The organism is Burkholderia cenocepacia (genome assembly GCF_900446215.1).
In the GTDB taxonomy this organism is placed as follows: domain Bacteria; phylum Pseudomonadota; class Gammaproteobacteria; order Burkholderiales; family Burkholderiaceae; genus Burkholderia; species Burkholderia cenocepacia.
Window position 1 is genome coordinate 398,846 of record NZ_UAQZ01000013.1, and the last position, 57,671, is coordinate 456,516.

The 57,671-nt window shown below is 69.2% G+C and carries 47 protein-coding genes (2 of these 47 running past the window's edge); 22 read left to right on the plus strand and 25 right to left on the minus strand.

Features of this window, described 5'->3' with window-relative positions; all coding sequences use genetic code 11:
- Positions 1-1,800 carry the 3' portion of a TonB-dependent receptor gene (locus DTA15_RS24325; RefSeq protein ID WP_012493258.1) on the plus strand. 420 nt of this gene lie to the left of the window's left edge, so only the last 1,800 of its 2,220 coding nucleotides appear in the window; its start codon lies off the left edge, out of view; the stop codon is at positions 1,798-1,800.
- 45 nt (positions 1,801-1,845) lie between these two features.
- Here DTA15_RS24325 and phnY read toward each other — a convergent pair whose 3' ends face one another.
- Both phnY and DTA15_RS24335 read right to left on the minus strand, forming a co-directional pair.
- Positions 1,846-3,300, minus strand: a complete 1,455-nt coding sequence (gene phnY / locus DTA15_RS24330) for a phosphonoacetaldehyde dehydrogenase (RefSeq protein ID WP_006491137.1) — start codon at positions 3,298-3,300, stop codon at positions 1,846-1,848.
- A gap of 45 nt (positions 3,301-3,345) precedes the next feature.
- Positions 3,346-3,684, minus strand: a complete 339-nt coding sequence (locus tag DTA15_RS24335; protein WP_006491133.1) for a GNAT family N-acetyltransferase — start codon at positions 3,682-3,684, stop codon at positions 3,346-3,348.
- A gap of 261 nt (positions 3,685-3,945) precedes the next feature.
- On the opposite strand from DTA15_RS24335, the gene pdxR reads away from it, so the two are divergent.
- The 5 genes from pdxR to DTA15_RS24360 all read left to right on the plus strand — a co-directional run bounded on the left by pdxR (position 3,946) and on the right by DTA15_RS24360 (position 9,937).
- The gene (pdxR, locus tag DTA15_RS24340) at positions 3,946-5,472 is read left to right on the plus strand and encodes a MocR-like pyridoxine biosynthesis transcription factor PdxR (protein WP_006491147.1); all 1,527 of its coding nucleotides are present in this window, start codon (positions 3,946-3,948) and stop codon (positions 5,470-5,472) included.
- 160 nt (positions 5,473-5,632) lie between these two features.
- Positions 5,633-6,031 (plus strand): nuclear transport factor 2 family protein, encoded by a 399-nt coding sequence (locus DTA15_RS24345; RefSeq protein ID WP_006491152.1) that lies wholly within the window; start codon positions 5,633-5,635, stop codon positions 6,029-6,031.
- A gap of 172 nt (positions 6,032-6,203) precedes the next feature.
- Entirely contained in the window at positions 6,204-8,021 is a 1,818-nt protein-coding gene (gene xsc, locus DTA15_RS24350) for a sulfoacetaldehyde acetyltransferase (protein ID WP_006491142.1), read from the plus strand.
- A 117-nt stretch (positions 8,022-8,138) separates the two neighbouring features.
- On the plus strand, positions 8,139-9,173 hold the full coding sequence (gene pta / locus DTA15_RS24355) for a phosphate acetyltransferase (protein WP_012493257.1): 1,035 nt from the start codon (positions 8,139-8,141) through the stop codon (positions 9,171-9,173).
- Positions 9,170-9,937, plus strand: a complete 768-nt coding sequence (locus DTA15_RS24360; protein WP_006491153.1) for a sulfite exporter TauE/SafE family protein — start codon at positions 9,170-9,172, stop codon at positions 9,935-9,937. The genes pta and DTA15_RS24360 overlap by 4 nt, the downstream gene beginning before the upstream one ends.
- Before the next feature lie 12 nt (positions 9,938-9,949).
- On the opposite strand, the gene DTA15_RS24365 is transcribed toward DTA15_RS24360, so the two are convergent.
- The gene (locus tag DTA15_RS24365) at positions 9,950-11,671 is read right to left on the minus strand and encodes a cobaltochelatase CobT-related protein (protein WP_012493256.1); all 1,722 of its coding nucleotides are present in this window, start codon (positions 11,669-11,671) and stop codon (positions 9,950-9,952) included.
- Positions 11,668-12,657, minus strand: a complete 990-nt coding sequence (locus tag DTA15_RS24370) for an AAA family ATPase (RefSeq protein ID WP_006491513.1) — start codon at positions 12,655-12,657, stop codon at positions 11,668-11,670. Before DTA15_RS24370 ends, DTA15_RS24365 begins: the two co-directional genes overlap by 4 nt.
- A 185-nt stretch (positions 12,658-12,842) precedes the next feature.
- Between DTA15_RS24370 and DTA15_RS24375 the strand changes: the two genes are divergently transcribed.
- Entirely contained in the window at positions 12,843-13,595 is a 753-nt protein-coding gene (locus tag DTA15_RS24375) for an IclR family transcriptional regulator (RefSeq protein ID WP_006481989.1), read from the plus strand.
- Positions 13,596-13,621: 26 nt separating this feature from the next.
- Here DTA15_RS24375 and DTA15_RS24380 read toward each other — a convergent pair whose 3' ends face one another.
- The 7 genes from DTA15_RS24380 to DTA15_RS24420 form a co-directional block, all read right to left on the minus strand.
- Positions 13,622-14,569 carry a dimethyl sulfoxide reductase anchor subunit family protein gene (locus DTA15_RS24380; protein WP_006481994.1) on the minus strand — a complete coding sequence of 316 codons (948 nt, stop codon included), beginning with the start codon at positions 14,567-14,569 and terminating at the stop codon, positions 13,622-13,624.
- A 37-nt stretch (positions 14,570-14,606) separates the two neighbouring features.
- A complete protein-coding gene (locus tag DTA15_RS24385) occupies positions 14,607-15,350 on the minus strand; it encodes a 4Fe-4S dicluster domain-containing protein (protein ID WP_006481995.1) in 744 nt (247 codons plus the stop codon).
- A gap of 16 nt (positions 15,351-15,366) precedes the next feature.
- Positions 15,367-18,303: a molybdopterin oxidoreductase family protein gene (locus DTA15_RS24390; RefSeq protein WP_012493255.1), complete on the minus strand. Its 2,937-nt coding sequence runs from the start codon at positions 18,301-18,303 to the stop codon at positions 15,367-15,369.
- Positions 18,304-18,515: 212 nt separating this feature from the next.
- Positions 18,516-19,940 (minus strand): amino acid permease, encoded by a 1,425-nt coding sequence (locus tag DTA15_RS24395; RefSeq protein WP_006491514.1) that lies wholly within the window; start codon positions 19,938-19,940, stop codon positions 18,516-18,518.
- Positions 19,941-20,122: 182 nt separating this feature from the next.
- Positions 20,123-21,538 (minus strand): NAD(P)/FAD-dependent oxidoreductase, encoded by a 1,416-nt coding sequence (locus DTA15_RS24405; RefSeq protein ID WP_006481990.1) that lies wholly within the window; start codon positions 21,536-21,538, stop codon positions 20,123-20,125.
- A 400-nt stretch (positions 21,539-21,938) separates the two neighbouring features.
- Positions 21,939-23,243, minus strand: a complete 1,305-nt coding sequence (locus DTA15_RS24415; protein ID WP_006483640.1) for an MFS transporter — start codon at positions 23,241-23,243, stop codon at positions 21,939-21,941.
- 119 nt (positions 23,244-23,362) lie between these two features.
- The gene (locus DTA15_RS24420; RefSeq protein WP_006491311.1) at positions 23,363-25,018 is read right to left on the minus strand and encodes a GMC family oxidoreductase; all 1,656 of its coding nucleotides are present in this window, start codon (positions 25,016-25,018) and stop codon (positions 23,363-23,365) included.
- 187 nt (positions 25,019-25,205) lie between these two features.
- On the opposite strand from DTA15_RS24420, the gene DTA15_RS24425 reads away from it, so the two are divergent.
- Entirely contained in the window at positions 25,206-26,030 is an 825-nt protein-coding gene (locus DTA15_RS24425) for an IclR family transcriptional regulator (protein WP_006491309.1), read from the plus strand.
- Between the two features lie 39 nt (positions 26,031-26,069).
- On the opposite strand, the gene DTA15_RS24430 is transcribed toward DTA15_RS24425, so the two are convergent.
- The 4 genes from DTA15_RS24430 to DTA15_RS24445 all read right to left on the minus strand — a co-directional run bounded on the left by DTA15_RS24430 (position 26,070) and on the right by DTA15_RS24445 (position 29,190).
- On the minus strand, positions 26,070-26,393 hold the full coding sequence (locus DTA15_RS24430; RefSeq protein ID WP_006491310.1) for a hypothetical protein: 324 nt from the start codon (positions 26,391-26,393) through the stop codon (positions 26,070-26,072).
- A gap of 116 nt (positions 26,394-26,509) precedes the next feature.
- A complete protein-coding gene (locus DTA15_RS24435) occupies positions 26,510-27,532 on the minus strand; it encodes a DUF2891 domain-containing protein (RefSeq protein ID WP_006491312.1) in 1,023 nt (340 codons plus the stop codon).
- 21 nt (positions 27,533-27,553) lie between these two features.
- The gene (locus tag DTA15_RS24440) at positions 27,554-28,504 is read right to left on the minus strand and encodes a DUF979 domain-containing protein (protein WP_006491307.1); all 951 of its coding nucleotides are present in this window, start codon (positions 28,502-28,504) and stop codon (positions 27,554-27,556) included.
- Positions 28,501-29,190 carry a DUF969 domain-containing protein gene (locus tag DTA15_RS24445; RefSeq protein WP_006491314.1) on the minus strand — a complete coding sequence of 230 codons (690 nt, stop codon included), beginning with the start codon at positions 29,188-29,190 and terminating at the stop codon, positions 28,501-28,503. The genes DTA15_RS24440 and DTA15_RS24445 overlap by 4 nt, the downstream gene beginning before the upstream one ends.
- Positions 29,191-29,465: 275 nt before the next feature.
- Here DTA15_RS24445 and DTA15_RS24450 point away from each other — a divergent pair, with 275 nt between their 5' ends.
- Positions 29,466-29,690, plus strand: coding sequence for a hypothetical protein (locus DTA15_RS24450; protein WP_006491315.1), 225 nt, complete (start codon positions 29,466-29,468; stop codon positions 29,688-29,690).
- Positions 29,691-29,738: 48 nt separating this feature from the next.
- Here the strand turns inward: DTA15_RS24450 and DTA15_RS24455 are convergent, their stop codons facing one another.
- Positions 29,739-30,167 carry a hypothetical protein gene (locus DTA15_RS24455; protein ID WP_006493317.1) on the minus strand — a complete coding sequence of 143 codons (429 nt, stop codon included), beginning with the start codon at positions 30,165-30,167 and terminating at the stop codon, positions 29,739-29,741.
- 313 nt (positions 30,168-30,480) lie between these two features.
- Between DTA15_RS24455 and DTA15_RS24460 the strand changes: the two genes are divergently transcribed.
- Both DTA15_RS24460 and DTA15_RS24465 read left to right on the plus strand, forming a co-directional pair.
- Positions 30,481-31,485 (plus strand): chemotaxis response regulator protein-glutamate methylesterase, encoded by a 1,005-nt coding sequence (locus DTA15_RS24460; RefSeq protein ID WP_006495190.1) that lies wholly within the window; start codon positions 30,481-30,483, stop codon positions 31,483-31,485.
- 67 nt (positions 31,486-31,552) lie between these two features.
- Positions 31,553-32,614: a diguanylate cyclase gene (locus DTA15_RS24465; protein ID WP_012493253.1), complete on the plus strand. Its 1,062-nt coding sequence runs from the start codon at positions 31,553-31,555 to the stop codon at positions 32,612-32,614.
- 47 nt (positions 32,615-32,661) lie between these two features.
- Here DTA15_RS24465 and DTA15_RS24470 read toward each other — a convergent pair whose 3' ends face one another.
- Both DTA15_RS24470 and DTA15_RS24475 read right to left on the minus strand, forming a co-directional pair.
- Positions 32,662-34,908: a putative bifunctional diguanylate cyclase/phosphodiesterase gene (locus DTA15_RS24470; RefSeq protein WP_006487684.1), complete on the minus strand. Its 2,247-nt coding sequence runs from the start codon at positions 34,906-34,908 to the stop codon at positions 32,662-32,664.
- Positions 34,909-35,191: 283 nt separating this feature from the next.
- Positions 35,192-36,241, minus strand: coding sequence for a LysR substrate-binding domain-containing protein (locus DTA15_RS24475; RefSeq protein ID WP_006491921.1), 1,050 nt, complete (start codon positions 36,239-36,241; stop codon positions 35,192-35,194).
- Positions 36,242-36,374: 133 nt separating this feature from the next.
- On the opposite strand from DTA15_RS24475, the gene DTA15_RS24480 reads away from it, so the two are divergent.
- Positions 36,375-38,219, plus strand: a complete 1,845-nt coding sequence (locus DTA15_RS24480) for a sulfatase family protein (protein ID WP_006483760.1) — start codon at positions 36,375-36,377, stop codon at positions 38,217-38,219.
- A 49-nt stretch (positions 38,220-38,268) separates the two neighbouring features.
- Here the strand turns inward: DTA15_RS24480 and DTA15_RS24485 are convergent, their stop codons facing one another.
- Positions 38,269-39,162, minus strand: a complete 894-nt coding sequence (locus tag DTA15_RS24485) for a LysR substrate-binding domain-containing protein (RefSeq protein WP_006483763.1) — start codon at positions 39,160-39,162, stop codon at positions 38,269-38,271.
- Between the two features lie 300 nt (positions 39,163-39,462).
- Between DTA15_RS24485 and DTA15_RS24490 the strand changes: the two genes are divergently transcribed.
- Both DTA15_RS24490 and DTA15_RS24495 read left to right on the plus strand, forming a co-directional pair.
- Positions 39,463-40,101, plus strand: coding sequence for a hydrolase (locus tag DTA15_RS24490; RefSeq protein WP_006483761.1), 639 nt, complete (start codon positions 39,463-39,465; stop codon positions 40,099-40,101).
- 210 nt (positions 40,102-40,311) lie between these two features.
- The gene (locus DTA15_RS24495; RefSeq protein WP_006492048.1) at positions 40,312-41,034 is read left to right on the plus strand and encodes a haloacid dehalogenase type II; all 723 of its coding nucleotides are present in this window, start codon (positions 40,312-40,314) and stop codon (positions 41,032-41,034) included.
- A gap of 230 nt (positions 41,035-41,264) precedes the next feature.
- Here the strand turns inward: DTA15_RS24495 and DTA15_RS24505 are convergent, their stop codons facing one another.
- Together DTA15_RS24505 and DTA15_RS24510 are read right to left on the minus strand one after the other, a co-directional pair.
- Complete coding sequence (locus DTA15_RS24505) at positions 41,265-42,056, minus strand: hypothetical protein (RefSeq protein WP_012493252.1); 792 nt, start codon at positions 42,054-42,056, stop codon at positions 41,265-41,267.
- Between the two features lie 93 nt (positions 42,057-42,149).
- Positions 42,150-43,109, minus strand: coding sequence for a LysR family transcriptional regulator (locus DTA15_RS24510; RefSeq protein ID WP_012493251.1), 960 nt, complete (start codon positions 43,107-43,109; stop codon positions 42,150-42,152).
- A 155-nt stretch (positions 43,110-43,264) separates the two neighbouring features.
- On the opposite strand from DTA15_RS24510, the gene DTA15_RS24515 reads away from it, so the two are divergent.
- From DTA15_RS24515 to mmsB, 3 genes are all read left to right on the plus strand, one after another.
- Positions 43,265-44,584, plus strand: coding sequence for an MFS transporter (locus tag DTA15_RS24515; protein ID WP_006485292.1), 1,320 nt, complete (start codon positions 43,265-43,267; stop codon positions 44,582-44,584).
- A 114-nt stretch (positions 44,585-44,698) separates the two neighbouring features.
- Positions 44,699-46,225: a CoA-acylating methylmalonate-semialdehyde dehydrogenase gene (locus DTA15_RS24520; RefSeq protein ID WP_006485290.1), complete on the plus strand. Its 1,527-nt coding sequence runs from the start codon at positions 44,699-44,701 to the stop codon at positions 46,223-46,225.
- 23 nt (positions 46,226-46,248) lie between these two features.
- The gene (gene mmsB / locus DTA15_RS24525; protein WP_012493250.1) at positions 46,249-47,139 is read left to right on the plus strand and encodes a 3-hydroxyisobutyrate dehydrogenase; all 891 of its coding nucleotides are present in this window, start codon (positions 46,249-46,251) and stop codon (positions 47,137-47,139) included.
- Between the two features lie 115 nt (positions 47,140-47,254).
- On the opposite strand, the gene DTA15_RS24530 is transcribed toward mmsB, so the two are convergent.
- The 4 genes from DTA15_RS24530 to DTA15_RS24545 form a co-directional block, all read right to left on the minus strand.
- Positions 47,255-47,587, minus strand: coding sequence for a hypothetical protein (locus DTA15_RS24530; RefSeq protein ID WP_034178297.1), 333 nt, complete (start codon positions 47,585-47,587; stop codon positions 47,255-47,257).
- Between the two features lie 224 nt (positions 47,588-47,811).
- Positions 47,812-50,226 carry a cytochrome c gene (locus DTA15_RS24535; RefSeq protein WP_012493248.1) on the minus strand — a complete coding sequence of 805 codons (2,415 nt, stop codon included), beginning with the start codon at positions 50,224-50,226 and terminating at the stop codon, positions 47,812-47,814.
- A complete protein-coding gene (locus DTA15_RS24540; RefSeq protein WP_012493247.1) occupies positions 50,216-50,719 on the minus strand; it encodes a (2Fe-2S)-binding protein in 504 nt (167 codons plus the stop codon). The genes DTA15_RS24535 and DTA15_RS24540 overlap by 11 nt, the downstream gene beginning before the upstream one ends.
- A 175-nt stretch (positions 50,720-50,894) precedes the next feature.
- The gene (locus tag DTA15_RS24545; RefSeq protein WP_006483550.1) at positions 50,895-52,052 is read right to left on the minus strand and encodes an FAD-dependent monooxygenase; all 1,158 of its coding nucleotides are present in this window, start codon (positions 52,050-52,052) and stop codon (positions 50,895-50,897) included.
- Between the two features lie 301 nt (positions 52,053-52,353).
- Between DTA15_RS24545 and DTA15_RS24550 the strand changes: the two genes are divergently transcribed.
- The 5 genes from DTA15_RS24550 to DTA15_RS24570 all read left to right on the plus strand — a co-directional run.
- A complete protein-coding gene (locus DTA15_RS24550) occupies positions 52,354-53,106 on the plus strand; it encodes a maleate cis-trans isomerase family protein (protein WP_006483547.1) in 753 nt (250 codons plus the stop codon).
- Positions 53,107-53,133: 27 nt separating this feature from the next.
- Positions 53,134-53,964: an alpha/beta fold hydrolase gene (locus DTA15_RS24555; protein ID WP_006483546.1), complete on the plus strand. Its 831-nt coding sequence runs from the start codon at positions 53,134-53,136 to the stop codon at positions 53,962-53,964.
- 45 nt (positions 53,965-54,009) lie between these two features.
- A complete protein-coding gene (locus tag DTA15_RS24560) occupies positions 54,010-55,050 on the plus strand; it encodes a 2,5-dihydroxypyridine 5,6-dioxygenase NicX family protein (RefSeq protein WP_006483549.1) in 1,041 nt (346 codons plus the stop codon).
- Positions 55,051-55,069: 19 nt separating this feature from the next.
- Positions 55,070-55,723, plus strand: coding sequence for an isochorismatase family protein (locus tag DTA15_RS24565; protein ID WP_006483545.1), 654 nt, complete (start codon positions 55,070-55,072; stop codon positions 55,721-55,723).
- A 151-nt stretch (positions 55,724-55,874) separates the two neighbouring features.
- Positions 55,875-57,671, plus strand: partial view of a xanthine dehydrogenase family protein molybdopterin-binding subunit gene (locus DTA15_RS24570; RefSeq protein ID WP_006494110.1) — the 5' portion only. 498 nt of this gene lie beyond the right edge of the window; only the first 1,797 of its 2,295 coding nucleotides appear in the window; its start codon is at positions 55,875-55,877; the stop codon falls past the right edge of the window.

The window sequence follows — 57,671 nt, forward strand, 5'->3', positions numbered from 1 at the left end:
GGCCTGCAGAACCGCGAGACGTTCGCGGTCGAGCAGATCAGCGTGATCAAGGGCCCCGATTCGGTCTACGCGGGCCGCGGCTCGGTGGGCGGCAGCATCGACATCGTCACGAAGACGCCGCAGAACGACAACTTCATCAACAGCAGCATCGGCTTCGGCACTGACGGCTACAAGCGCGCGACGGTCGACGCGAACCGCAAGATCAACGACACGACGGCCGTGCGCCTGAACGTGATGGGCCACGACGCGAACCAGGCCGGCCGCAACGACGTGTACAACAAGCGCTGGGGCGTCGCGCCGTCGATCGTGTTCGGGCTGAACACGCCGACCACGGTCACGGTCAGCTACTACCACATGAACTCCTACGACATGCCGGACTTCAGCGTGCCGTTCCGCGCATCGGGCGGCACGCCGGTGCCGACCGATCGCGGGCAGTTCTTCGGGCTCAACACGCGCGACTACCGCTACGGGCAGACCGATACCGGCGAAATTCGCGTCGAGCACAAGCTCAATGACACGTGGAAGCTGAAGAACACGACGATGTTCGGCCGCTCGACGCTCGATTACGTGGCGACGAATCCGCAGATCCTCGCGTCGAACCCGAACATGCTCGGGCTGCAGGCGAAGAGCGGCAAGTACGCGCTGAACGGTTTCTCGAACCAGACCGAAGTGACGGGCAGCGCGAGCCTGTTCGGGATGAAGCACACGATGACGGCCGGCGTCGAGTTCAGCCACGAGCAGGCACGTTACGAGGGCTATCTCGTGTCGGATTCGGCCGGCAACAACATCCGCTCGAACAGCCCGTGCGCGGTGGTCGGCAACTGCACGCCGCTCGCCGGCGGCTGGAACCCGAACATGCCGTGGACCGGCAGCATCGTACTGAACGGCGACAAGGGCTTCCCCGGCGCGACGACGAACACGCGCACCGATACGGTCTCCGCGTACATCTTCGACACGGTGAAGCTGTCCGAGCGCTGGCAGTTCAACACGGGGCTGCGCTTCGACCGCTACGACACGACCGGCAAGCAGGCCGGCGTCGCCGACCTGTCGAACACGTCGAACCTGTTCAGCTACCAGTTCGGCCTCGTGTTCAAGCCGGTGACCAACGTGAGCCTGTACGCGTCGTACGGCACGTCGTCGAACCCGCCGGGCTCGAACGGCGGCCTCGGCGGCGGCACCGACCAGATCACCGCGACCAACCAGGATCTCGCACCCGAACGCGCGCGCAACATCGAGATCGGTGCGAAGTGGGACGTGCTGCAGGATCAGCTGTCGCTGACGTCCGCGCTGTTCCAGACCGAAAAGACCAACGCGCGCGTCAGCGACGGCCTCGGTCACACGGTCAACGCGGGCAAGCAGCGCGTGCGCGGTTTCGAATTCGGCTTCGCGGGCAACCTGACGCAGAAGTGGCACGTGTTCGGCGGCTATTCGTACCTGAACGCGATCACGACCGACGCGGGCCCCGGCAGCCCGGGCGCATCGGGCCTGCCGATGGTGATGGTGCCGAAGCACAACTTCACGCTGTGGACCAGCTACGACGTGATGCCGAAGCTCACGCTCGGCGCGGGTGCGACGGTGATGAGCAAGACCTATGCATCGGTATCGCCGACCGTGAAGAAGTGGACGCCCGGCTATGCACGCTTCGACGCGGCCGCGACGTGGCGCGTGAACAAGACGATGGACGTTCAACTGAACGTGCAGAACCTGTTCGACAAGCAGTATTACGCGAGCGCGTATCCGATCTACGCGACGTGGGCGCCGGGCCGTTCGGCGATGGTCACGCTCAACTTCTATCAGTAACGCCGCCGGCGACGGGAGGGCGCGCCGCGCCCTTCCCCGCCGCGTTCACCACGGCAGCGAATACGTCTTCACGTTCGTGAAGCTCTTCATCGCCTCCTGCACGCCCTCCTTGTAGCCGAGCCCCGAATCCTTCACGCCGCCGAACGGCGTCAGTTCGAGCCGATAGCCGGGCACTTCGCGCACGTTCACGCTGCCGACTTCCAGCTCGGTGATGAAGCGCGTGATGTGGTCGAAGCGGTTCGTGCACACCGACGACGACAGCGCGTAGTCGGTGCTGTTCGACATCCGGATCGCCTCGTCGATATCGCGAAAGCGCATGATCGGCGACACCGGCCCGAAGGTTTCGTGCTTGACCAGCGGCATGTCGGGCGTCACGCGATCGACGACGGTCGGCGAATACAGCGCGCCGTCGCGCACGTTGCCGACCAGCAGCCGCGCGCCGCGCGCGATCGCGTCGTTGACTTGCTGCTCGCAGAACTTCGCCGCCGCTTCGTCGATCACCGTGCCCATGTCGACCGACGGATCGGACGGGTTGCCGTACGACCAGGCGCGCGTCTTCTCGACGACGAGCGCCGTGAAGCGATCGGCCACCGCCTCGTGCACGAGCATCCGCTTGATCGCCGTGCAGCGCTGCCCCGAATTCTTGTACGAGCCCGATACCGCGAGCGTGCTCGCTTCATCGAGATCGGCGTCTTCCATCACGATGATCGGATCGTTGCCGCCGAGTTCGAGCACCGCGCGCCGGTAGCCCATCCGCGCGGCGATCGACTTGCCGATCGACACGCCGCCGGTGAACGTGATCAGGTCGATCGCCGGGTTCGTGATCAGCTCGTCGGCGATTTCCTTCGGGTCGCCGGTGATCACCTGCAGCATCTGCGGCGGCAGGCCGGCTTCGTACAGGATGTCCGCGAACAGATAACACGACAGCGGCACCTTCTCCGACGGCTTCACGACGATCCGGTTGTTGGTCGCGACCGACGGCACGATCTTGTGCGCGACCTGGTTCATCGGGTGGTTGAACGGCGTGATCGCCGAAATCACGCCGAGCAGCGGATCGCGCTGCGTGTACACGCGGCGCTTCTTGCCGTGCGGCGTCAGATCGCACGAGAAGATCTGCCCGTCGTCCTTCAGCACTTCGCCGGCGCCGAACGTGAGCACGTCGGCCACGCGGCCGGCCTCGTAAGTCGAATCCTTGATGCACAAACCGGCCTCGGCCGTGATCAGCGCCGCGATCTCCGCGGTGCGCGAGCGCACGATGTCGGCCGCGCGGCGCAGGATCGCCGCGCGATCGTGGCGCGTGAGCGTCGGCCGGTACGCACGCGCGACCGCGAAGGCACGGCGCACGTCATCGAGCGTCGCCTTCGGCACGGTGCCGACCAGCGCGCCGTCGTACGGGTTGCGCACGTCGATCACCGCGTCGCGCCACACGCGCTGCCCGTCGATGCGCAACGCTTCGTGACGCACGTCGGATGCGGGAATCGGCTTCAAAACCGTGCTCATGTCGTCTCCGTTCTCGTGAGGCGTGGTCGTGGCCACGCTGTCGGGCTAGCGCACCACCACCAGCCCTTCGTATTCGAGGCAGCGGCACAGCGTCGCCCACGCCGGCGAATCGGGCCATTCGCGCGCCGCGGTGTCGATGCGGATCGGCCGGCCGAATTCGCGCGACGCGCACGCCAGCAGCGTGTGCGCGATGCCGCTGCGTCGGTAGGCCGGTTCGACGTACAGACGAGCGAGCGACGGCGAGCACACCGCGCCGTCGTCGGCGTCGATGCCGAGTTCGCCGATCGCCTCGTCGTCGCGATACGCGACGGCCGTCGCGCGCGCGTCGTCGAACACGATGCGGATCACGCGTGCGCAACGATCCCTGAACACGACGACGTGCATGCCGCCCCTCCGGTGAAGATGCCGGCGCGCGACGCGCGCACGCCTCCCTGCGCCCGCGTACCGGGGAGTTATCCGGATCGTGCGGGCGCGACGAGTTGAGTATCGTCTTGCCACGTCGACGCGCAGTAGTGCCAGACGCCACATTTCATTGAGTCCACATCCGCGGCGCGACGCGCGTATTCTCGCCACACCGCGCCCTCGCGGGCCTGCGCATCCGCCGCGCGCCGCCTCGCGTGTCCCGTACCGATCACAGGAGGAAGCATGCCGAGTCGTACCCCGACCGCCTTATGGGCCCAGCAGTTCCGGCGGTCGTCGGCGTCGAGCCTGCAGGACCAGATCCGGCGCATGCTGGTGGCCGCGATCCTCGACGGCCAGCTCGCGCCCGATGCGGCGCTGCCGTCGAGCCGCGAGCTCGCCGACCAGCTCGGCGTCGCGCGCAACACCGTCGTGCTCGCGTACCAGATGCTCGTCGAAGAGGGCTACCTGATCTCGCGCGAACGCAGCGGGCACTTCGTGAACCCGAAGATGCTCGAAGGCGTGCCCGGCTTCGCGGCCGCCAGGCCCGCCGCGCAAACGGAGGCCGGCGACGACACGCCGGGCCGCCCCGCATGGGACAAACGCATCGCGCATCCGCCGTCGAGGCAGCGCAACATCGTGAAGCCCGCGAACTGGCAGCACTACGAATATCCGTTCATCTACGGGCAATTCGACCAGTCGCTGTTTCCGACCAACGACTGGCGCGAATGCTGCCTGAAGGCGCTGTCGGTGATGGAGATCCGCAACTGGGCGCCCGACCTGATCGAGCGCGACGACGAATCGCTGATCCAGCAGATCCGCACGCGCGTGCTGCCGCGGCGCGGCGTGTTCGCGATGCCCGACGAGATCGTCGTCACGAACGGCTGCCAGCAGGCGCTGTACCTGATCGCGGACCTGCTGTGCGGCAAGCACACGACGGTCGGCTTCGAGAATCCCGGCTATCCGGACGCACGCAACATCTTCGAGAACCGCAACGCGCGGCTGCTGCCGCTGCCCGTCGACGGGCACGGGATCGCGCCCGACTCGCTCGGCAATACGCTGTCGCGCTGCGACTACGTGTACGTGACGCCGAGCCATCAATGCCCGACCACCGCGACGATGCCGGTCGAGCGCCGCCGCGCGCTGCTCGATTGCGCGCAGCAGCACGATTTCGTGATCATCGAGGACGACTACGAGAGCGAGAACACGTTCTCCGGCACGCCGCATCCGGCGCTGAAGAGCCTCGATACGGCCGACCGCGTGATCTACGTCGGCAGCCTGTCGAAGACGTTCGCGCCGGGCCTGCGGCTCGGCTACGTGGTCGGGCCGCGCGAGCTGATCCGCGAGCTGCGCGCGCTGCGGCGGCTGATGGTGCGCCATCCGGTCGCGTATATCCAGCGGGCGTTCGCGACCTTTCTTGCGCTCGGCCATCACGACGCGTTGCTGCGCCGGCTCGCGCATGCGTACAGCGAGCGCTCGCAGGCGCTGATGGCCGCGCTCGATGCGCATCTGCCGGAAGCGCGCCATGTGCCCGTGACGGGCGGCGCGTCGTGCTGGGTCGAGGGGCCGCCGTGGCTCGACGCGGCGCGTCTCGCGGCGGACGCGCAGGAGGCCGGGATCCTGATCGAGCCCGGCGGCGTGTTCTTCATGAACGACGACAGCAATGCGCGGCGCTGCTTCCGGATGGGCTTTTCCGCGATTCCGCTGGAACGGATCGAGCCGGGCGTGCGGGCGCTCGCGCGGTGCGTGCGGGCGCAGAAGCCCGACGCCTGAACGCGGCATCGCGTCAGCCGGTCACGCTCGCCCCTGGCCCAACCGAATCCCCTGAACTGGCGCTACCGCCAAAAACGAGCGCTCACTAACGTGTCGATACCGCGTGCCGCATGCGCATCAGCGCCTCGCGCACCGTCCATCATTCGACAGGAGACACGTTATGTCCGACACGCTTACCGCCCCCGTCACGGCCGCCACGCTCGCGGCTTTTTCCGACGCCTTCAACCGGCATGACGCCCACGCGCTGATGGGCTTCATGACCGAGGACTGCGTGTTCGACGCGGCCGGCGGCCCCGACATTCACGGCACGCGCTTCGTCGGCCGCGACGCGGTGCGCGCCGCGTTCGAAGCCGTGTTCAAGACCTTCCCCGATGCGCACTGGGGCCACGGCCGCCACTACGTGGCCGGCGAACGCGGCGTATCCGAATGGGTGTTCACCGGCACGCACGCGGAAGGCTGGCGCATCGAAGCCGAAGGCTGCGACCTGTTCGAGTTCCGCGACGGGCTGATCGCCGTCAAGCGCGCGTTCCGCAAGGAACGGCCGAAGCAGCCGGCCTGAGCGCGCCGCTCGCGCGCGTTCGGGCCATCCCACCCCGGGCGCGCATTTTGAAACGAATCATTTCATTTCATTCCACATTCCCCGCCAGCGGGCGGAATGACTTGACCGGCTTTTCCCAGCCAATAGCATCTGGAACAAGACGTTCCGTTAATTGAACAATCGGAGACAACCCATGAGCGAACAATCCACTTCCCTGCGTGCATCGACCAGCGGCCCGCAGGACATGACGCCATCCGAAGCCTTCGTCGAAACCCTCGCGGCCAACGGCGTGACCGACATGTTCGGCATCATGGGCTCCGCGTTCATGGACGCGATGGACATCTTCGCGCCGGCCGGCATCCGCCTGATCCCGGTCGTGCACGAACAGGGCGCCGGCCACATGGCCGACGGCTATGCACGCGTGTCGGGCCGCCACGGCGTCGTGATCGGCCAGAACGGCCCCGGCATCAGCAACTGCGTGACCGCGATCGCGGCCGCGTACTGGGCGCACAGCCCGGTCGTGATCGTCACGCCGGAGGCCGGCACGATGGGCATCGGCCTCGGCGGCTTCCAGGAAGCGAACCAGTTGCCGATGTTCCAGGAATTCACGAAATACCAGGGCCACGTCACGCACCCGGCGCGGATGGCCGAATTCACCGCGCGCTGCTTCGATCGCGCCCAGGCCGAGATGGGCCCGACGCAGCTGAACATTCCGCGCGACTACTTCTACGGCAAGGTCAAGGTCGAGATTCCGCAACCGCGCCGGCTCGATCGCGGCCCCGGCGGCGAACAGAGCCTGAACGACGCGGCCGATCTGATCGCGCAGGCGAAATTCCCGGTGATCATCTCGGGCGGCGGCGTCGTGATGGCCGACGCGATCGAGGAATGCAAGGCGCTCGCCGAACGGCTCGGTGCGCCGGTCGTCAACAGCTACCTGCACAACGACTCGTTCCCGGCGAACCATCCGCTGTGGTGCGGCCCGCTCGGCTACCAGGGCTCGAAGGCCGCGATGAAGCTGCTGTCGCGCGCGGACGTCGTGATCGCGCTCGGTTCGCGCCTCGGGCCGTTCGGCACGCTGCCGCAGCACGGGATGGACTACTGGCCGAAGGACGCGAAGATCATCCAGATCGACGCCGACCACAAGATGCTCGGCCTCGTGAAGAAGATCTCGGTCGGCATCTGCGGCGACGCGAAGGCGGCGGCCGTCGCGCTCGCGCAGCGCCTCGACGGCCGCACGCTCGCATGCGACGGCTCGCGCGGCGAGCGCGCCGACCAGATCGCGACCGAGAAGGCCGCGTGGGAAAAGGAACTCGACGACTGGACGCACGAGCGTGACGCCTACAGCCTCGACATGATCGAGGAACAGAAGAACGAAAAAACCTTCAACGGCGGGCGCTACCTGCATCCGCGCCAGGTGCTGCGCGAGCTCGAAAAGGCGATGCCCGAGGACGTGATGGTGTCGACCGACATCGGCAACATCAACTCGGTCGCGAACAGCTACCTGCGCTTCAACAAGCCGCGCAGCTTCTTCGCGGCGATGAGCTGGGGCAACTGCGGCTACGCGTTCCCGACGATCATCGGTGCGAAGGTCGCCGCGCCGCACCGCCCGGCCGTGTCGTATGCGGGCGACGGCGCGTGGGGCATGAGCCTGATGGAAACGATGACCTGCGTGCGTCACAACATCCCGGTCACGGCCGTGGTGTTCCACAACCGTCAATGGGGCGCGGAGAAGAAGAACCAGGTCGACTTCTACAACCGCCGCTTCGTCGCGGGCGAACTCGACAACCAGAGTTTCGCGGCGATCGCCCGTGCGATGGGCGCCGAAGGGATCACGGTCGACCGTCTGGAGGATGTCGGGCCGGCACTCAAGCGCGCGATCGACATGCAGATGAACGAAGGCAAGACGACGATCATCGAGATCATGTGCACGCGCGAACTCGGCGATCCGTTCCGCCGCGACGCGCTGTCGAAGCCGGTTCGCATGCTCGACAAGTACAAGGACTACGTGTGATGCCGCGTCGCTGACGCACCCGCGTCCGGCCGTGCCCTCCCCGCACGGCCGGAACCCGGCCGGACGCCGTGCCCCGTGCGGGCCGCCGCATCCGGCCTTTTTTACTTCGAATTCCCGATGAAAGCCCTCGACCGCATTCTCGAATCCGCGCGCCGCCAGCCGATGCGCATCGCGCTGTGCGAAGCCGACGACCCGCGCGTGCTGCATGCCGCCGCGCGCGCGACACGCGACGGCATCGCCCGCATCGTGCTCGTCGGCGACCGTGCGGCCATCCACGCGGCGGCCGCGCGCGACGCACTCGACCTCGACGGCATGACGCTCGTCGATCCGGCCACCGCCCCGCAACGCGACGCGTATGCCGACGCGCTGCACGCGTTGCGCAAAGCCAAGGGCATGACGGCCGACGCCGCGCGCGACGCGGTGCTCGACCCGCTCTGCCATGCGAACCTGATGGTGCGGCTCGGCGACGCGGACGGCTCGGTCGCGGGCGCCGTGCATGCGACGGCCGACGTGGTGCGCGCGGCGATCCAGCTGATCGGCGTCGATCCGGCGTTCCGGATCGTGTCGAGCTTCTTCCTGATGATGCTGTGCGAGCCGTTCCATACGATCAAGGGCGGGCTGATCTTCTCCGACTGCGCGCTCGTCGTCGATCCGGACGCCGGCCAGCTCGCCGAGATCGCGATGGCCGCCGCCGACAGCGCGCACGCGCTGCTCGGCGAAGCACCACGCGTCGCGATGCTGTCGTTCTCGACGAGCGGCAGCGCGCACCATGCGGCGGTCGACAAGGTGACGGCCGCGACCGCGCGCGTGCGCGAACTGCGCCCGGCGCTCGCGATCGACGGCGACGTGCAGCTCGACGCGGCGATCGTCGCGGAAATCGCCGAGCGCAAGATCGCGCATTCGCAGGTCGGCGGCCACGCGAACGTGCTCGTGTTCCCGAGCCTCGAAGCCGGCAACATCGGCTACAAGCTCGCCGAGCGGATCGGCCGCGCAAAGGCCGTCGGCCCGCTGTTGCAGGGCTTGCGCCGGCCTGCGAACGACCTGTCGCGCGGCTGCGGCGCCGACGACGTGTATCACGTGATCGCGGCGACCACCGTGCAGGCGCAAGCGGCCATGCAACGGGCCGCGACCGGCGAGGTCGCACCCGCATGACGGCCGACAAACTGGCGATCCTGATCGCGGTGATCGGCGCCGGCAGCTATTTCCAGACCGTCACGGGTTTCGGCCTCGGGATGATCGTGATGGGCGTGACGAGCGGCTTCGGGCTCGCGCCGCTCGCCACGGTCGCGACGCTGATGAGCGTCGTGTCGCTCGCGAACGGCGCGACCGCGCTGCCGGGCCGGCTGCATCACATCGACTGGCGGGCGGTCGGCGCGGCGACGCTCGGCATCCTGCCGTCGGTCGTCGCCGGCGTGGTGCTGCTCGAATGCCTGAGCCGCTCGGCGGCCGACCTGCTGCAACTGATCCTCGGCGTGGTCGTGCTGTACGGCGGCCTGAGCGCGGCGCTGCGGCCGACGCCGCTGACGGAACGCTCGGACAACCGCAGCTTCTTCGTCAGCGGCATCTTCGGCGGGCTGCTGAGCGGGATGTTCGGCGTGTCGGGGCCGCCGTTGATCTTCCAGTTCTACCGGCAGCCGCTGACGCTCGTGCAGATCCGCTGCGCGCTGATCGTGCTGTTCACGACCACGTCGGCCACGCGCGTGCTGTACAGCGCGTGCGAAGGCCAGCTCGATCGCGACATCTGGCTGCTGGCCGCGCTCGCGACCCCGGTCGTGATGCTGACGACGGTCGCCGGCCGGCACTACCCGCCGCCGCTGTCGCCGGTCGCGCTGCGCCGGCTCGCGTTCGGCGTGCTGATGGCGATCGGCGTCGGGCTGATCGCGACGTCGCTGCCGCCGCTGCTGCATCGCGGCTGACTCCTTCCGGCTTCACCGTCGCGCGCCGATCCAGCCGGCGATTTCGACGAGCCGCTTCATGTCCGGGGGCGATACGAGATCGATCGCGAGCCGGTGCCGGTAGTACGGGCCGAGATCGAGCCCGACGCCGAGCCCGAGCACGTCGACGCGGCCGGCCCCTTCCTGGCGGGCGACCACCTGCTTCAGATGGTTGTCGAGGTAGAACGGATCGTTCGCCAGTGCGGTGGCGCCGTCCATCGGGCTGCCATCCGAGATCACGACGAGGATCTTTCTCGCTTCCGGCCGCGCCGCGAGCCGCGCGCACGCCCAGTCGACCGCTTCCCCGTCGATCCCTTCGCGAAACAGGTCGGCCTTGAACAGCGCGGCAATGCCGGCGCGCGCGTGCCGCCAGCGCGTGTCGGCATCCTTGAACACCAGGTGGCCGGTTTCGTTGAGGCGCCCCGGATGGCGCGGCTTGCCGCGCGCGAGCCAGTCCAGGCGCGCGCGGCCGCCGTTCCACGCAAGCGTCGTGAAACCCAGCACTTCGGTCGCGAGGCCCGCGGCGTCGCCCGCACGCGCCAGCGTGTCGACCATCAGCGCGACGCCGTCGATCCACGCCTTCATCGACCCCGAGCAGTCGATCAGGAACGCGAGCACGCAATCGGCATGCGGCCGCACGCGTTCGAGCCGGAACAGCCGCCGCTCGGCCGGCGAGCTGACGAGTTGCGCGAGCCGGCGGCCGTCGAGGCGGCCGTGTTCCTCGCCGAACGACCAGCCGTCGGCCTGCGGCACGACGAGCGCCGCGCGCAGCACGCGCGCGAGCCGCGTGACGTTAATCCGCTGCGCGGCGACCTGCGCGTCGAGCCGGTCGCGATACTCGCGCAGCAACGCCGCGCGGATCTGCGCGGCCGGCTTGAATTCGCGGTCGTAGCGCGTCGTGTACGCCCGATACGTGGCGCCGCCGCCGTGCAGCACGACGCTGTCGCCGGTCTCCACGAGCGCCGGCAGGTCGATGCCCGTGTCGTCGAAATCGACCCACAGCGAGAAATTCGTCAGCGCGTCGTCCTGCTCGCGCGCGTCTTCCGTCTGCGTTTCGACGACGGCCGCGCGTGCGTCGCGGATCATCGACGCGATGCGCCGCGCCAGCGCCAACGCGTGGCCGGCGAACGCGCGCTGGTCGTGCCGGCAGCGGCGCAGCCCGGCAAGCGCCACGCCGATTTCCGGCACGATCGCCGCGCGCGGCGCTTCGATCAGGTCTTCCGTTTCCTCGAGCACGGGCCAGCCGGTCAGCCGCGACCACGCGATCTGCGCGACCGTGTAGACCAGGATTCCGACATGCGTATCGGCCTGCCCCGACCGGTGAAACGCGCGCGACCAGGTTTCGAAACGATGGCGCAGGTTCAGCAGGACGCCGCGCATGGCGGCCGGCGCGAGCGATTCGCAGCGCAGTTGCTCGAGCATCTCGAACAGCACACGTTCGACCGGATCGTAGCCGGACAGCGCACGATGCAGGTCGGCATCGGAGTGCAGGATGCGCAACGCCGCGCCGTCGGCCGCGCCGCGCCACGACGCGAGATCGTCGTCGGCGGCCTGCGCGCGCAGGTGCGGTGCATGGATCGGCAGCGGCCGCAGGTCGCGGCACACGCGGCCCGCACGGTAATGCAGCGCCGCATCGCGCGTCAGCGCCCGCACGGTCGACGCGCCCAGCGCTTCGCGCGCGGCGGCGCGGCGCGCCGCGTCGCGATCGGCGCTCACCGTCCCGCTCCCGGCTCGCCGCCGCCGGCGCGCGACGCGACCGCCAGTTCCTCGCCGAAGCAGCGCTGGTAATACTCGGCGACGACCGGCCGCTCCGCGTCGTCGCACTTGTTCAGGAACGTCAGCCGGAACGCGAGCGCCGGATCGCGGAAGATCTGGCAGTTCTCGGCCCAGTTGATCACCGTGCGCGGCGACATCAGCGTCGACAGATCGCCGGTCGCGAAACCGTTGCGCGTCAGCTCGGCCAGGCTCACCATCGATTCGAGCAGCGGGCGGCCGGCTTCGTCCGCGAGTGCCGGCACGCGTGCGCGCACGATGCCGATCTCCTCGTCGCGCGGCAGGTAGTCGAGCGTCGCGACCACGTTCCAGCGGTCCATCTGCGCGTGGTTGAGCATCTGCGTGCCGTGGTAGAGCCCGTTCAGGTTGCCGAGCCCGACCGTGTTCGCGGTCGCGAACAGCCGGAACGACGGATGCGGATGGATCACGCGATTCTGGTCGAGCAGCGTGAACTTGCCGTCGCGCTCCAGGATCCGCTGGATCACGAACATCACGTCGGGCCGCCCCGCATCGTATTCGTCGAAGATCAGCGCGACCGGACGCTGCAGCGCCCACGGCACGATCCCTTCCTGGAACTCGGTCACCTGCACGTCGTCGCGCACGACGATCGCGTCCTTGCCGACGAGGTCGAGCCGGCTGATGTGACCGTCGAGGTTCACGCGCACGCACGGCCAGTTCAGCCGCGCCGCGACCTGCTCGATATGGGTCGACTTGCCGGTGCCGTGCATCCCCTGCACGAGCACGCGGCGGTTGCGCGCGAAGCCCGCGAGAATCGCGAGCGTGACGTCCGGGTTGAAGCGGTACGCGTCGTCGATATCGGGCACGTGATCGTCGCGCGCGCCGAACGCGGGCACCATCAGGTCCGAGTCGAAACCGAACCGTTCGCGGACCGACACCATGCAGTCCGGCTTGTTCGTTACCCCATCCATCGCGTGGCGCTCCTGTCGTTGCCTGTTGCGCAGGCGTCGATGGCGCCTGCGTCGATCCTGTTGACGGAACGATGCGTTCCGCTGCCGAAAATGCGGGCCGGGTTGCCGGCCCCCGCCGCCCCGTGCGGCCGGCCTGCCGGACCGTTCGGTACAATGGCCGCAGTCCAGTTTCCGGAACGCCCGACATGCTGCCCGCGGATACGCCCACGCTGCGCGCCTTCGCGCTGCTCGAACATCTCGTCCAGGCCGGCGACGCCGTGTCGCTCGCCGATCTCGCGCGCGACGTCGATATCCCGAAGGCCTCGCTGCACCGGATGCTCGCGTCGCTCGAAGCCGGCGGGCTCGTGATCCGGGAGCCGGGCCGCAAGAACGCGTATGCGGTCGGCCCGCGCCTCGCGCGGCTCGGCACCGGCGTGATGCTGCACGCGGGCACGCGCCGGCTGCGCCATGCGATCCTCGAACGGCTCGTCGCCGACCTCGCCGAGACCTGCAACCTGACCGCCCTGCACGACACGGAAGTCGTCTATCTCGACCGCGTGGAAGCCGACTGGCCGCTGCGGCTCGACCTGAAACCCGGCTCGCGCGTGCCCGCTTACTGCAGCGCCAGCGGCAAGCTGCTGCTCGCGCTGCTGCCGCGCGACGAACGCGCGGCGCTGGTGCGCACGATGGCGCTGCCGCGCCATACGCCGAACACGATCTCCGACCCGGAATTGCTCGAAGCCGAACTCGACCGCACCGCGCACAAGGGCATCGCGATCGACAACGAGGAATTCGTCGCGGGGATCGTCTGCATCGCGGCGCCGGTGCTCGACGACGACGGCGCGTGCATCGCCGCGGTCGCCGTCCATGCGCCGGTGTCGCGCGCGCCGCTGTCGCGGCTGCTCGACCACGTGCCGCGGCTGCAGGAAGCGGCCCGCGCGCTCGCGAAGACCTTCTAGTGCCGCGCGGCGGCGCGCCGGCCGCGTCATGACGCGCGCTGGTAGTAGAGGTTCTGCGGATGCCGCGCATCCGCGAAGAAGAACCAGCGTTCCGCCACCAGCCCCGCGTACTGGATCACGAACGCCGCGCCGAGCGCGACGGCCGCCGCGATCGAAGTCGGCGCGAACGCGCCGGCGCCGGTCAGCACGAACGGCACCGCGAATGCGCCGATCAGGAAGCCGGCCTTCACCGCGCGCAGCGTGCCGTTGCCCTGCCCGTGAAAGAACTCCTTCGTGTTGAACGCGCTGGCCGTGAAGCCGCGCGACTTCTGTTCGACCTTCGCGTGACGAATCCCCGTCGCGCTCTGCACGGTCGACTTCGGCCGCAGCCGTGCATTGCGTGCGAGCGACGCGAGCCGCGCCACGCCACCGGCGAACGTCAGCACGCAGGCGGCCGCCGCGAGCCGGCCGACCAGCGTCGGCGCGAGCCACGCGGCGCAGGCCGTCGCGAGCGTGCAGCCCGATGCGCAGCCGAGCAGCACGAAGTTCACGAGCGTCAGCGGGCTCGCCCATTCCTGCAGGAAGCGCAGGCACGCGTAGATCATCGCCGTGCAGACGAACAGCGCGACGCTCGCGAGCGCGCCCGCCGCACCGATCAGCAGCGTGCCGGGCCACGCGAACAGATGCGCCGCGCCATACGCGAACGCGCAGGCGAGAAACACCGGCAGCGCGATGCACTCGCGCGACAGCCACGACGTACGCCACATCGCGATCGCGCGCCACGCGCGCTCCGGGTGGCCGAGATGGAAGAACGACGCGAACAGGCCGAGCACGCCGAGTGCGACCGACAGCGCGGCCCCGGTCACGTAGAACGGGGCGCCGACGTCAACGCCGGCCAGCCGCGCCAGCGCCTCGACGATCACGAGCGTCAGCAGCAGACCCTGTGCGGCGCCGCACAGCGTGGTGAGAAAAACGACCGAAAAGGCTGGGCGCATGGAAACTCCGTCTGTGTCTGAATGAAATGCGCGTCGCTCAGCGCGGGGTCGCCAGCGACACGAGATCGATGTCGCCGCGCGCCGCGCGGGCCTCGAACGATTCGTCGTCGCGCCCGTTCGATGCGCTGCCGCACCCGCCGCTGCTGCCGCATCCGCACGATGCTTCGGTCTTCACGCGCGGCAGGTAATGGTTCGACGGCCGCGTGCCCCACTCGGGCATCAGCGCATAGCCGCCGCGGTCGCGGATCGCGCGCGACACGTCCGATTCCGGGTCGTGCACGTCGCCGAACAGCCGCGCCGACGTCGGGCAGGCGAGCACGCAGGCCGGCTTGCGATCGCGCTCGGGCAGCGCTTCGTTGTCGATGCGGTCCGCGCACAGCGTGCACTTCGTCATCTCCTTGCGGCCTTCGTCGAGTTCGCGCGCGCCGTACGGACATGCCCATGCGCAGTACTTGCAGCCGATGCACTTGTCGTAGTCGACCAGCACGATGCCGTCCGACTTGCGCTTGAAGCTCGCGCCGGTCGGGCAGACCGGCACGCACGGCGGGTCCTCGCAGTGCAGGCACGACTTCGGGAAGTGGATCGTGTCCGTCATCGGGAACACGCCGGCCTCGTAGGTCTGCACGCGGTTGAAGAACGTGCCGGACGGATCGTCGTCGTACGGACGCAGATCGGCAAGGCTGCCGGCTTCGCCGGACGTGTTCCATTCCTTGCAGCTCGTCACGCAGGCATGGCAGCCGACGCACACGTTCAGGTCGATGACGAGGGCCATCTGGGTCATGGTTGCGCTCCTTCGCTTAGCGATCGTCGGACTTCGGGCCCGCCGACGCCGCGCGCCGCAGCCGCGCGGCGAATGCGCCGGTTCCCGCGAAATACGCCTGCACGCGTTGCAGCACGCGCGGCGTGCCCGGCAGCGGCGGCATCGGCGCGAACTGCGGCAGCGTGGTCGCCGCATCCGCTTCGGCCGGGTAGATCCGCACCTGCACGTCGTACCAGCCGGCCTGCCCGGTCACCGGATCGGAATTCGACAGCCGCGCACCGCCTCGGGCCGCGTCGGGCAACTCGTCGGTGATCACGTGATTGAGCAGGAAGCCACGCTGCGATTCGCCCGCGTGGGGGCCGAGGTTCCACGCGCCGGCCGCCTTGCCGATCGCGTTCCAGGTCCACACGGTGCCGGGCTCGACCGCCTCGCTGTAGCGCGCGCGGCAGCGCACCTTGCCCCACGGCGATTCGACGTAGATCCATGCGCCGTCGTCGATCTGCTGCGCGGCGGCCGTCACCGGGTTCACGAACAGGTGGTTCTCGCCGTGGATCTGCCGCAGCCACGCGTTCTGCGAATCCCACGAGTGGTACATCGCCATCGGCCGCTGCGTGATCGCCGCGAGCGGATAGCGGTTCGCATCGGTCAGCCCGCTTTCGAGCGACGGATGCCAGAACGGCAACGGGTCGAAGTAACGCGCGATGCGTTCGCGCAGATGATCCGGCGGCTGGCGGCCCGACGTGCGGCCCTGCGCGGCGAGCCGGAATTTCTGCATCACGTCCGAGTAGAGCTGGATCACGATCGGCACGCCGAACTTGCGCATCCCGTTGTCGACCGCCCACTGCATGTATGGCCCGTTGCAGTTGCGCATGTATTGCAGCGATTCCGGCAACCGGTAGTGGTACACGCAGTCGTTCTCCGCATAGCGTTTCCACTGGTCGGGGTTCGGCTCGCCGACGACGGCCTTCTCGCCGTCCTTGCCGCGCCAGCCGATCAGGAAGCCGGTGCCCGAATCCGGCGCGGTCTGGAAATTGACGACGAAATCCGGATAGTCGCGGTACTTGCGCTGCCCGTCCGGCGTCGTGAAGGCCGGAAACTTCAGCCGGCTCGCCAGCTCGATCAGCACTTCCTGGAACGGCTTGCACTCACCGGTCGGCGGCACGACGGGCACGCGCACCGAATCGACCGGCCCGTCGAATTCGGAGATCGGCCGGTCGAGCACCGACATCACGTCGTGCCGTTCGAGGTAGGTCGTGTCGGGCAGGATCAGGTCGGCGAACGCGGTCATCTCCGATGCGAACGCATCGCATACGACCAGGAACGGAATCCGGTATTCGCCGTCGGCGCGCTTGTCGACCAGCATCTTGCGCACTTCCGTCGTATTCATCGACGAATTCCACGCCATGTTGGCCATGAAGATCAGCAGCGTATCGATCGGATAGGGATCGCCGCGCCATGCATTGGTGATCACCGAATGCATCAGCCCGTGCACCGCGAGCGGGTATTCCCACGAGAACGCCTTGTCGAGCCGCGCGGGCGTGCCGTCCGGATGGACGAACAGGTCCTCGGGGCCGGCCGGCCAGCCGAGCGGGCCGCTCGCGAGCGGCGTGTTCGGCTTGATCTGGTCGGGATCGTTCGGCGGTTTCGCCGACGGCGGCACCGCGCGCGGATACGGCGCCTTGTGGCGAAAGCCGCCCGGCCGGTCGATCGTGCCGAGCAGCGACATCAGCACCGCGAGCGCACGGATCGTCTGGAAGCCGTTCGAATGCGCGGCCAGCCCGCGCATCGCGTGGAACGCGATCGGCACGCCCTTCACCGATTCGTGCGCCTGGCCCCACGAATCGGTCCAGCGCACCGGCAGCTCGATCGCCTGCTCGCGCGCGACCGTCTCCATCTCGCGGGCAAGGCGGCGGATCGTGTCGGCCGCGATGCCGGTGATGTCGGCCGCCCATTCGGGCGTGCAAGCGGCCACCTGTTCGCGCAGCAGCGTGAACGACGGCGCGACCGGCGTGCCGTCGTCGAGCGTATAGCGGCCGTCGAGCGCCGGCTCCGCGCCATCCGTGTGGTGCAGCACCGCGCGGTTCGTCTTCGTGTCCCACCACATCCGGTTCTGCGGATACAGCGGGTTGACCTCCGGCGCGTCGGCGTCGCGCACGAACAGCCCGAACGTGTCGGCGCCGTCGCGCCGGTCGACCAGTTCCGCCGCGTTCGTGAAGCGCGACACGAATTCGTGGTCGAACGCATCGCGCGCGATCAACTCGTGCATCAGCGCCATGAACAGCGCGCCGTCGGTGCCGGGGCGGATCGGAATCCATTCATCGGCGATCGCCGCGTAACCGGTGCGCACCGGATTGATCGCGATGAAGCGGCCGCCCGCGCGCTTGAACTTGCCGAGCGCGATCTTCAGCGGATTCGAATGATGATCCTCCGCGGTGCCGATCATGAAGAACAGCTTCGCGTGGTCGAGATCGGGGCCGCCGAACTCCCAGAACGAGCCGCCGATCGTGTAGATCATCCCGGCCGCCATGTTCGCGGAGCAGAACCCGCCGTGCGCCGCATAGTTCGGCGTACCGAACTGTTTCGCGAACAGGCCCGTGAGCGCCTGCATCTGGTCGCGGCCCGTGAACAGCGCGAAACGCTTCGGATCGGTCGCGCGCAGGTGCGACAGGCGCTTTTCGAGCACGTCGAACGCGACCTCCCACGACACCGGCTCGAACTGCGCATCGCCGCGCTCCGCGCCCGGCTTGCGCATCAGCGGCTGCGTGAGCCGCGCGGTCGAGTACTGCTTCATGATCCCCGACGAACCTTTCGCGCAGATGACGCCCTGGTTCAGCGGATGGTGCGGATTGCCGTCGATATAGCGTACTTCGCCGTCGCGCAGGTGTACGCGGATGCCGCAGCGGCATGCGCACATGTAGCAGGTCGTCGTCTTGATCTCGGCCTGCTCGTCGCGCTCGCGTGCCCGATGTTCCATCGTCTGTCCTCGTTCGCGGATGACGGTGCGCGTCGTTGCCGCGCACCGGTGAATCGGTTCATCCATGCTATGCCGGCCGGCGCCCGACATAAAGTCGCATCCTCTGATCGGTGCTATCGGTCGGCCCGATAGTTGCGCCGGCTCCCCCGCGGGCCGCATGCGCGAAGGCCCGGCGCATGCACCGGGCCTTCGGCGCCATGCGGTGCCGCCCGTCAACGCGGCGGATACGCGAGCAGTTCGCTGTCGTCGAGATGCTCGCGGCGGCCGCGGCGCGTCAGCCCGTACGCGACCACGAGTACGCCGAGGCTCGCGACGCCGAGCCAGAGCGGCTTGCGCTGATCCGGGATGAACGCCATCGCGACGAGGATGCCGACCATGCCGATGATCGCGACCCAGGTCAGGTACGGGTACGCCCACATCTTCACGCGCAGCTTGCTGGCGGCGACCGGGTCCAGACGCTTGCGCAGGCGCAGTTGCGAGAACGCGATCAGCACGTACACGAACAATGCGACGGTGCCGTACGAATTGACGAGGAACGCGAACACGGTATCGGGCGACACGTACGACATCACGACCGACACGTAGCCGAACACCGTGCCGAGCAGGATCGCGCGCACCGGCACGCCGCGCTTGTTGACCTTCGCGAGCGCGGCCGGCGCGTCGCCGTGGCGGGTCAGCGCGAACAGCATCCGCGAGGCCGCATAGAGGCCCGAGTTGAGCGCGGACAGCACGGCGGTCAGCACGATCGCGTTCATCACGTTGGCGGCGGCCGGCAGGCCCATCACTTCCAGCGCGCTCACGTACGGCGTGGCCATCTGCGCGGAATTCCACGGCACCAGCGCGACGACGAGCGCGACCGAGCCGACGTAGAACACCAGCACGCGGGTGATCACCGAGTTGGTTGCCTTCGCAACCGCCTTGGCCGGCTCCTTCGCCTCGGCCGCCGCGATCGTGACGATTTCCGCGCCGAAGTAGAACCCGGTGGCCGCGACCGCCCCGCTCATCACCGGCCCGATGCCGAGCGGCATGAAGCCGCCGTGACCGAGCAGCGTCGGCAGCACGGCCGTCGTGTGCATCGACGCGGGCCACATGCCGAGCACGTAGAGGCCGCCGAGGAACAGGAACACGACGATCGCGCCGACCTTGATCGACGAGAACCAGAATTCGAATTCGCCGTAACTGCCGACCGAGATCAGGTTCGTGAGCGTCAGCACGACCAGCAGCGCGAGACTGATGATCCACGCCGGCGTGTCGGGCAGCCAGAACTGGATCAGCCTGGCGCCCGCGACCGCTTCCAGCGCGACGACGATCACCCAGAAATACCAGTACATCCAGCCGGTCAGGAAGCCCGCCATCCTGCCGGGCCCGCGCCAGTTGCCGAACGCGAGCCGCGCGTACTCGTAGAACGAACCGACGGCCGGCATCGCGCACGCCATCTCGCCGAGCATCCGCATCACGAGCACGACCAGCCCGCCCGTGATCAGGAACGACAGGATCGCGGCCGGCCCGGTCTGCTGAATCACCACGCCGCTGCCGACGAACAGCCCGGCACCGATCACGCCGCCAAGCGCGATCATCGTCATGTGGCGCTGCTTGAGCCCACACTTCAGGTCACTCTGGTTCATCGAGGGTTGCATGTCTTCTCCATATCCAGTTGTCCGGCGCCGCCCGCGTCACCTTCGGGTGAACGCGGGCGCCGCCGGCGACGGCGCGTGCAGGGGCACCTGCAGCCCCGGCCGCACGGATTTCTGTGGCTTTTATTGTGTCGGGTTGCCCGGCGCGCGCGGTCTTGCGTCGCGCCGGGTGGTGCGCCCCGCGCTCACGGCTTTTCGTCGTTCCTGAAGTACGACAGGTAGAGCATCCGCTGCCCGATACGCCGGAACGGCGCGAACGGGTGACCGGGCAGCGGCGACGTGAAGATCGGCAGCGTCTGGCGTGCGCCCTTCCCCGCGATCTGCTCGGCGAGCCGACGGCCGGCCTGCTGCGAATACGACACGCCGTTGCCGCCGTAGCCAAGCGCGTAGTACACGGATTGCCGCGGATCGGGCTGGCACACGCGCGGCATCATGTCGTGACTCACGTCGACCCAGCCCCACCACGAGTAATCGATCTCGACGCCGCGCAGCGCCGGAAACTTGCGCGCCATGCCTTCCTTCAGCAAATCGAGGTGGCGCGGGTTCGGCGCATCGTCGCCGGTGATCGCGCTGCGGCTGCCGATCTGCAGCCGGCGATCGGGCAGGAAACGATAGTAGAAGCGCAGCGTGCGCGTGTCGGTCAGCACCTGCGTCGTGCGGAAGTTGCACGCATCGATCTCGGCGTCGGTCAGCGGCCGCGTGACCATCGAATTCGACAGGATCGGCATCACCTTGCTGCGCAGCGACGGATGCAGCGTCTGCGCGGTGTACGCGCCGGTCGCGATGCCGACCGCGCGAGCCCGCACCACGCCGCCCGGCGTGCGCAGGTGGTGCACGCCGTCGATCGTCTCGAAGCCGAGCACGGGGCTGCTCGTATGCACCTTCGCGCCGGCTTCGCGTGCGAGACGCAGGTAGCCGAACGCGAGTTTCAGCGCATGGATGCCGATGCCTTCCGGCTCGTGCAGCGCGCCGGCCGCCTCGTGGTCGTTGATGAATTCACGGCGGAACGTCTCCGCGCTCAGCAGTTCGGACGGATAGCCGAACACGTCCTTCCACACCTTCGCCTCGGCCGCGAGCTTCGCCATGATGCGCGGGCGATGCGCGATCAGGAAATGGCCGCCCGGCTGCGGATCGCAGTCGATTTCCGATACGAGCGACTTGAAGTGCTCGAAGCCTTCGAGAATCTCGTCGTGCATCTTCAGCGCGACGTCCTTGCCCCAGCGCTCGATCCACTGCGAGCGCGACAGCCGGCCCGACGCGTTCTGCCCCTGCCCGCCGTTGCGGCTGCTGCAGCCCCAGCTGGTGCGGTTGGCCTCGAGCACGACGGCCTTGATGCCGTGATCCCGCGCGAGGCACAGCGCGGTCGCGAGGCCCGTATAGCCGGCGCCGATGATCGCGACGTCGACGTCGAGATCGCGCGTGACGGGGCCGTCGTCGGCCGGCGGAGTGCCGGCCGTCGCGACCCAGTAGGTCGGCGCGTATTGCTTGCCGCAGCCGGGGCCTGGCGACACGAGCGGATCGTAGGTCGGGTCGTAACGCGTGTCGTTCGGCCGGCCGCCGGCGAAGCCGCTCGTGGTGCGTTCGATGGAAGGGGTCGACATGGTCAGCCCTCCGTTGCGGGCATGCCCGTTGCGCCGCAACCGGCGCGCGAGGCGATTCGACTGACTGATGCGGGGCGCGTGTCCGCCGCGCGGGCGGATGCTGCCGACTGCCTGTTGGTCATGCCTGTCTCCTGATCGTTCTCTTCGGGTCGATCGTGTGCAGATGCTTCCATGCGGCGATCTGTCGAGGAAAGTGTAGGCAGGCCGATTTACCGCAGGTAGGGCCAGTGGGCCGGATTCGCTTGGACCAGCGCCTGGGCCGGCAGTCAGGCCAGCGCGCCGGCCGCCTGGCGGCCGGCAACGCGGAGCGACCGGTGGCGCGCGGCCAGCGCGAACGCGAGGCCGCCGGCGCCCCGGCGCCGATACGACCCCGCACACCACCGCCCGCCCGGCGCGGGCGTCACGTCGCGCGTACCGCGACGCCGGCCACGCCGCCGCGTTTCTCGATCGCCCGCGCGGACACGATCGACAGGAGTGCAGACAACATCACGTAAACCCCGACGAGCCACGGCGCGCCGCCGTTCGCACGCAGCAGCGCGGTCGCGACGATCGGCGTGAGGCCGCTCGCGAAGATGCCCGACACCTGGTAGACGAACGAAATGCCCGTGTAACGCACGTTCGCGTCGAACAGCTCCGCGAACAGCGCGGCCTCCGGCCCGTACGCCATCGCATAGAAGATCCCGAACGGAATCACCAGCGCGAGCCACACGGCGAGCAGGTTCGTCGACTGCGTCTGCAGCAGCCAGAACGCGGGCAGCACCGACAGCCCGCACAGCGTCGCGCCCCACCGGTACACGCGCGCACGGCCGAGCCGGTCCGACAGGCTGCCGAACACGGGGATGAACCCGCACATCACGACGGCCGCGCTCATCACGCCGAGCAGCGCGTCGCCGCGCGAGATCGACAGGTTGCGCGTCATGTAGCCGATCGAGAACACCGCGAACACGTTGAAGAACACGCCGTCGATATAGCGCGCGCCCATCCCGAGCAGGATCGCCTGCCGGTAGTTGCCGAGCAGCTCGACCACCGGCAGCTTCGTGTCGCGCCGCTGACGCTTGAGCGCAACGAACTCGGGCGTGTCGGCCACGCGCGTGCGGATGTAGAAGCCGACCGCGACGAGCAGCAGCGACGCCGCGAACGCGACGCGCCAGCCCCATGCGAGGAACGCGGCGTCCGGCAGCGCGCGCGACAGCCCCGCGACGACGCCGGCCGCGAGACACAGCCCGATCGCGAGACCGATCTGCGGCAGGCTCGCATACAGTCCGCGGCGGTGCGGCGGCGCGTATTCGTATGCCATCAGCACCGCGCCGCCCCACTCGCCGCCGAGGCCGATCCCCTGCAGCACGCGCAGCGTCAGCAGCAGCACGGGCGCCCACATGCCGATCTGCGCGTAGGTCGGCAGGAACGCGACGCCGGCCGTCGACACGCCCATGATCAGCATCGTCAGGATCAGCGCCGACTTGCGCCCGACGCGGTCGCCGAGATGACCGAACAGCAAGCCGCCGAGCGGCCGCGTGACGAAGCCGACCGCGAACGTCGCATACGCGAGCATGGTCGACACGAACGCGTCGCCGGACGGAAAGTACTGCTTGTCGAACACGATGCCGGCGACCACGCCGTACAGGAAAAAGTCGTACCACTCGACGGTCGCGCCGATCACGCTGGCCGCGGCCACGCGTCGGACGACCCGGGAATCGATTGCCATGCGAGCTTCTCCAGGTAAGGATGCGCCGCAACCTGCCCCGACGCCGTGCCGGCGGGGGCATCGATGAGCGCGCGGCGGCCGTCCGGGCGCAGGAGCACGGGCCGCGCGGGCGCTGCGCGCTACGCGAGCGCCTCGGCGGCCGGCGCGACGCTGCGGCCGCGATCGGCCTCGCGCGCGTCCTCGAGGATCATGTCGGACGCCTTCTCGGCGACCATCACGATCGGCACGTTGGTATTGCCCGATACGAGCGTCGGCATGATCGAGCAGTCGACCACGCGCAAGCCGCGCGTGCCATACACGCGCAGCCGCTCGTCGACGACCGCGAGCGGATCGCTCGCGACGCCCATTTTCGCGGTGCCGGACGGATGGAAGATCGTCTGCCCGTACTCGCGGCAGAACTCGAGCAGCTCGTCGTCCGTCTGCGCGTCCGCGCCGGGCCGCACCTCGCGCTTCATCAGCGGCGCCATCGGCTCGGCGGCCGCGACACGGCGCGCGAAGCGCACGCCGGCGACCGTCGTGCGGCGGTCGCGCTCGGTGTCGAGATAGTTCGGCTGGATCGACGGCGCGTCGCGCGCATCGTCGGTCCGAATCCGTACGGTCCCGCGCGATTCGGGCCGCAACTGGCAGATCGAGTACGTGCAGCCGGGAAACGGATGCACGCTGCCGCCCGCCGAATCGGCCGACAGCGTCGAGAAATGGAACTGGATGTCGGGCGTCGCCGATTCGTCCGGCAACGCGCGGCAGAACATCCCGCCCTGGTTGATCCCGATCGCGAGCGGGCCGCCGCGGAACAGCGCCCATTGCAGCCCCATCTTCGCGCGGCCGACCCACGAATGCAGCTCGTCGTTGGTCGTGATCGGCTTCGTCACCTCGTAGATCAGCCGTACCTGCAGATGATCCTGCAGATTCTCGCCGACGCCCTTCCGATCGGCCACGACCGCAATCCCGTGCCGGTCCAGCAGCGCGGCGGGCCCGACGCCCGACACCTGCAGCAATTGCGGCGACTGCAGCGCGCCGGCCGCGAGGATCACCTCGCGCAGCGCGCGCACCTCGTGCACCTTGCCGTGCTGCACGTAGCGCACGCCGGACGCCTGCGCGCCGTCGAACAGCACCTTCAGCGCCTGCGCGTCGGTCTCGACGTGCAGGTTCGGCCGTCCGCGCGCGGGCTTCAGGTACGCGACCGCGGTCGAGCAGCGCAGGCCGTTGCGCGTCGTCAGCTGGTAGTAGCCGACTCCCTCCTGGTCGCCCGTGTTGAAATCGTCGACCGTGCGCACGCCGAGCCGGTTCGACGCGGCGACGAACGCATCGACGAGTTCGTGCCGCTGCCGGATCGCCGACGCCCACAGCGGGCCGCCGGTGCCGCGCGTCGGGCCTTCGCCGAGCGTGTTGTGTTCGAGCCGCCGGAAATACGGCAGACAGTCGCGCCAGCTCCAGCCGCGATTGCCGAGCGCGGCCCAGTGGTCGTAGTCCTGCTGCTGCCCGCGCACGTAGATCAGCCCGTTGATCGAGCTGCAGCCGCCGAGCGTGCGGCCGCGCGGCCAGTACAAGCGGCGGTTGTGCATGTTCGGATCGGGATCGGTATGAAAGCCCCAGTTGTACACCGGGTGGAACATCGTCTTGCCATAACCGATCGGCACGTGGATCCACATGTAGTTGTCGGCGGGGCCCGCCTCCAGCAGGCACACCGTATGGCGGCCGCCGTCGGACAGCCGGTTGGCGAGGACGCAACCGGCCGATCCTGCGCCGACCACGACATAGTCGAAGCTGCGTGTCATTCCGTGTCTCCGTTCCGGGGTATTCGAAAAATCCGGTATGTTTTGTCCAAATTTATTGAGCACACGGACCACGTACAAGCCGATTTATTGTCCACGCCGCGAATGTGGTACAAAAACCGTTCAATTCGTTTCATTTCTCTCGCACACACCATCCCGGGACGCACGCCGATCCCGACGGAGGAGACACATGCGCGACACCGCCCCCGCGCCGCCCGACGGCGCGCCCGCCGACGATGCGCGCGTGCTGCGCGCGCTCGCCGTGCTCGAAGCGCTGGCCGCGGCCGGACAGCCGTACACGCTGTCGCAGCTCGCCGCACGGCTGCACATCCCGAAGGCGACGCTGCTGCGCCTGATCGAATCGCTCGAAACGCGCGGCTACGTGATCCACATGCCCGACTCGCGCGGCCACGATCGCGGCATCGCGCTCGGCCCGCGCGCCGCGCAGTTCGCGCTCGCGGCGCTGTCGAACAACACGTTTACGCGCGGTTGCCGGTCGGTACTGCGCGCGCTCGTCGACGTGCTCGGCGAGACCTGCAACCTCACCGCGCTCGACGGCGACACGGTGCTGTACGTCGAACGCGTCGAGACCACCGAACCGCTGCGGCTCGAGATGCGGCCCGGCATGCGCGTGCCGCTGCATTGCACGGCGAGCGGCAAGCTGTTCCTGTCGCAGATGAATGCGCTGGAGCGCAACGCGCTGCTCGCGCGGCTCACGTTGCAGAAGATGACCTACCGGACGCTGACCGATGCGCAATTGCTCGCGGCCGAGCTCGACCGGCTGGCCGCGCGCGGCGTCGGCATCGACAACGAGGAATTCGTACGCGGAATGGTGGCCGTCGCGGTGCCGGTGAAGGATGCGGCGAGCGGTCGCGTGCTCGCGGCGCTCGCCGTGCATGCACCGACCGCGCGCGCGACGCTCAACGATCTGCTGGAGAACGTGCAGAAGATGCGCGACGCGGCCACGCGGCTCGCGCCGCTGCTGCATGCGACTGAAGGCGCGTCGCCGGGTTGACGCGGCCGCGCGCGCTCGTGCCTGCGCGCGGTCGCGCGCTCATGCGAGGTGGTAGCGCAGCCAGAAGGTTTCGCGGCATGCGTTGTCGAACGTCAGCCGCGTCGGATTGATCGGCTGCGCATCGGGATGGCGCAGCACGTCGTAGTCGATCCAGCATTCGGCGCACAGCAGGTCGGACGGCGCGCGGTCCTGCTCGACCGAGCGGCGCACGATCGCGCCGTTGTCGAAACGGTATTCGGTTTCGTCGCGCGTGACCTCGACGTCGTCGTCGGTCCAGCGGTCGTGCGACGTGGCGTGCGACGCGATCTGCACCGGGCCGGCGAGCCCGTGGATCGCGGCGACATAGGAGATGAGCTTGTCCATGGCGAGGCGGCGAACTGGCGGATGGCGCGCTTCGCGCCGCATGCGCGGCGCGAAGCGGCCCGAGCGGCGAGTATAGCCGCGGGCCGAAGACCTTGCGGCCGGCGGGGTTTCGCGCGCTACGCGTCCAGCGCGAGCAACGCGAACGTCGCGAGCCAGTGCTCGCCCATGTAATCGCCGGCCACGTGCGCGAGCGCGCTCGCGAGATGCCGGTCGGCCGCGTCGAGCAGCTTCGCGCGCCGCGCATCGCCTTCCGGCAGCGCGCCGGCCAGCGAACGCTGGCACCATGCACGGCTCAGGTTCAGCCCGTCGAGGTGTGCGATCTTGCCGTCGCTGCGATCGCTGACGGTCGCCGGCTCGAACAGCGTCGCCGGCTCGCCGCGCGCGAGGTCCGGCAAAAAGCGCGCGAACCAGCCGTCGAACTCGGCGGCCGGCAGCACGCGCCGCATCAGCTCGGCCTCCATCAGCGCGGGCGACAGGAATTCGTCGCCGGACGGCTCCCACGCCTGGCACGCGACGTCGTTCAGGTGCCAGCGCTTCGCGGTATCGACGATCAGCGCGGCGAGCCCGTCGCGCTGCGTATCGCGCGCGAAATCGAGCGCGAGCGCCAGCGCGAACGCGGTGTTGAAGTGCGTGCCGACGCGCAGCGGATAGGTCGCCTTCGGCAGAAAAGTCTCGAAGCGCGACACGAACAGATCGGCCAGCGGCGCCATCGTCTTCGCCCAGCGCGCGGCCTGCGGCAACACGCCCTTCAGCGCGAGCCGCTCGAGCTGCGCGGATAGCGCGAGCAGCCACGCCCAGCCGTACGGCCGCTCGAAGCCGCTGTTGTGCGGCAGCGCGAGATACGCGCGCTCGCCGGCGACGTTCGCGTCGGTGAAATGCGCGTCGACGATCGCGACGATGCGCTCGGCCTCCGGCAATGCCGGGTAGCGTTCGAGCACGCGCAGCACGAGCCAGTAGCCGTGCACGCACGAGTGCCAGTCGTAGCTGCCGTAGAAGATCGGGTGCAATGCGCGCGGGCCCTGCACGTCGTGCGGCCCTTCGAGCGCATGCGTGAGCTTGTTCGGATATTCGCGGGTCAGGTGCGCGAGCGCGAGCGACGCGAATTTCGAAGCGAGTTCGGGGGTGAGTCGGTCGGTCATGAGCATCTCTCGTCCATCGAATCAGAAGCGGAATACGAACGCGTACATCAGCAGCGTGTTCACGGCCAGCAGCAGCACGGCCGTCGGCCACTGCGCCTTGATCACGCCGTTCTTGTCCTTCAGTTCGAGCAGCGCCGCGGGCACGATGTTGAAGTTCGCGGCCATCGGCGTCATCAGCGTACCGCAGAAGCCGCTCAGCATCCCGATCGCGCCCATGATCGCCGGATTGCCGTGGAACTGGTGGACGATCAGCGGCAGGCCGATGCCGGCCGTCATCACCGGAAACGCGGCGAAGCCGTTGCCCATGATCATCGTGAAGAGCGCCATGCCGACCGTATAGGCCGCGACCACCGCGAACGGCGAATCGATCGGCACCCACTCCTTCACGAGCCCCGACACCACGCCGCCGACGCCCGCCACCGCGAACAATGCGCCGAGCGCCGCGAGCATCTGCGGCAGGATCGCGGCCCAGCCGACCGCGTCCATCGTGTGGCGTGCTTCCTTCAGCGCATGCACGGGCGAATCGCGCAGCATCGCGAGCGCGACGACGAACGCGACGATCGTGCCGAGCACGAGCGAGATCAGCGTCACGCTCTTCGACTCGACGAACGGCACGCTCTTCAACGCGAACGTGCCGATCAGCGTGACGACCGGAATCAGCAGCGCGGGCAGGAACAGCCGGTTGCCGAAGCGCTGCGCGAGCGTCTCGCGCCGCACGGCCGCCGCTTCGCCGGCCTCGTCGGACTGGCCGCGGCCGAGCTTGCCGGAGCCGGCGATCACCGCGAGCGCGATCGCGAGGCAGCCCGTCACGACATGCGGCAGCAGCGCGCCGAACAGGAACGTGACCGCGTAGATCGCCCAGAACGCGAAATTGACGACGCGCCGCGGGTTCGTGCGATCCGTCAGGTTGAAATACGCGAACGCGGCGAACATCAGCCCCGCGAGCGTGTACAGCGATTCGAGGCCGATCATCGCGCGCCCTCCTGCTTCACCAGGCCGAAGCCGCGCGCGAGCCGGCGGTCGAGCAGCGCGAGGCGCGTGCAGTGGATCAGCAGCGCGGCGATCGCGGTCGGGATCGCCCACACCGACAGGTGCAGCGGCTCGATGGAGAGGCCGTTCTGTTCGAGAAAGCCCTTGATCAGCAGGATCGACTGGATCGCGATGAAGATGTCCTCGCCGAAGAACACGGCGACGTTGTCGGCGCCCGACGCATGCGCGCGGATCTGCTGGCGCACCGACTCGGGCAGCTCGCCGTGCCGGCTGACCGCGGCGGCCTCGGCCATCGGCGCGATCAGCGGCCGCACCATCTGCGCGTGGCCGCCGAGCGACGTGAGGCCGAGCGCGGCCGTCGCCTGGCGCAGCACGAAGTACAGCATCAGCACGCGGCCCGTGGTGGCCGCCTGCACCCGCGAGATCATCCGCTTCGCCTGCTCCTTGAGCCCGTTGCGCTCGAGCAGCGCGATCACCGGCAGCGTGAGCCAGATCAGCCCCATGTAGCGGTTCTCGGTGAACGCCTTGCCGAACGCGCTGACGATGTCGACGAGATTCAGCCCGCCCGCGAGCCCCGTCGCGAGCCCCGCGATCGTGACCACCAGCAGCGCATTGAAGCGCAGCGCGAAGCCGATCACGACGATCGGCACCCCAATCAGCACCAGCATTTCCCCTCCTTGTGTCTGGACGTGCGGCACGTCGGCCACGCGCGGCCGGCCCGGTTTGCATCGGGCTCGGACGGCGAAATCTAACACGAGACTTTATCGATAAAAAGTCGACAATTTGCCGGTTCGGGTAAACGTTGAAGCCGACGGACACCGTGCCCGCGCCGTGTGTCGGCCACGTTTCATCGGACGAATCGGGCGGGCCGGCCGGCGCGCGTGGCGCGGGCCCGGGACGCCGACTACACTGAAAAGCATCGGCAACGTACGGGAGAGCCGCCATGATTGACGTATTCCAGACCATCGGCAGCCGCGCGTTCTCCGCCCATCTGGCGAAGGACGGGATGGTGACGCTGATGGAGCAACGCCAGGAAGTCGACCGCGTGACGCTCGCGACCGCCTATGCCGCGCTCGTCGAGGAAGCCGAGCAGGAAGACGACCTGCTCGACGCGACGGTCGAAGGGATGATGCGCGCGCTGATCCAGGGCTACGCGCGCAGCCATTGACGACGCGGCGGCGCGTCCAGCGTGCCGCCGGCGACCCGGTCGCGACCGCTACGCGGCCGGCGTGCCCGCGCCCATGCCGAACCACCGGCCCTCGCGCAGTTGCCGGTAGTCGGCCTGCGTGAAGATTTGCAGCAGATTCGCCACCGCGCCGTGGCTGGCGCGATCGCGCTCCGTCATGAAGGCTTCGACCTCGTCGCGGCCGGCAAACAGGATCGTGCCGAAATAACGCGCGCGTTCCGCGTCGGAGAGGTTCGTCGCGCTCAACTGGTACGGATGGTGAAGCGCCGCGAACAGGAAGTAGTAGCGCTCGGCATCGTCGCGCAGCACGCGCACCGCATCGGGTTCGACCGGAAAATCGCGGTAGAACGACGCGTGTCCGCTCTCGATGTAGATCCGGTACAGCAAACGGCCGTCCTGCTCGATCACGATCGGCGCATGCGGGTCGCGGCTGACGAGTACGGTATGGGGCGCGGTCATCCGGCTCCCTCCTTTCTTTTTTGTCGATGCCGACACGGTAACATGCGGACTTTCACGGCCGGTCCGGGCAGGATCGACCGGCCCGCTTGCGGGCAATGCCGCACGGCCATAGAGGAAACGCACTGAAACGGCATCATGCGCACATTTTTCGATTGCCGCCGCTCGCGCCGCATGACAGCATTCGGGCGTCGCCAACCGAAAAGAATGCCGCGCCGTCCGGCCGCCGATGCCGCCCGGCAGCGCCGAACAGGCTACGCCCTTCCATGAACCCGGCCCACCTCCAACACTACGAACCGACCGGAGAATTCCGCTTGTGAACATCGGCATCGTCAACGACCTCCCGCTTGCCGTCGAGGCGATGCGCCGCGCGATCGCGCGACGGCCCGAGCACCGCGTGCTGTGGGTCGCGACCGACGGCGCGCAGGCCGTCGAACTGTGCGCCGCGCAGCCGCCCGACATCGTGCTGATGGACCTGATCATGCCGAAATTCGACGGGATCGAAGCGACGCGGCGGATCATGCGCTCCGAACGACCATGCGCGATCCTGATCGTGACGAGCTGCATCGGCGCGAACGCGTGGCGCGTGTTCGAGGCGATGGGCGCCGGCGCGCTCGACGCGGTCGACACGCCGCGGCTCGGCGACGGCGCGGCCGGCGACACGACGAAACTGCTGCTCGCGAAGATCGACCAGATCGGCCGCCTGCTCGACGCGCCGGGCGGCCCGCGCATCGCCGGCACGGCCGCGCGCAACGGCGGCGGCCCGCTGGTCGCGATCGGCGCATCGGCCGGCGGCCCCGGCGCGCTCGCGTCGATCCTCGGCAGCCTGCCGGCCGATTTCAATGCGCCGATCGTGATCGTGCAGCACGTCGATCGCGCGTTCGCCGAAGGCATGGCGCAATGGCTCGACGGCCAGACCCGGCTCGCCGTGCGCGTCGCCCGCGAAGGCGATCGACCGCAGCCGGGCGTCGCGCTGCTCGCCGCGACCGACGATCACCTGCGCATCACGCGCGCCGGCACGCTCGAATACACGCGGGAGCCGGCCGCCACGCCGTATCGTCCGTCGGTCGACGTGTTCTTCAACAGCCTGACCGAACACTGGCCCGGCCGCGTGATCGGCGTGCTGCTGACGGGGATGGGCCGCGACGGCGCGATCGGCCTGAAGGCGCTGCGGATGAAGGGCTACCATACGATCGCGCAGGACGAGGCGACCAGCGCGGTATACGGGATGCCGAAGGCGGCCGCGACGCTCGGCGCGGCGCGTGCGATCCTGCCGCTCGGGCGCATCGCGGGCGAACTGGCGGCGCTCGCACGGATCTGAGCCCGACGATGACCGTCCGCAACACCCATGCCCGCCCTTGCAACGACCGCAACAACCCGCATCGACCATGACGATTGACCTGACTCGCCCGCCCGGCGGCCCGACCGCGTCGCCCGCCGACGTGCCGGCGATGGTGCTGCTGGTCGACGACCAGACGATCGTCGCGGAAGCCGTGCGGCGCGCGCTCGTCGACGAGGAAGGCATCGACTTCCACTACTGCCCGCGCTCGGACGACGCGATGGCCACCGCGATCGAGACGCGCCCGACCGTGATCCTGCAGGACCTCGTGATGCCGGGCACCGACGGGCTGAGCCTCGTCAAGGCGTACCGCGCGAATCCGGCGACGCGCGACGTGCCGATCATCGTGCTGTCGACGCAGGAGGAACCGGTGATCAAGAGCGCCGCGTTCGCGTCCGGCGCGAACGACTACCTGGTCAAGCTGCCCGATCGCATCGAGCTCGTCGCGCGCATCCGCTACCATTCGCGCTCGTACCTGAACCTGCTGCAGCGCGACGAAGCCTATCGCGCGCTGCGGCAATCGCAGCAGCAACTGCTCGAGGCCAATCTCGAACTGCGGCGCCTCACGCATTCCGACGGCCTGACCGGACTGTCGAACCGGCGCTATCTCGACGAATACCTGGCCGCCGAGTGGCGGCGCGGCACGCGCGAGCGCAGCGAGCTGTCGCTGCTGATGATCGACGTCGACAACTTCAAGCTGTACAACGACACGTACGGGCACGTGTCGGGCGACAGCGTGCTCAAGCAGATCGCGTCGACGATCGAGCGCTGCCTCGGGCAGTCGGGCGATCTCGCGGCGCGCTTCGGCGGCGAGGAATTCGCGGTCGTGATGCCGGCCACGTCGCCGGGCGCCGCGCGGCTGCTCGGCGAGAAGATCCGGCTCGCGGTCGAGGCGCTGCGGCTGCGGCACGCGCATTCGTCGACCGGCAACCACACCGTGACGATCAGCATCGGCGGCGCGAGCATCGTGCCCGCGCCCGGCCTGCCGACGACCCTGCTGATCGAGGCGGCCGACCGCGCGCTCTATCGCGCGAAGCACGAAGGCAAGAACCGGGTCGAGATCGATCGGTCGTCGACGCCGCCGGGCAGCGGCGGGTTCGACGCGCACTGACGCGCACTGACGCACACCAACGGGTACGACCGGCGCGCGCGCCGCGCTCAGGCCGCGCCGAGCCGGCGCGCGTAGTCGCTCGCCTCCAGCGGGCGGCTGAACAGATAGCCCTGCTGCATGTCGCAGCCGATCTGCTGCAGGAACCACGACTGCGCCTGCGTCTCGACGCCTTCGGCCGTGACCTTCATCCCGAGCGAATGCGCCATCGCGACGACCGCCTGCGTGATCGCGACCGAGTCGTGATGATCGGGCACGCCCGACACGAACGAGCGGTCGACCTTCAGGTTGTGCAGCGGAAAGCGCTTCAGGTACGCGAGCGACGAATAGCCGGTGCCGAAATCGTCGACCGAAATCCGCACGTTCATGTCCGTGAGCGCTTCGAGCATCGGCAGCACGGTGTCCGTGTCGTTCATCAGCACGCCTTCGGTGATTTCCAGTTCGAGCGCGGACGGGTCGAGCCGCGTTTGCGCGAGACAGCGGCCGACCGATTCGACGAGCCCTTCGTGAAACTGCCGCGGCGACAGGTTGACGGCCAGCATCAGGTCCGGCGCGATCGTGCGGCGCCACTCGGCCGCCTGCCGGCACGCGGTTTCGAGCACCCACTGGCCGATCCCGACGATCAGCCCCGTGTCTTCCGCGACCGGAATGAACTCGGCCGGCGACATCGGCCCGAGCTCGGGGCTCGTCCAGCGCAGCAGCGCCTCGGCGCCGACCGTGCGGCCGCTGCGCGCATCGACGACGGGCTGATACGCGAGCCGCAGCATGTCCGACGCGAGTGCGCGCCGCAGCGACTGCTCGATCGCGAAGCGGCGCTGCAGCCGCAGGTTGAGCTGCGCGGTGAAGAACGTGAAGTGGTTGCGGCCGCGCTGCTTCGCGTCGTACATCGCCGAATCGGCGTTGCGCATCAGCGTCACGGCATCGTCGCCGTCGCGCGGCGCGACGCTGATGCCGATCGATACGCCGAGCCAGTATTCGTTGTTCGCGATCGCGAACGGCTTCGCGATCGCGTCGATGACCTCGCGGGCGAGCACCGCGAGACGCTCGGGATCGTCGCAGTCGTCGACGAGGATCACGAACTCGTCGCCGCCGACCCGCGTGAGCGCGTAGCGGCCCGCGCAGGCCGAGAGCCGCGCCGCGACGCTGCGCAGCAGCGCATCGCCCGCGTCGTGGCCGGCCGTGTCGTTGACCTTCTTGAAGCCGACCAGATCGATGAACAGGATCGCGACGCGCGCGGGCCCGGTCGCCGCATCGTGCACGCCGAACAGCTCGCGCATGCGATCGCCGAGCCAGCGGCGGTTGTACAGGCCCGTCAGCGCATCGCGGGTCGCCATGTAGCGCAGCTGCTGCTGTGCTTCGCGCACGGGGCCGATGTCGTTGAACGACACGAGCACCGAGTCGGCCCGCGTCTCGCCCGGCCGCACGATCGGCACCGCGTTGCCGCGCACCCAGATGATGTCGCCGTCCGCGAGACCGAAGCCGACCGTGTAGTCGAGCATCGGCGTGGCCGTCTCGAGCGCACGCCGGCTCGGCCAGTCGCGCGGCTCGATCGGCGTGCCGTCCTCGCGCAGCTTGCGCAGGATCACCGTCGACAGCCGGCGGCCGACGAGTTCGCCCTTCACGCGCATCATCCGGTTCGCGCTCGGATTGCTCGCGATCACGACGCCCTCGCGCGATATGACGAGGATGCCCTCGCTCAGGCTGTTGACGACGAGCCGGTGATGCTCCTCGCTGTGCGCGAGCTGTCGCGCGATCCGGTCCTGGTGCACCGCGAGTCCGACGCTGTTGCCGATATCGCGCAACAGCGCGGTTTCCTCGTCGCTCGGCCGGCACGGCCAGTGGTGATAGACGGCGAATGCGCCAAGCACGATGCCGGCATCGTCGAGGAACGGCACCGACCAGCACGCGCGCAGGCCCAGCGGCAACGCGATGGCGCGGTAGTCGGCCCACAGCGGATCGGTTTCGATGTCCTCGACGGCGACCATCCGGCGCTCGTACATCGCGGTGCCGCACGAGCCGGCCGCGGGCCCGATCGTCGCGCCGTCGATCGCCGCGCTGTACTGCGCGGGCAGTGACGGCGCCGCGCCGACGCGCACGTGCACGCCGTCCGTATCGAGCAGCAGGATCGTGCACGACGCGCCGTCGCCGAGCAAAGTCTCGGCACGCCGGCAAACTTCGACCAACAGTTCCGGCAGCGGCGTGTTGCGCGTGATCAGTCTCAGTACGCTCTGCTCGGATGCGAGCACTTCCGCGGCGAGCCCGATGCTGTAGCGAGAACTTTGCGGTTCGGTATTCAAGATGAATCCTGCCGTCTGTCCGACCGGGTCTGATGCGCCCGATTCGTTATCGATATTTCGTGCCTTTTCGTGCCCTGTCCCGCCCCGGGTTTACGCCGATGCCCGGTGCGCCCCGTTTGCGCGCCGAGCCAGGGCGCGCCGAAATGTATTTAACACCAATCCGTGACAGCCGGCGTGCCTGCTTGCATCAGGGGATACGCTCGGTTGCCGCGCGGCTCGCACCGGCGGCGACCGGTTGCTGCAGCGCACGAAGGCCGCGCGCGCCTTCTCCGACAACGATCCGTCAGAATGTGTCCGCACCCTGCCCCGCTGCCGGCCGGTCGTCCGCGCCGGAATGCGCGCCCGTCACCGCCTTCAGCGCGTCGATCGCGGCGGCGACCGATGCGCTCGCGGGCGCCGCATACAGCGCGCCGACCGTCTCCGGCATCGTCGACAGCTTCAGCGGCAGCCGGCCGACGCGCTCGCCGGCCCGCGCGGCGAGGTCGAACGCGCGGGCCGATTGCACGAACAGGCACGGCGACTGGCCGGCGACCGCGCGATTGGTCTGCCACGACACCGACTCCATCAGCACGGCCGGCGGCGCCAGGCCCGCCTTAGCGAACTCGGCGTCGAGCGCCGTGCGCGCGGGCGAACCCGACGGCGGCGCGATCCACGGAAACGCGGCCGCGTCGCGCCAGCCGATCCGTGCGCGCCCGAGCAACGGATGGCGCGGCCCGCACACGACGATCATGTCGTCGCGGTACAGCGGCGCGACGGCGAGCCCCGCGCTCAACGCCGACGCGTCGAGCCGGCACACGAGCAGGTCGAGCTCGTGGCGCTGCGCCTGCGCGAGCATCCGGTCGAGCGTGTCTTCCCGCACGTTGAGCTGCACGGGGCGGCCGGCTTCCCGCAGCCACGCGAGCGCGCCCGGAATCAGTTGCGGCGCCATGTTCGGCAGCAGGCCGATCGACACCGGGCGGCCTGCGCCGGTGCGCAACGCGTCGAACGCGGGCGCGCCGCCGCGCATGTCGGTCAGCACGCGGCCGATGCATTCGAGCAGCGCATCGCCGTACGCCGTCGGCGCGACCCGCCGCGACGTACGCTCGAACAGCGGCAGCCCGAGCGACTCTTCGAGCTCGCGCAGCCACTTCGACAGCGCCGGCTGCGTGATCGACGCAGCCTCGGACGTGCGCGCGAAGCTGCGCGTGCGGCCGAGCGTGTCAAGCGTTTCCATGTCGCGCACGCGCAGCCGGCGCAGCGCCTGCGCGATGCGCCGCTCGTGGGCCGGCGTGCCGGGCGGCGCGAGCAGGTCCGGTCGCGTGCGGCCGGCCGGGCCGTGGGGGTCGAGGGTCACGGGCGTCTCCGTCATTCATGTTCGGCAGGTTATCGATCGACCCTGATCTTTCATCGATCGATACGCGATCCTGCCGCATAGTCGTCGGCATGAAAACCCCCGGCACGAGCCGGCATGACAGGAGACAGCCGACGTGAAAGACGATCAGGACACCCCCGCCACCGAACCCACCGCGCGACGCCAGTTCCTCAAGCTGGCCGGTGCGGCCGTCGCGTCGGCCGGCTTCGGCGCCGATGCGCTGGCCGCGAACCCGGCTGCCGGCACCGGAACGGTCGCCGCCGTCGATCCGGCGCCGGCCTTGCGCGGCGCCACCACCGCGCCTGCCACGCCGCCCGCCGGCTACAACATCCTGTTCATCCTGACCGACCAGGAACGCCATTTCGACCGCTGGCCGTTCCCCGTGCCCGGCCGCGAAGCGCTGCGCCGCGACGGCATCACCTTCATGCACCACCAGATCGCCGCATGCGTGTGCTCGCCGTCGCGTTCGACGGTCTACACGGGCCAGCACATCCAGCACACCGGCGTGCTCGACAACGCGGGCCTGCCCTGGCAAAAGGACATGTCGCCGGACATTCGCACGGTCGGCCACATGCTGCGCGACGCCGGCTACTACGCCGCGTATCTCGGCAAGTGGCACCTGAGCGCGTCGATGCACGAAACCGCGAGCCCGTACACGGCGCCCGTGGCCGACTACAACCGCACGATCCGCGCGTACGGCTTCGACGACTATTTCGGCGTGGGTGACCTGATCGGCATGGTTCGCGGCGGCTACCAGTACGACGGGCTCACGGCGGAGGCCGCGGTGAGCTGGATGCGCAACCATGCGCCGCGCCTCGCGCAGGACGGCAAGCCGTGGTTCCTCGCGGTGAATCTCGTGAACCCGCACGACGCGATGTTCGTGAACACCGACACGCACGGCTCGACGGTGCAGGACGCCAACCACCCGATGCTCGGCAACGCGCCGCCGCCGAACGATGCGCTGTATCGCACGTCATGGCGCGACGTGCCGCTCGCCGCGTCCCGGCGGCAGCCGTACGACGAGCCCGGGCGGCCGCCCGCGCACGGCATGTTCAACGCCGCGCATGCGAACCTCGTCGGACGCTACCCGTTCACCGACGAACGCGTACGCCTCTATCAGGACAACTACTTCAACTGCATCCGCGATTGCGACACGCACGTCGTACGCCTGCTGCAGACGCTGCAATCGCTCGGCCTCGACGAACGCACGATCGTCGTGATGACGGCCGACCACGGCGACCACGTCGGCGCGCACCAGCTCGTCGGCAAGGGCGCGGCGGCCTACCAGCCGCAGAATCACGTGCCGCTCGTGATCCGCCATCCCGCGTATCCGGGCGGCATGCAGTGCGATGCGCTGACGTCGCACATCGACATCGCGCCGACGCTGCTCGGACTCACCGGCCTCGACGATGCGCGGCGCGCGACGATCCGCGGCAGCGCGCTGAAGGGGCACGACCTCACGCGCTGGCTCGCGAAACCGGCGGACGCGCAACGGCACGCGGCGCGCGACGCGACGCTGTTCAACTACGCGATGCTGCTGTACTACGACAGCGAATGGATGCTGAAGGAACTCGGCACGCTGCGGCAGAAAGGCGTGCCGGAGGACGAACTGCTGCGCCGCGCGCTCGCGCAGCAGCCGGATTTCCGGTTGCGCGGCACGATCCGCAGCGTGTTCGACGGCCGCTACCGCTTCACGCGCTATTTCTCGCCGCTCGAATTCAACCGGCCCACGACGCTCGACGCGCTGTTCGCGCGCAACGACGTCGAGCTGTTCGACGTCGCGCGCGACCCGGGCGAGATGCGCAATCTCGCGATCGACCGCAAGCGGCACGGCGAGCTGCTGCTCGCGATGAACGGCCGCCTGAACGACCTGATCGACAGCGAGGTCGGCGACGACAGCCCGGACGTGATGCCGATCCGCGACGGGAAGGTCCAGGTGCAGATCCGCAAGTGGCACTGACCACCTGAACGCACGGGAGCGCGGGCGGCGCCGCGCCGCGCGCCGTCCGTCAATCCTTCCGGATGTGCTCGGCCAGGAAGTCGATCAGCAGCCGCACGCGCGGCAGCAACCCGCGCCGCGACGGAAACACCGCGTGCACCACGCCGCCCTTCGGCGCCCAGCCGGGCAGCACGTCGATCAGCGTGCCATCGCGCAGGTCGTCCTCGACGACCATGCACGGCAGTTGCACGATGCCGACGCCATGAATCGCCGCATCGCGCAACGCGTGCATGTCGTCGGTCACGAAGCGCGGGTGATGGCGCAACTGCGCGTGCTCGCCGTTCGGCCCGACCAGTTGCCAGACGTGATGCCGCGCCGGCCCCCAGTCGAGGCTCGGCGCGCCGATCAGCCCGGCCGGGTCCGACGGTGCGGCGCGCCCGTCCAGCCAGTGCGGCGCCGCCACCAGCCGCTGCGGGCTGTCGGCCAGCACACGCATCACGAGATCGCTGTCCTCCAGCGGCGGGAAGCGCACGCGCAGCGCCAGGTCGAAGCCTTCGCTCAACAGGTCGACGCGGCGATTCGTCGCCTCGAGGTGCACGTGCACCTGCGGATGAATCGCCATGAAACGGGCAACGAGTGCGCTGACGCGGTATTCGAGCAAGGCGGTCGGGCAGCTCACGCGCACGATGCCGCGCGGCTCCGCGTGCCGGCGCTCGATCACCTCGCGCGCGGCGTCGGCTTCGACCAGCACGGCGAGACAGCGCTCGTAGAATTCGCGCCCGGTTTCCGTGACCGTGAAATGGCGCGTCGTGCGCTGCAGCAGCCGCACGTCGTACTGCGCTTCCAGCGCCGCGATGCGCCGGCTCAGCGTCGATTTCGGCACGTCCAGCGCGCGCCCGGCCTGCGTGAAGCCCCCGTGTTCGACCACCTTCACGAAATAGTAGAGGTCGTTCAGGTCATCCATGATTGTTCCACCCATAGAACACTGACGGCATTTTAAGGGACTGGAACACCCGTTGTTGCACGCTTAGCATCGTGTTTCGACGTGGATCGGTGTCGTCGAGGCAAGCGGGATTTTTTTCAGCCGACTGCCTCGCTCGTCCGCACGATTCACTAAGCTTGGAGCAAACGCCTGCCGTGCAACCGGCGTCGGACGTTTGCGACGGCGCGAGCGTGCAGCCGCGGCGAGTGTCCCGACACCGCGGCCGCCGGCCCGGACCCTCGGGATTTCCCCTCACTTCCTGCTCTGTCTCTGGAGGCAACCATGGCAAGCGAACCGATTCGCGACCCCGCGAACGACCACCTGCTCACCCCGCAGAACGCCGCGTTCATCGTCATCGATTACCAGCCGGTCCAGGTGAACTCGATCGCGTCGATGGATCGCCAACTGCTGATCAACAACATCGTCGGCGCATCGAAGGCGGCGGTTGCGTACGACCTCCCGATCGTCCACTCGACCGTCAACGTGAAGACCGGGCTGAACAAGCCGCCGATCCCGCAACTGCGCGCGGCGCTCGAAGGCTATCCGACCTACGACCGCACGAGCATCAACTCGTGGGAGGACGTCGAGTTCCGTCAGGCCGTCGAGGCGACCGGCCGCAAGAAGCTGATCATGACCGCGCTGTGGACCGAAGCGTGCCTGACGTTCCCGGCGCTCGACGCGCTGAAGGCCGGCTACGAGGTGTACGTGGTCGTCGACGCGGTCGGCGGCACGTCGGTCGCCGCGCACGAAGCCGCGCTGCGCCGCATCGAGCAGGCCGGCGGCCAGATGATCAGCGTCGCGCAGCTGTTCTGCGAATTGCAGCGCGACTGGGCGCGCAGCGCCACCGTGCCCGCGTTCATGAACCTGTTCATCGAAACCGGCGGCACGGCCGGCATCCAGTTCTCGTACGACAAGAGCTGACCGGCCCGGCGCGCACGGCGGCCGGTGCCGTCCGGCCGCCGCGCGCCATCGCCCCGCTCGCCGGCCCCGTGCGACCGGCGCGCGAGCCCCGCACCGCGGCCTTCCGGGCCGCGTTGTCGTATCCGTGATTCAATGTCGATCGAACCCGCGCCGCGCCATCCGGCGGCACGGCGATGTGAACCCTCATCGAACGACCTTCACTGGATCACCATGACGAACCCTGCCGAAATCAAGGCGCTCGTTTTCGATGTCTTCGGAACGATCGTCGACTGGAGAAGCGGTGTCGCACGCGGTGCCGCCGCCTTCCTGGACCGCCACGCGCCGACGCTCGACCCGTTCGCGTTCGCGGATGCGTGGCGCGCCGAGTATTCGCCGTCGATGGAAGAAATCCGCAGCGGGCGCCGCCGCTACGTGCGGCTCGACGTGCTGCATCGCGAGAACCTCGTGCGCACGCTCGACCGCCTCGGGATCGACGACGTGCCCGATGCCGACATCGACGCGCTCAATCTCGCCTGGCACCGGCTCGATCCGTGGCCCGATGCCGTTGCCGGGCTGCACCGGCTGAAGCAGCGCTACATCATCGCGCCGCTGTCGAACGGCAACATCCGGCTGATGGTCGACGTCGCGAAACACGGCGGGCTGCCGTGGGACGCGATTCTCGGCGCCGAGGTTGCCCGCGCGTACAAGCCGTCGCCGGCGGTCTATACCGAAGCGGTCGAGATTCTCGGCCTCGCACCGGCCGAGCTGTGCCTGGTGGCCGCGCACAACGGCGATCTTGCGGCCGCGCGCGGGCTCGGGCTGTCGACCGCGTTCGTGCTGCGGCCGACCGAGCACGGGCCCGGCCAGACGACCGACCTGCGAGCCGACGATGCGTGGGATTTCGACGTCAGGGATCTGAACGAGCTCGCGGATCGGCTCGGTTGCCCGGGTTGAAGGCCGGGGTCGGTGCGCGTCGCAGCGCACGGCGGGCCGCGAGGCGGCGCCGGCGGAACGGCGCATCGAGGCGAAACAGCAGCGGCCGCGTGTCGTCCATCCGCGCATGCAGGAAATGCGGCCACACGTGTTCGGGCCGGCACTCGAACGTCCACCGCGAACGAATTTCCACGACCGTCTCCTCGCGGCTGTCGGTGCGGACATGACGGCACAGGCGTGCCGCGCCTCCGCTACTTCACCACCGCCCGCCACGCGGTGCGCGCATAGACGAGCAGCAAGGGCAGCAGCGCCAGCGCGAACAGCATGCTCAGCGCGAGCACCCACACCGGCCATTGCTGCGGATTCCCGTGCGCCCAGTAGCGGTACGGCACGCTCAGGAATGCCATTTCCATCAGCAGCGCACCGAGCGGCACGAGCCCGTTCAGCACTGCCGCCATGCCGAAGCGGGCCGCGCCGTCGATCTTCTTCCCGGCCCCGTACGCCGCGATCAGGTAGACGAAATAGCCGATGATCGCGACCACCACCGCGCCGCCCGCCAGCAGGCCGATACTGCGCACGCTGCGCTCGTGCAGCTGTTGCGCGCCCGGCGGCAACACGACATCGACCTTCTCGCCGAGATCGGGCACGGCGCCCGAGCGAATGTTGCCCGGTAGCGTGATGCGTTCGCCATCCGGCATCACGGCTTCCAGGATCGACGTGTACTTGATGCACCGGTACGACGAGGTTCGCCCCGAACTGTCGCGGCGCTCGCAGGTGTCCCATTCGGACCGGTAGGACACGACGGTCGCTTCGTATGTCGGCGACACCGTCAGCACGTAGAGTTCGTCGCCGATCCAGTACGCGAACGGGAACAACAGCGACACCAGGCAAAAACACACGAGCCACCAGAACGCGACCGCGCCGCCCGAGCCGCGCTTGCCGCCCGTCTGGCGGCGCACCATGCGCGACGCGAGCCAGTAAGCGACCACGCCGAATACCACCACGCACACCACGAAAACCTTGCCCGCATGCGTCAAAGCCATCTGCCTTTCCCCCGATAGCCGGTCGAGGCGCCGCCGGCCGTTTTGTCATCCAGATCGATCGTCGCGTCGCCGTCGCGACATCCCCGTCGACCGCTATTCCTGCTCGCCGACGAATCGCAGCGTCCCCGATTCTCCCGACAGCAACGCGCGGTTCGCATCGGCCGCCGCGCGCAGGTAATCCCACAGCGCGGTCACACGCCGCAGCTTGCGCAGATCCTCGCGGCACGTCAGCCAGAAACACCGCGTGACGACCACGTCGTTCGGCAGCACCGGCACCAGCGCCGGCTGCGTGGCCGCCATGAAACACGGCAGGATCGCCAGGCCGCCGCCCTGCAGCGCCGCGAAAACCTGCGCGATCACGCTGGTCGTGCGCAAGCCGGCCGTCGCGCCGGGCACCGCGCGGTCGAGGTACAGCAGTTCGTTGCTGAACGCGAGATCGTCGACGTAGCTGATGAACGCGTGCTGCGCGAGATCGTCCGTACAGGTGATCGGCGCATGATTCGCCAGATAGTCGCGGGTCGCATAGAGCCGCAACTGGTAGTCGCACAGCTTCGTGACCACGTAAGGCCCGCGTTCGGGCCGCTCGAGCGTGATCGCGAGATCGGCCTCGCGTTTCGGCAGGTTGACGAAGTGCGGCACCGGCAGCAGGTCGACCGTCACGTGCGGATGCGCGGCGCGGAACCGCGCGAGCTGCGGCGCGAGGAAAAAGCAGCCGAACCCTTCGGTCGACCCGATCCGCACGTGGCCCGACAGCGCCTCGCCGGTGTTCGCGACCTGGTCGCACGCGGACTGCACGGTCGTCTCCATCGCATCCGCATACGCGACGAGCCGCTGCCCTTCCGCCGTCAGCGTGAAGCCGCCGGAGCGCGACTTGTCGAACAGCAGCGTGCCCATCGCGGCCTCGAGCGCGCGGATGCGCCGCGCGACGGTCGTGTAGTCGACGCCGAGCCGCTTCGCGGCGCCGCTCGCGCGCTGCGTGCGCGCGACCTCGAGGAAAAAGCGCAGGTCGTCCCAGTTCAGGTTGCCGGAAACCGGCTCGGTGGCATGTCGCATCGGCGAAGGAAAAAGGCGGGCGTCTCCGGGCCGGCCGTCGATATGCATAAATGCACATCCAACCGGTTTCTTTATCGGTACATCATGAATCTGCGCATAACTATACTCGACCGTGACCTGCGGACCATGAACCGCGGCACCACCACGGAGACACCATGCAAACGCGATCCACCCTCGATGAGCATGCGACCATCGCGACGCCGGCGCCCGAGCGCACCGCGAAGCACTACCTGCTGGCCGGCTGGGCCAGCATGGCCGGCACCACGATCGAGTGGTACGACTTCTTCCTCTACGGCACGGCCGCCGCGCTCGTGTTCAACCGCATCTTCTTCCCATCGCTGGACCCGGTCGTCGGCACGCTCGCCGCGTTCGGCACGTTCGCGGTCGGCTTCATCGGGCGGCCGATGGGCGGCATCGTGTTCGGCCACTTCGGCGACCGCATCGGCCGCAAGTCGATGCTGATGATCACGCTGCTGCTGATGGGCGTGCCGAGCATGATCATCGGGCTGATCCCGTCGTACGACAGCATCGGCTACTGGGCCGCCGCGCTCTTGATCGCGATGCGTTTCCTGCAGGGCATGGCGGTGGGCGGCGAATGGGGCGGCGCGGTGCTGATGGCCGTCGAGCACGCGCCGAAGGGCCGCAAGGGGCTGTTCGGCAGCCTGCCGCAGACGGGCGTCGGGCTCGGGTTGATCCTGTCGTCGGTGGCGATGGCCGCGGTGGCCGCGCTGCCGGAAGCCGACATGCTGTCGTGGGGCTGGCGCGTGCCGTTCCTCGCGAGCATCGCGCTCGTCGGCCTCGGCTGGTTCATCCGCGCGAAGGTGCCGGAATCGCCCGACTTCGAGAAGGTCCGCAAGCAGGGCAAGGCCGAGAAATCGCCGGTGACGGCCGCGCTGCGCCGCCATCCGCGCGAGGTGCTGACGATCGTCGGCGCACGCGCCGCCGAGAACACCTGGTTCTACATGGTCGTCACGTTCGCGCTCGCTTACGCGACGCAGCAACTGCATCTGCCGAAGGCCGAGATGCTGCACGCGATCACGGCCGGCGCGGCGCTGTCGCTCGTCACGATGCCGCTGTGCGGGCATCTGAGCGACCGCATCGGCCAGCGCCGGATGTTCGCGATCGGCCTCGTGCTGATGTGCGCGTTCGCCGCGCCGTTCTTCATGATGCTCGGCACGCAGCAGACGTCGACCGCATGGTGGGCGATCGTGCTCGGCCTCGGCGTCGTGTTCCCGATCCTCTATGCGCCGGAATCGCTGCTGTTCGCGCAGCAGTTCCCGGCGGAAATCCGCTACAGCGGCATCTCGCTGTCGGTGCAGCTTGCCGGCGTGATCGGCGGCGGCTTCGCGCCGATGATCGCGACGTCGCTGCTCAAGGCCGGCGGCGGCCAGCCGCACTACGTGATCGCGTACCTCGTCGGCTTCGGCGTGTTCGCCCTCATGTGCACCGCGTTGATGCGACCGGCGCGCGCGTAGCGCACCGCCCGCCTTCATTCGATTTCAGTTCGACCTGCCGTCCGCCGTCGCCGCACGCGCGGCGGACGCAGGCCACCCTTTTGCTTCGCACCACCGTTTCCCGGAGAGAGTTCCATGAACGCCGCAGTTCCCCAGACCACCCTCGCCCTGCCCACCGCCAAGCTGCTGATCGACGGCGCGTTCGTCGATTCGCGCAGTGCCGAATGGGGCGACATCGTCAACCCCGCGACGCAGGAAGTCATCGGCCGCGTGCCGTACGCGACGCTCGACGAGGTCGATGCCGCGATCGCCTCCGCGCAGCGCGCGTTCCAGACCTGGAAGACGACGCCGATCGGCGCGCGGCTGCGCATCATGCTGAAGTTCCAGGATCTCGTGCGCCGCAATCTCGAACGCATCGCGCACACGCTGACGGCCGAGCAAGGCAAGACGCTGCCCGACGCGCAGGGCGACATCTTCCGCGGCCTCGAGGTGGTCGAGCACGCGTGCTCGATCGGCACGCTGCAGCAAGGCGAATTCGCGGAGAACGTCGCGGGCGGCGTCGATACCTACACGCTGCGCCAGCCCATCGGCGTCTGCGCGGGCATCACGCCGTTCAATTTCCCCGGGATGATTCCGCTGTGGATGTTCCCGATGGCGATCGTGTGCGGCAACACGTTCGTGCTGAAGCCGTCCGAGCAGGACCCGCTGTCGACGATGCAGCTCGTCGAACTCGCGATCGAAGCCGGCGTGCCGCCAGGCGTGCTGAACGTCGTGCACGGCGGCAAGACGGTGGTCGACCGCCTGTGCACGCACCCGGACATCAAGGCGATCTCGTTCGTCGGCTCGACGCGCGTCGGCACGCACGTGTACAACCTCGGCAGCCAGCACGGCAAGCGCGTGCAGTCGATGATGGGCGCGAAGAACCACGCGGTCGTGCTGCCCGATGCGCATCGCGAGCAGTCGATCAACGCACTCGTCGGCGCGGGCTTCGGCGCGGCCGGCCAGCGCTGCATGGCGACGTCGGTCGTCGTGCTGGTCGGCCAGGCGCGCGACTGGCTGCCCGATCTCGTCGAAAAGGCGAAGGCGTTGAAGGTCAATGCGGGCGCGGAAGCCGGCACCGACGTCGGCCCGGTCGTGTCGAAGGCGGCGAAGGCGCGCATCCTGTCGCTGATCGACGCCGGCGTGAAGGAAGGCGCGACGCTGCTGCTCGACGGCCGCGACGTGAAGGTGCCCGGCTACGAGCACGGCAACTTCGTCGGCCCGACGATCTTCTCCGGCGTGACGACCGACATGTCGATCTACCAGGAAGAAATCTTCGGGCCGGTGGTGGTCGTGATGGAAGCCGGCACGCTCGACGACGCGATCGCGCTCGTCAACCGCAACCCGATGGGCAACGGCGTGGGCCTGTTCACGCAGAGCGGCGCGGCCGCGCGCAAGTTCCAGAGCGAGATCGACGTCGGCCAGGTCGGCATCAACATCCCGATTCCGGTGCCGGTGCCCTACTTCAGCTTCACCGGTTCGCGCGGCTCGAAGCTCGGCGATCTCGGCCCGTACGGCAAGCAGGTCGTGCAGTTCTACACGCAGACCAAGACGGTCACCGCGCGCTGGTTCGACGACGATGCGACGGCCGGCGGCGTGAACACGACGATCGCGCTGCGTTGATGGCGAGCACGAGGAGCCTGCACATGGAAATCGCATTCATCGGACTCGGCAACATGGGCGGCCCGATGGCCGCCAACCTGCTCAAGGCCGGCCACGCGCTGACGGTGTTCGACCTCGACGCGCACGCGGTCGACGCCGCGGTGCGCGCCGGCGCGACGGCAGCGGCGTCGCCGCGTGAAGCCGCCGCGCGCGGCTCGTTGATCATCACGATGCTGCCGGCCGCGCAGCACGTGCGCGCCGTCTACCTCGGCGACGACGGCGTGCTGGCCGGCGCGCGCGCCGGCGCGACGCTGATCGACTGCAGCACGATCGATCCGGGCACCGTGCGCGCGGTGGCCGACGCCGCCGCGCAGCGCGACTTCCCGCTCGCCGATGCGCCCGTGTCGGGCGGCACGGGCGGCGCGCAGGCCGGCACGCTGACCTTCATGGTCGGCGCGGACGCGCCGCTGTTCGAGCGCATCCGCCCGGTGCTGCTCGACATGGGCCGGAACGTCGTGCACTGCGGAGGCACCGGCACCGGCCAGATCGCGAAGATCTGCAACAACCTGCTGCTCGGCATCTCGATGATGGGCGTATCGGAAGCGATGGCGCTCGGCGCCGCGCTCGGCATCGAACCGGCCGTGCTGGCCGGCATCATCAACACGTCGACCGGCCGCTGCTGGAGTTCGGACGCGTACAACCCGTATCCGGGCGTGAGCGACACGGCGCCGGCCGCGCGCGGCTATGCGGGCGGCTTCGCGGCGAACCTGATGCTGAAGGATCTCGGGCTCGCGACGGAAGCCGCGCGCAGCGCGCATCAGCCGGTCTGGATGGGCGCGCTCGCGCAGCAGCTGTATCAGTCGATGAGCCAGCAGGGGCTCGGCACGCTCGACTTCTCCGCGTGCGTAAAGCTGTACGAGGCGCAGCCGGCCTGACCTGCCCGGCCGACGCCGGACGTGCGTCGACCCGCGATGGGCCGGAACGGCATCGCGGGTCGGTTTGCCGGCGGGGGAAGAAAAACGCGGGCGGCGGCGTCATGCCGCCGGTCGGTCAACCGCGCGGGTTCGACGCCGTCTCGAAGGTCGGATGGCACTCGAACGCGAGTTCGGAGCGGGCGTCGACGCGGCGGCCGCCGGTCAGCGATTCCTGCTTCACGCTTGCGCGCATCCCGCGCTGCGTGCAGTAGTTGGTGGCTTCGTTGACGGCCTTCTCGTGGGCGTCGGCCCACGTCGTCGACACGCCGATCGTGCGCGTCGTCACGGTGAACACGTTCGGGTTCGACGTCGCGGTCACGTCGGAAGCAGTCGAACACGCGGCGAGCAAGCATGCAGCAGCCGCAATGGTCAACCATCGCAGGGTTCGAAAAGAGACTGGAATGGACATGGAGGGCAGGCGCACGCCGGTCGGCGTGCATTGAACAACATAGGCGACAGTATGCCTGCTCGATCGCCGGAGATCATGCCCCTTTCGGTGAACACATTGTTTCGAATGGTTAAACGATGGCCAAATCTGGCAAGAATTACAGCCGTCGCCGGCCATCGTTTTCGTTCGTCAGGTCATTTCGCCCGGCATGCCCGCCGGCGCGGCCGCTCACGCCGGCGCGACGGTCAATGTGCACCCGCCTGACGGATTCGAGCGGATGCTTCCGCGAGGTTGCGCCACGCCGGCTGCCCCGGCGCGTAGCGCGCACGGATGTACGCGGCAAGCTCGGCCATCTGCCGATCGTCGAAGGCATCGCCGAAGCCCGGCATGTAGCCGAGCCGGTCGGTGGCCGGCTGGTCGATCCCGTGGTGCAGCACGCGCAGCAGGTTGTCCGGCGTCGCCTGGCTGACGCTCGTGTTGAGCCCCATCAGCGGACGCACGCCGAAATGCCCGACACCGCCCGATTCCGCATGACAGACCGCGCACGCGGCGTCGAACGCGCGGCGGCCGTTCTCGAGACCGAGCGTCGCGACGGCGTCCGCGCCGCGCGCGTGGCCGGCGGCCGCGTCCGCGGCGACCGCCGCATCGACGGGCGGCGACAGCGACGCCAGATAGTGCGCGATCGCCTGCACGTCGGACTCGGGCAGCGCCGCGAGCCCCGCGACGACGGGCGCCATCGGCCCGGCCGCGACGCCGTGCTGCGCCGAGAACCCGGTGCGCAGATAGTCGAACAGCGCGCCTTCGGTCCATGGCACCGGCGCGGCCGGCGACGCGACGAGCGGCGGCGCGACCCATCCTTCCGCTTCGCCGCCCGACAGGTAGGCGAGGCCGCCCTTCTCCGCGCCGAGCGCGTTGCGCGGCGTATGGCAGGCGCCGCAGTGTCCGGCGCCGTCGACCAGATACTTGCCGCGATTCCACATCGCCGAACGCGCCGGGTCCGGCGCAAACGGCCGCGCGTCGTGATACAGCCAGTTCCAGCCGGCCACGAGCCGCCGCTGGTCGAGCGGGAACGGCAGCTTCGTCTTCGGCGGCACGTGCTTCACCGGCGGCTGCGACATCAGGTACGCATAGAGCGCGAGCAGATCGGGCTCGCTCAGCTTCGCGAATGCGGTGTACGGAAACGCCGGATACAGGTGCGAACCGTCGCGCGAGATGCCTTCGCGCATCGCGCGGGCGAACGCCGGGTATGACCATGCACCGATGCCGGTGTCCGGATCGGGCGTGAGGTTCGTCGTGTAGATCGTGCCGAACGGCGTATCGAGCGCGAGGCCGCCCGCGTTGGTCGCGCCGCCGGGCGCCGTGTGGCATACCGCGCAATCGCCGGCGAGCGCGACCTGGCGGCCGCGTTCGAGCATCGCCGCGCTCCACGTCGCGCCGTCCGCGCCGCCGGGCGCCATCGACGCAACGGGCGCGATCGGCGCGGGGCCCGGCAGGATCGCGCACGCCAGCCCGATCAGCCCGCCGACCACCCCGCCCGCGCCGCCGCCGGCCAGCCAGCGGCGCCAGCGCGACGCGCGGCGCGGGGCTGCTTGCCGGCCGTCGCCGGCATCGACCGGCACCGGTTGCGCGAGCGCGGCGCGAATGTGCGCGGCATCGAACGGCGGTGCGCGAAACCGCACGCCCGTCGCGTCGTACAGCGCATTCGCGATCGCGGCAGCGGCCGGCGCGGCCGCCTGTTCGATCCGCCGCGCATCGTGTTCGGACAGGTCGCCGTGCGCGCGACGCGCGGCCGCGTCGACTGCAATCAGTTCGTGCGCGATCGCGTCGGCCCGCTCGCCGGCACCGGTCTCGTCGTGCGCGGGCCGCGCGGACAACCGTGCGCCCATCACGCGGGAAATCGCGGCCTCGATCTGCCACGCGGGCAGGCCGGCCAGCGACGCGTCGCCCGGCTCGCCGGTGCCCTGCCCGGCCACCACGCGCCGCACCGAGACATCGCCTGTCGCGCAGTCCACGTCGAGATCGACGACCCACGCGGACCAGCGCGAATCGCGGTCATGGTCGGCATCGTCGCCGGATGCGGTTGCGTGCGCATCGACACGCTCGCCATCGAATGCGAAACCGCGACCGCTGACACGCGACGCCGCGTTCGCCCCGGCCGCAGCCGGCACGCCCCAGGCGGCGCGTTCGCTGACCATCCGGATCGTTTCGCGCGGCCCCGCATCGCGCTCGGCATCGAGATGCTGCAACCGCAACGCGACCGGGTCGCGCCGCAACGCGCCCGCGAGTTCGTCGACGAAGGACTCGCGGGCAAACACGTGCGCGTGACCGGGAATCGCGCCATCTTCATCGGCCAGTTCGATCGACGTCTGCGCGTGCCGGTAGACGAATGGCGATGCGGGACCGCGCCCGGCACGCTCGTCCACACCGCGAGCATCGTCCCCGCCCGCGCCGGCCGCCTGCGCGCGATAGCGCCAGGTCGTCATCCGGCCGTCGGGCGCCGTCCGTGTTTCGATATCGAACGATGCATGCGTGCGCGCAGCGCCGATCGGCCACGCGTAGCACGCGCGATGCGGGCGCGATGCGTCGGCGGCCGCGTCATCGGGCGGCGCCGGTTCCGTCACGCGCGCCGGCGCCACGGGCAAACCTGCGTCATGCTTCATCGCCGCCTCGCAGATAGCGTGCGGCGCGATGCACCGCGCGAATGATCTCCAGATGCGTGCCGCAACGGCACAGGTTGAAGCGCAGCGCATCCCGGATCGCCGCATCGTCGGGCGCGGGGTTGCGATCGAGCAGCGCCTTCGTGCTCATGATCATCCCGTTCAGGCAATACCCGCATTGCGCGGCCTGCTCGTCGATGAACGCGCGCTGGATCGGATGCGGCGCGTCGCACGACCCGAGCCCTTCCAGCGTCGTGACGTCGCGTCCGTGCGCGGCGGCGGCCGGCACGACGCATGAACGCGTGGGCTGCCCGTCGACGAGCACCGTGCACGCACCGCATTGCCCGAGCCCGCAGCCGTATTTCGGGCCATTGAGCGCGCAGTCGTTGCGCAGGACCAGCAGCAGCGGCGTGTCGGGCATGGCGTCGGCGAAGGTGTACGGCGCGCCGTTCACGCGAAACGCCAGCGGCCGCGGCGGAGAAGCGGGATGGGACATTGATCGATCCGGAATGCAGAATGCGGGCCGAGTCGGCCGGCGGCGGGCACGGCCGCCGGCTGGCGCTTGTCGGCGCGCGCCTGACATATAACACGCCGAAATGCGTGCGTTGCGGCGCATCGGCCCCGCACCGGCGAGGCGGCTGCACGGCGCCGGCCGGCGCGGGCGCCGCGCGTCAGGCCGCGGCCGCCACGTTGCTGCGCGACGGCGCTTCGAGCGGCACGTCGAATACGTCGTATCCGAACACCCACGACGGATCCTCGTTGGTGCGCAGCCACGTGTTGTTGTGCGACACGAGCTGCACCTTCGACGCGCGCGCCGCGCGGTTCGCCTCGTACAGCGCGAACGCACCCGCATGGTCGCCGATGCCGACCTCGTCGAGACAGCGCGCGAGCATCGCCGCATCCTCGATCGCCATCGCCGCGCCCTGCGCCATGTGCGGCTTCATCGGATGGCACGCGTCGCCGAGCAGCACGAGACGGCCGCGACTCCATAACGGCAGCGGATCGCGTTCCAGCAGCGGCCATTTGGTGATCGACGGCGAGACGTCGATCAAATGCTGGATGTCGGCGTGGAAACCGGCGAACGCCTCGCGCATCTCGTCGCGGCTGCTGTCGACCATCGACACGCCTTCCGGCCACTCGGCCTGCGGCACGCCGGTCACGTAGTAGTACTCGTCGCGCTTCTCGGTCACGTAGTAGACCATCATGTGGCGATCCTCCGACCACCACTTCACGCACATGTCGTACGGCTTGTTGCCGAGCAGCGCGGCCGGGAACACCGCGCGGTGCGCGACGTAACCGGTGTAGCGCGGCGGTTCCGCACCGAGCAGGTGCTCGCGGATCCGCGAATTCACGCCGTCCGCGCCGATCGCGATGTCGGCCGTCTCGACGCTGCCGTCGGCGAACGTCAGGCGCACGTCGCTGCCGGTGTCCTCCACCGCCGCGAGCTTCTTGCCGAAGCGGATCGTGCCGGGCGTCACCGCCTGCGTCATCAGCGCATGGAAATCGCCGCGATGCACGGTCAGGTAGCGCGCGCCGTAAGTCTTGCGCGCGTATTCGCCGAGCGGAATCTGCGACAGCACGTCGGCCGTGCGCCAGTCGCGGCTGTACCAGAAATCCGGATGCGAACCCATCGTCTCCAGCGCGTCCTCGCAGCCGATGCGCCGCATGATCTTCATCACGTTCGGGCCGAGATGGATCCCCGCGCCGAGGCGCGAGAACGCGGGCGCCTGCTCGTACAGCGCGACGTCGTAGCCGCCGCGCTGCAGCAGCGCAGCCGCGGCCGTGCCGCCGAGACCGGCGCCGATGATTGCGATACGGGGTTTGCTCATGCGGATCTCCTGATCGTGGGTGGCCCGTTGCCGAACACGGTGCGAGGACGGGCGGATTGAATGGCGTTTATGTAGCGTACACACTCAATTTATTCAGGACAAGCGGATTGTTGATCGACATCGACACATTCGGGAAAACACTAATAAATCGACACAATCCCGCGCACAACAACAATCCAGCCGTGTCGAACGTCATTTTGATCCATTGCCATTTTCAAATGTACACACTAGACTTTGCCCAACATCCGGCGATCCCGCGCCAGCGTGCCGCCCCCTCCTTACCGACACGGAGCCTCCCGTCATGAGCAAGACCTACCGCATCGGCCAGATCGTGCCGAGTTCCAACACGACGATGGAAACGGAAATTCCCGCGATGCTGCGGCTGCGCGAAGCGATCCGCCCCGAGCGCTTTACGTATCACTCGAGCCGGATGCGGATGAAGAAGGTCGTCAAGGAAGAACTCGCGGCGATGGACGCCGAATCCGACCGCTGCGCGGTGGAACTGAGCGATGCGCGCGTCGACGTGCTCGGCTACGCGTGCCTCGTCGCGATCATGGCGATGGGGCACGGCTACCACCGCGTGTCGCAGGCGCGCCTCACGAAGCACACGGCCGACAACGGCGCGCAGGCGCCGGTGCTGACGAGCGCGGGTGCGCTGGTCGACGCGCTGAAGGTGATCGGCGCGAAGCGCATCGTCGTCGTCGCGCCGTACATGCTGCCGCTCACCGAGCTGGTGGTCGACTACATCCGCAACGAAGGCTTCGACGTGCTCGCGTACCGCGCGCTGGAAATCCCCGACAACCTCGACGTCGGCCGCCACGATCCGGCGCGCCTGCCCGACATCGTGAAGACGCTGCCGTACCAGGACGCCGACGCGATCGTGCTGTCCGCGTGCGTGCAGATGCCGTCGCTGCCCGCCGTCGCGAAGGTCGAGGCGATGACGGGCAAGCCGGTGATCACCGCGGCGATCGCGACCACCTACGCGATGCTGCGCGAACTCGATCTCGAACCGGTCGTGCCCGGCGCCGGCGCGCTGCTGTCCGGCGCGTACTGAGCGCCGCCGCTACTTCGGAGCATCTTCATGTCCTCGACTTTCCTGTACGGCGCGAACGTCCGCGCCAACGGCATCCGCCAGCACTATCTGCGCTACGGCGGCGCGACCGGCGCGCGCGCGTCGCGCCCGGCGATCGTGCTGATTCCCGGCATCACGAGCCCCGCGATCACGTGGGGCTTCGTCGGCGAAGTGTTCGGCGCGGCGTTCGACACCTACGTGCTCGACGTGCGCGGCCGCGGGCTGTCGGACGCGTCGCCGTCGCTCGACTACAGTCTCGATGCGCAGGCGGACGACGTCGCGGCGCTCGTCGCCGCGCTCGATCTGCCGCGCACGAGCCTCGTCGGACATTCGATGGGCGCGCGGATCGCCGCGCGCGCGGCCCGGCGCGGCATCCGCGGGCTCGCCTCCGTCGTGCTGGTCGATCCGCCCGTCTCGGGCCCGAACCGCCGCGACTACCCGGGCAAGCTGCCGTGGTACATCGACTCGATGGCGCTCGCGCGTGCCGGCACGGACGCCGAGGGCATGCGCGCGTTCTGCCCGACCTGGACCGATGCCGAGCTGCAGTTGCGCGCCGAATGGCTGCACACCTGCGACGAACGCGCGGTGCGCACGTCGTACGAAGGCTTCCACACCGACGATTTCCACGCGGATGCCGCGCAACTGGCCGTGCCGTCGCTGCTGATCACCGCCGAGCGCGGCGACGTGGTGCGCGACGACGACGTCGCCGAGCTGCAGCGCGCGACGCCGACGATGCGGCACGTGCGCGTGCCCGACGCCGGCCACATGATCCCGTGGGACAACGCGGCGGGCTTCTACACGGCGTTCGGCGACTTCCTCGGCGCGCCGCTCGCGCCCTGAGCGCGGCGTCCGCCGCTTTCCTTCACGCCTTTACCGGAGCCGACGATGCCAGTCAGCGATACCCAACTGATCGACGCGTGGAAGCAGGTCCTCACGCTGTCGCGCCTCGAGCCGGGCCAGACCGTCACGATCCTGACGAGCGCGGCCACCCATCCGCAGACGCTGTCGTGCGCGCTGATCGCGACGCAGTCGCTCGGCGCGATCGTCAACCGGCTCGACCTGCCGCCCGTCAACGGCGACAAGGCATTCAGCCGCGACCCGCTCGCCTACCTCGGCACGACGCCGCTGACCGGCAACCGCGCCGCGATCGCCGCGCTGCGCGAGAGCGACCTCGTGCTCGACCTGATGACGCTGCTGTTCTCGCCCGAGCAGCACGACATCCTGAAATCGGGCACGAAGATCCTGCTCGCGGTCGAGCCGCCCGAAGTGCTGGTGCGGATGGTGCCGACCCTGGCCGACCGCACGCGCGTGCTCGCCGCATCGAAGAAAATCGCCGCCGCGCGCGCGATGCGCGTGAGCTCGGCGGCCGGCACCGCGCTCGTGTGCCCGCTCGGCGAGTTCCCGCCGACCGCCGAATACGGCTTCGTCGACGCGCCGGGCCGCTGGGATCACTGGCCGAGCGGCTTCGCGCTGACCTATCCGAACGATCGCACCGCGCGCGGCACGATCGTGATCGACCGCGGCGACATCCTGCTGCCGCAGAAGCACTACGTGCGCGAGCCGATCGCGCTGACCGTCGAAGGCGGTTACGCGACGCGCATCGAAGGCGGCGTCGACGCCGACCTGCTGCGCGACTACATGGACACGTTCACCGACCCCGAAGGCTATGCGATCTCGCATATCGGCTGGGGGCTGCAGCCGCGCGCGCGCTGGTCGACGCTCGGGCTGTACGACCGCGAGGCGACGATCGGGATGGACGCGCGCGCGTTCGAGGGCAACTTCCTGTTCTCGCTCGGCCCGAACAACGAAGGCGGCGGCAGCCGCACGACCACCTGCCATATCGACATCCCGCTGCGCCGCTGCACGGTCGAACTCGACGGCGAGACCGTCGTGCGCGAAGGCCGCGTGACCGACCAACCCGCCTGATACCGACGAGCCCGACACCATGAACGATCTTTCCCGTCACGCCGAAGCGAACGTGTATCGCCAGCAGGGTTTCGGCACGCCGCTGCCGCCGCACGGCAACCTCGGCCTGCTGATCGTCGACTTCGTGGTCGGCTTCGCCGATCCCGCGACCTTCGGCGGCGGCAACATCGCGCCGGCGATCGCGCGCACCACGCATGCGCTGGCGCTCGCGCGCGAACGCGGCTGGCCGGTCGCGCACAGCCGCATCGTGTATGCGGACGACGGCAGCGACGACAACGTGTTCTCGCTGAAGGTGCCCGGCATGGCGACGCTGACCGAGCATCATCCGAACAGCGCGATCGTGCCCGAACTCACGCCCGCGCCGGGCGAACTGGTCGTGCGCAAGACCGTGCCGTCCGCGTTCTTCGGCACGCAGCTCGCGCCGTGGCTCGCGCAGCGCGCGGTGCAGACGCTGCTCGTCGCGGGCGCCGTGACGAGCGGCTGCGTGCGCGCGAGCGTCGTCGACGCGATGTCGCACGGGTTCCGCCCGCTCGTGCTCGCCGATTGCGTCGGCGATCGCGCGATCGCGCCGCACGACGCGAACCTGTTCGACATGCAGCAGAAATATGCGGCCGTGATGCCGCTCGACGATGCGATCGCGGCGATCGACGCCGTGCAGGCCCGCGCACGCTGAGTCGCGACGCATCGCGGGCGGCGCCGGTGTGCCGCCCGCGATTGACGCTGCGCTTTTGGCGACCTAGATTGACTTCACGCGCGCCGCCGCCCCGCACGCTGCCCGACGCCATCACCCGCCGGCCGCGCCGCCCTCGACAGGACCTCTCCCCGTGAACCGCTCCGAACTGCTCGCGCGCACCGGCTGCCTGACCGTGATCCGGCCGCCCGCGCCGCCCGTGAAGCCGGCGCCCGGCCAGCCGGGCAGCCTGTCGTCCTACGTGCCGGCGCTGCCCGAAGTCTTCGTCGCGATTCTCGACGACGGCCGCATCCTCGCATTCAACGGACACGTCGATCTCGGCACCGGCATCCGCACGTCGCTCGCGCAGATCGTCGCCGAAGAACTCGACGTGCCGGCCGCGCGCGTGACGATGGTGCTCGGCGACACGGCCGCGACGCCGAACCAGGGCCCGACCATCGCGAGCGCGACGATCCAGATTGCCGCGACGCCGCTGCGCTGCGCGGCCGCGCAGGCCCGTCACGCGCTGCTCGCGCTCGCCGCCGAGCGGTTCGGCGTCGACACGGCGCGGCTGGACATCGACGACGGAACGATTTCCGCCGATGGACACACGATCACGTTCGCCGCGCTCGTCGCCGCGCGGCGGATCGCGCTGACGCTCGACCTGAACGCCCGCACGAAGGACCCGGCTCGATACCGGATCGTCGGCCGCGCGTCGCCGCGCGTCGACCTGCCCGCGAAGGCGACCGGCCAGCTCACGTTCGTGCACGACATGCGCGTGCCGGGCATGCTGCACGGCCGCGTCGTACGACCGCCGTACGCGGGCCACGACAGCGGCCCGTTCGTCGGCACGTCGCTGCTGGACGTCGATCGCCCGTCGGTGGCCGACGTGCCGGGGCTCGTGGCCGTCGTCGTGCTCGGCGATTTCGTCGGCGTGGTCGCCGAGCGCGAGGAGCAGGCGATCCGCGCCGCGCGCCAGTTGCGCGTGACGTGGCGGCCGCTGCCCGCGCTGCCGCCGCTCGACGAACCGGCTGCCGCGATCGCCGCCGCGCCGGCCAGACGGCGCGTGTTGCTCGACGAAGGCGACGTCGACGCCGCGCGATCGGAACCGGACACGCTCACGCTGTCGCGTACTTACGCGTGGCCGTTCCAGATGCACGGGTCGATCGGCCCGTCCTGTGCGCTCGCCGACTACCGCGCGCCCGGCGACGGGCGCATCACCGTGTGGTCCGGCACGCAGAATCCCGTGTCGCTGCGCTACGACCTCGCGACGCTCGTCGCGCGCGACGAAGCCGATGTCGACATCGTGCGGATGGAAGCGGCCGGCTGCTACGGCCGCAACGGCGCGGACGACGTGTGCGGCGACGCGCTGCTGCTGTCGCGCGCGGTCGGCCGCCCGGTGCGTGTGCAACTGTCGCGCGCGGACGAACATCTGTGGGAACCGAAAGGCGCGGGCCAGTCGATGCGGGTGACGGGCACCGTCACGCGCGACGGCCGCCTGCTCGGCTATGACTTCACGACACGCTACCCGTCGAACGACGCGCCGCTGCTCGCGGCGCTGCTGACCGGCGCGATCGCGCCCGAACCGCGCGTGTTCGAGATGGGCGACCGCACGGCCGTGTCGCCGTATGCGAGCCCGCATCGGCGCTTCGTCTGCGAGGATCTCGCGCCGCTCGTGCGCGCATCGTGGCTGCGCGGCGTATCGGCCTTGCCGAATTCGTTCGCGCACGATGCATTCGTCGACGAATGCGCGGCGCTGATCGGCGTCGATCCGCTCGCGTTCCGGCTGCGCCATCTGCAGGATCTGCGCGCAACCGAACTGCTGCAGGCAGTGGCCGACCGCGCGGGCTGGACGCCGCGCGCGCCGCGCCCGACGAACGAACGCGAAGAACGCGACGCATCGCGGCTCGTGCATGGCCGCGGGATCGCGTATGCGCGCTACGTGCACAGC

What these genes read in the sequence shown, in the direction of transcription:
- phnY (WP_006491137.1), bottom strand. Translation starts at nt 3,300, where the DNA reads ATGAGCACGGTTTTGAAGCCGATTCCCGCATCCGACGTGCGTCACGAA.
- DTA15_RS24335 (WP_006491133.1), bottom strand. Translation starts at nt 3,684, where the DNA reads ATGCACGTCGTCGTGTTCAGGGATCGTTGCGCACGCGTGATCCGCATC.
- pdxR (WP_006491147.1), top strand. Translation starts at nt 3,946, where the DNA reads ATGCCGAGTCGTACCCCGACCGCCTTATGGGCCCAGCAGTTCCGGCGG.
- DTA15_RS24345 (WP_006491152.1), top strand. Translation starts at nt 5,633, where the DNA reads ATGTCCGACACGCTTACCGCCCCCGTCACGGCCGCCACGCTCGCGGCT.
- xsc (WP_006491142.1), top strand. Translation starts at nt 6,204, where the DNA reads ATGAGCGAACAATCCACTTCCCTGCGTGCATCGACCAGCGGCCCGCAG.
- pta (WP_012493257.1), top strand. Translation starts at nt 8,139, where the DNA reads ATGAAAGCCCTCGACCGCATTCTCGAATCCGCGCGCCGCCAGCCGATG.
- DTA15_RS24360 (WP_006491153.1), top strand. Translation starts at nt 9,170, where the DNA reads ATGACGGCCGACAAACTGGCGATCCTGATCGCGGTGATCGGCGCCGGC.
- DTA15_RS24370 (WP_006491513.1), bottom strand. Translation starts at nt 12,657, where the DNA reads ATGGATGGGGTAACGAACAAGCCGGACTGCATGGTGTCGGTCCGCGAA.
- DTA15_RS24375 (WP_006481989.1), top strand. Translation starts at nt 12,843, where the DNA reads ATGCTGCCCGCGGATACGCCCACGCTGCGCGCCTTCGCGCTGCTCGAA.
- DTA15_RS24380 (WP_006481994.1), bottom strand. Translation starts at nt 14,569, where the DNA reads ATGCGCCCAGCCTTTTCGGTCGTTTTTCTCACCACGCTGTGCGGCGCC.
- DTA15_RS24385 (WP_006481995.1), bottom strand. Translation starts at nt 15,350, where the DNA reads ATGACCCAGATGGCCCTCGTCATCGACCTGAACGTGTGCGTCGGCTGC.
- DTA15_RS24390 (WP_012493255.1), bottom strand. Translation starts at nt 18,303, where the DNA reads ATGGAACATCGGGCACGCGAGCGCGACGAGCAGGCCGAGATCAAGACG.
- DTA15_RS24395 (WP_006491514.1), bottom strand. Translation starts at nt 19,940, where the DNA reads ATGCAACCCTCGATGAACCAGAGTGACCTGAAGTGTGGGCTCAAGCAG.
- DTA15_RS24405 (WP_006481990.1), bottom strand. Translation starts at nt 21,538, where the DNA reads ATGTCGACCCCTTCCATCGAACGCACCACGAGCGGCTTCGCCGGCGGC.
- DTA15_RS24415 (WP_006483640.1), bottom strand. Translation starts at nt 23,243, where the DNA reads ATGGCAATCGATTCCCGGGTCGTCCGACGCGTGGCCGCGGCCAGCGTG.
- DTA15_RS24420 (WP_006491311.1), bottom strand. Translation starts at nt 25,018, where the DNA reads ATGACACGCAGCTTCGACTATGTCGTGGTCGGCGCAGGATCGGCCGGT.
- DTA15_RS24425 (WP_006491309.1), top strand. Translation starts at nt 25,206, where the DNA reads ATGCGCGACACCGCCCCCGCGCCGCCCGACGGCGCGCCCGCCGACGAT.
- DTA15_RS24430 (WP_006491310.1), bottom strand. Translation starts at nt 26,393, where the DNA reads ATGGACAAGCTCATCTCCTATGTCGCCGCGATCCACGGGCTCGCCGGC.
- DTA15_RS24435 (WP_006491312.1), bottom strand. Translation starts at nt 27,532, where the DNA reads ATGACCGACCGACTCACCCCCGAACTCGCTTCGAAATTCGCGTCGCTC.
- DTA15_RS24440 (WP_006491307.1), bottom strand. Translation starts at nt 28,504, where the DNA reads ATGATCGGCCTCGAATCGCTGTACACGCTCGCGGGGCTGATGTTCGCC.
- DTA15_RS24445 (WP_006491314.1), bottom strand. Translation starts at nt 29,190, where the DNA reads ATGCTGGTGCTGATTGGGGTGCCGATCGTCGTGATCGGCTTCGCGCTG.
- DTA15_RS24450 (WP_006491315.1), top strand. Translation starts at nt 29,466, where the DNA reads ATGATTGACGTATTCCAGACCATCGGCAGCCGCGCGTTCTCCGCCCAT.
- DTA15_RS24455 (WP_006493317.1), bottom strand. Translation starts at nt 30,167, where the DNA reads ATGACCGCGCCCCATACCGTACTCGTCAGCCGCGACCCGCATGCGCCG.
- DTA15_RS24465 (WP_012493253.1), top strand. Translation starts at nt 31,553, where the DNA reads ATGACGATTGACCTGACTCGCCCGCCCGGCGGCCCGACCGCGTCGCCC.
- DTA15_RS24485 (WP_006483763.1), bottom strand. Translation starts at nt 39,162, where the DNA reads ATGGATGACCTGAACGACCTCTACTATTTCGTGAAGGTGGTCGAACAC.
- DTA15_RS24490 (WP_006483761.1), top strand. Translation starts at nt 39,463, where the DNA reads ATGGCAAGCGAACCGATTCGCGACCCCGCGAACGACCACCTGCTCACC.
- DTA15_RS24495 (WP_006492048.1), top strand. Translation starts at nt 40,312, where the DNA reads ATGACGAACCCTGCCGAAATCAAGGCGCTCGTTTTCGATGTCTTCGGA.
- DTA15_RS24505 (WP_012493252.1), bottom strand. Translation starts at nt 42,056, where the DNA reads ATGGCTTTGACGCATGCGGGCAAGGTTTTCGTGGTGTGCGTGGTGGTA.
- DTA15_RS24510 (WP_012493251.1), bottom strand. Translation starts at nt 43,109, where the DNA reads ATGCGACATGCCACCGAGCCGGTTTCCGGCAACCTGAACTGGGACGAC.
- DTA15_RS24515 (WP_006485292.1), top strand. Translation starts at nt 43,265, where the DNA reads ATGCAAACGCGATCCACCCTCGATGAGCATGCGACCATCGCGACGCCG.
- DTA15_RS24520 (WP_006485290.1), top strand. Translation starts at nt 44,699, where the DNA reads ATGAACGCCGCAGTTCCCCAGACCACCCTCGCCCTGCCCACCGCCAAG.
- mmsB (WP_012493250.1), top strand. Translation starts at nt 46,249, where the DNA reads ATGGAAATCGCATTCATCGGACTCGGCAACATGGGCGGCCCGATGGCC.
- DTA15_RS24530 (WP_034178297.1), bottom strand. Translation starts at nt 47,587, where the DNA reads ATGTCCATTCCAGTCTCTTTTCGAACCCTGCGATGGTTGACCATTGCG.
- DTA15_RS24535 (WP_012493248.1), bottom strand. Translation starts at nt 50,226, where the DNA reads ATGAAGCATGACGCAGGTTTGCCCGTGGCGCCGGCGCGCGTGACGGAA.
- DTA15_RS24540 (WP_012493247.1), bottom strand. Translation starts at nt 50,719, where the DNA reads ATGTCCCATCCCGCTTCTCCGCCGCGGCCGCTGGCGTTTCGCGTGAAC.
- DTA15_RS24545 (WP_006483550.1), bottom strand. Translation starts at nt 52,052, where the DNA reads ATGAGCAAACCCCGTATCGCAATCATCGGCGCCGGTCTCGGCGGCACG.
- DTA15_RS24550 (WP_006483547.1), top strand. Translation starts at nt 52,354, where the DNA reads ATGAGCAAGACCTACCGCATCGGCCAGATCGTGCCGAGTTCCAACACG.
- DTA15_RS24555 (WP_006483546.1), top strand. Translation starts at nt 53,134, where the DNA reads ATGTCCTCGACTTTCCTGTACGGCGCGAACGTCCGCGCCAACGGCATC.
- DTA15_RS24560 (WP_006483549.1), top strand. Translation starts at nt 54,010, where the DNA reads ATGCCAGTCAGCGATACCCAACTGATCGACGCGTGGAAGCAGGTCCTC.
- DTA15_RS24565 (WP_006483545.1), top strand. Translation starts at nt 55,070, where the DNA reads ATGAACGATCTTTCCCGTCACGCCGAAGCGAACGTGTATCGCCAGCAG.